The 40,385-nt window shown below is 51.3% G+C and carries 37 protein-coding genes and 1 tRNA gene; 12 read left to right on the top strand and 26 right to left on the bottom strand.

All coding sequences use genetic code 11. From position 1 onward, the window contains the following. Nucleotides 1–527: 527 nt before the first annotated feature. The gene (locus tag BM231_RS13890) at nucleotides 528–893 is read right to left on the bottom strand and encodes a hypothetical protein (protein ID WP_093520284.1); all 366 of its coding nucleotides are present in this window, start codon (nucleotides 891–893) and stop codon (nucleotides 528–530) included. Between the two features lie 198 nt (nucleotides 894–1,091). Beyond that, the gene (locus BM231_RS13885; RefSeq protein WP_093520222.1) at nucleotides 1,092–2,468 is read right to left on the bottom strand and encodes a sodium:solute symporter family protein; all 1,377 of its coding nucleotides are present in this window, start codon (nucleotides 2,466–2,468) and stop codon (nucleotides 1,092–1,094) included. A 201-nt stretch (nucleotides 2,469–2,669) separates the two neighbouring features. Between BM231_RS13885 and BM231_RS13880 the strand changes: the two genes are divergently transcribed. Beyond that, complete coding sequence (locus tag BM231_RS13880; RefSeq protein WP_093520220.1) at nucleotides 2,670–3,311, top strand: lysozyme inhibitor LprI family protein; 642 nt, start codon at nucleotides 2,670–2,672, stop codon at nucleotides 3,309–3,311. 87 nt (nucleotides 3,312–3,398) lie between these two features. On the opposite strand, the gene BM231_RS13875 is transcribed toward BM231_RS13880, so the two are convergent. Beyond that, a complete protein-coding gene (locus BM231_RS13875; protein WP_139226355.1) occupies nucleotides 3,399–4,226 on the bottom strand; it encodes a hypothetical protein in 828 nt (275 codons plus the stop codon). A gap of 186 nt (nucleotides 4,227–4,412) precedes the next feature. On the opposite strand from BM231_RS13875, the gene BM231_RS13870 reads away from it, so the two are divergent. Then, nucleotides 4,413–5,159, top strand: coding sequence for a DUF6630 family protein (locus tag BM231_RS13870; protein WP_093520281.1), 747 nt, complete (start codon nucleotides 4,413–4,415; stop codon nucleotides 5,157–5,159). Nucleotides 5,160–5,174: 15 nt separating this feature from the next. Here the strand turns inward: BM231_RS13870 and BM231_RS13865 are convergent, their stop codons facing one another. Further along, nucleotides 5,175–5,597: a DUF805 domain-containing protein gene (locus BM231_RS13865; RefSeq protein ID WP_093520216.1), complete on the bottom strand. Its 423-nt coding sequence runs from the start codon at nucleotides 5,595–5,597 to the stop codon at nucleotides 5,175–5,177. A 330-nt stretch (nucleotides 5,598–5,927) separates the two neighbouring features. On the opposite strand from BM231_RS13865, the gene BM231_RS13860 reads away from it, so the two are divergent. Beyond that, nucleotides 5,928–6,983: a helix-turn-helix domain-containing protein gene (locus BM231_RS13860; protein WP_093520214.1), complete on the top strand. Its 1,056-nt coding sequence runs from the start codon at nucleotides 5,928–5,930 to the stop codon at nucleotides 6,981–6,983. On the opposite strand, the gene BM231_RS13855 is transcribed toward BM231_RS13860, so the two are convergent. Continuing rightward, complete coding sequence (locus tag BM231_RS13855; protein WP_093520212.1) at nucleotides 6,980–8,815, bottom strand: SLC13 family permease; 1,836 nt, start codon at nucleotides 8,813–8,815, stop codon at nucleotides 6,980–6,982. The genes BM231_RS13860 and BM231_RS13855 overlap by 4 nt on opposite strands. A 391-nt stretch (nucleotides 8,816–9,206) precedes the next feature. On the opposite strand from BM231_RS13855, the gene BM231_RS13850 reads away from it, so the two are divergent. Continuing rightward, complete coding sequence (locus BM231_RS13850; protein WP_167550302.1) at nucleotides 9,207–9,908, top strand: DUF4336 domain-containing protein; 702 nt, start codon at nucleotides 9,207–9,209, stop codon at nucleotides 9,906–9,908. A gap of 90 nt (nucleotides 9,909–9,998) precedes the next feature. Here BM231_RS13850 and BM231_RS13845 read toward each other — a convergent pair whose 3' ends face one another. After that, complete coding sequence (locus tag BM231_RS13845) at nucleotides 9,999–10,370, bottom strand: DUF4345 family protein (RefSeq protein WP_063312725.1); 372 nt, start codon at nucleotides 10,368–10,370, stop codon at nucleotides 9,999–10,001. A 30-nt stretch (nucleotides 10,371–10,400) separates the two neighbouring features. Then, a complete protein-coding gene (locus BM231_RS13840) occupies nucleotides 10,401–11,324 on the bottom strand; it encodes an SDR family NAD(P)-dependent oxidoreductase (protein ID WP_093520207.1) in 924 nt (307 codons plus the stop codon). Nucleotides 11,325–11,446: 122 nt separating this feature from the next. Between BM231_RS13840 and BM231_RS13835 the strand changes: the two genes are divergently transcribed. Further along, entirely contained in the window at nucleotides 11,447–12,361 is a 915-nt protein-coding gene (locus BM231_RS13835; RefSeq protein WP_208860354.1) for a LysR family transcriptional regulator, read from the top strand. A gap of 68 nt (nucleotides 12,362–12,429) precedes the next feature. Here the strand turns inward: BM231_RS13835 and BM231_RS13830 are convergent, their stop codons facing one another. The 9 genes from BM231_RS13830 to fliI form a co-directional block, all read right to left on the bottom strand. Further along, the gene (locus BM231_RS13830; protein ID WP_093520203.1) at nucleotides 12,430–13,470 is read right to left on the bottom strand and encodes a 4-hydroxyproline epimerase; all 1,041 of its coding nucleotides are present in this window, start codon (nucleotides 13,468–13,470) and stop codon (nucleotides 12,430–12,432) included. Nucleotides 13,471–13,556: 86 nt separating this feature from the next. Then, nucleotides 13,557–14,792, bottom strand: coding sequence for an NAD(P)/FAD-dependent oxidoreductase (locus BM231_RS13825; RefSeq protein WP_093520201.1), 1,236 nt, complete (start codon nucleotides 14,790–14,792; stop codon nucleotides 13,557–13,559). After that, nucleotides 14,774–15,691, bottom strand: a complete 918-nt coding sequence (locus tag BM231_RS13820; protein ID WP_093520199.1) for a dihydrodipicolinate synthase family protein — start codon at nucleotides 15,689–15,691, stop codon at nucleotides 14,774–14,776. The genes BM231_RS13825 and BM231_RS13820 overlap by 19 nt, the downstream gene beginning before the upstream one ends. A 193-nt stretch (nucleotides 15,692–15,884) precedes the next feature. After that, nucleotides 15,885–17,384 (bottom strand): glycerol kinase GlpK, encoded by a 1,500-nt coding sequence (glpK, locus tag BM231_RS13815; RefSeq protein ID WP_093520197.1) that lies wholly within the window; start codon nucleotides 17,382–17,384, stop codon nucleotides 15,885–15,887. A 210-nt stretch (nucleotides 17,385–17,594) separates the two neighbouring features. Next, a complete protein-coding gene (glpD, locus tag BM231_RS13810; protein ID WP_093520279.1) occupies nucleotides 17,595–19,118 on the bottom strand; it encodes a glycerol-3-phosphate dehydrogenase in 1,524 nt (507 codons plus the stop codon). Nucleotides 19,119–19,425: 307 nt separating this feature from the next. Next, on the bottom strand, nucleotides 19,426–21,690 hold the full coding sequence (locus BM231_RS13805; protein WP_093520195.1) for a mechanosensitive ion channel domain-containing protein: 2,265 nt from the start codon (nucleotides 21,688–21,690) through the stop codon (nucleotides 19,426–19,428). Between the two features lie 138 nt (nucleotides 21,691–21,828). Next, nucleotides 21,829–22,269 (bottom strand): paraquat-inducible protein A, encoded by a 441-nt coding sequence (locus BM231_RS13800; RefSeq protein ID WP_063312733.1) that lies wholly within the window; start codon nucleotides 22,267–22,269, stop codon nucleotides 21,829–21,831. Between the two features lie 237 nt (nucleotides 22,270–22,506). After that, on the bottom strand, nucleotides 22,507–22,914 hold the full coding sequence (gene fliJ / locus BM231_RS13795) for a flagellar export protein FliJ (protein WP_093520193.1): 408 nt from the start codon (nucleotides 22,912–22,914) through the stop codon (nucleotides 22,507–22,509). A gap of 30 nt (nucleotides 22,915–22,944) precedes the next feature. After that, entirely contained in the window at nucleotides 22,945–24,270 is a 1,326-nt protein-coding gene (fliI, locus tag BM231_RS13790; protein WP_093520277.1) for a flagellar protein export ATPase FliI, read from the bottom strand. Between the two features lie 373 nt (nucleotides 24,271–24,643). Between fliI and ctrA the strand changes: the two genes are divergently transcribed. The 4 genes from ctrA to BM231_RS13770 all read left to right on the top strand — a co-directional run bounded on the left by ctrA (nucleotide 24,644) and on the right by BM231_RS13770 (nucleotide 27,799). Beyond that, a complete protein-coding gene (gene ctrA / locus BM231_RS13785) occupies nucleotides 24,644–25,333 on the top strand; it encodes a response regulator transcription factor CtrA (protein WP_093186406.1) in 690 nt (229 codons plus the stop codon). Between the two features lie 146 nt (nucleotides 25,334–25,479). Beyond that, nucleotides 25,480–26,214 (top strand): class I SAM-dependent methyltransferase, encoded by a 735-nt coding sequence (locus BM231_RS13780; protein ID WP_159437966.1) that lies wholly within the window; start codon nucleotides 25,480–25,482, stop codon nucleotides 26,212–26,214. A gap of 152 nt (nucleotides 26,215–26,366) precedes the next feature. After that, on the top strand, nucleotides 26,367–26,843 hold the full coding sequence (locus BM231_RS13775; RefSeq protein ID WP_093520275.1) for an SAM-dependent methyltransferase: 477 nt from the start codon (nucleotides 26,367–26,369) through the stop codon (nucleotides 26,841–26,843). Nucleotides 26,844–26,953: 110 nt separating this feature from the next. Further along, nucleotides 26,954–27,799 carry a DMT family transporter gene (locus BM231_RS13770; RefSeq protein WP_093520273.1) on the top strand — a complete coding sequence of 282 codons (846 nt, stop codon included), beginning with the start codon at nucleotides 26,954–26,956 and terminating at the stop codon, nucleotides 27,797–27,799. Nucleotides 27,800–27,802: 3 nt separating this feature from the next. On the opposite strand, the gene BM231_RS13765 is transcribed toward BM231_RS13770, so the two are convergent. From BM231_RS13765 to BM231_RS13730, 8 genes are all read right to left on the bottom strand, one after another. Then, nucleotides 27,803–28,807 carry an MBL fold metallo-hydrolase gene (locus BM231_RS13765; RefSeq protein WP_093520189.1) on the bottom strand — a complete coding sequence of 335 codons (1,005 nt, stop codon included), beginning with the start codon at nucleotides 28,805–28,807 and terminating at the stop codon, nucleotides 27,803–27,805. Nucleotides 28,808–29,122: 315 nt separating this feature from the next. After that, complete coding sequence (locus tag BM231_RS13760) at nucleotides 29,123–30,049, bottom strand: CheR family methyltransferase (RefSeq protein WP_093520187.1); 927 nt, start codon at nucleotides 30,047–30,049, stop codon at nucleotides 29,123–29,125. Next, the gene (locus BM231_RS13755) at nucleotides 30,046–31,302 is read right to left on the bottom strand and encodes a protein-glutamate methylesterase/protein-glutamine glutaminase (RefSeq protein ID WP_093520185.1); all 1,257 of its coding nucleotides are present in this window, start codon (nucleotides 31,300–31,302) and stop codon (nucleotides 30,046–30,048) included. The genes BM231_RS13760 and BM231_RS13755 overlap by 4 nt, the downstream gene beginning before the upstream one ends. Nucleotides 31,303–31,305: 3 nt before the next feature. Continuing rightward, on the bottom strand, nucleotides 31,306–31,671 hold the full coding sequence (locus tag BM231_RS13750) for a response regulator (protein ID WP_057461955.1): 366 nt from the start codon (nucleotides 31,669–31,671) through the stop codon (nucleotides 31,306–31,308). 31 nt (nucleotides 31,672–31,702) lie between these two features. Then, complete coding sequence (locus BM231_RS13745) at nucleotides 31,703–32,200, bottom strand: chemotaxis protein CheW (RefSeq protein ID WP_057461956.1); 498 nt, start codon at nucleotides 32,198–32,200, stop codon at nucleotides 31,703–31,705. Next, the gene (locus BM231_RS13740) at nucleotides 32,197–34,950 is read right to left on the bottom strand and encodes a hybrid sensor histidine kinase/response regulator (RefSeq protein WP_093520183.1); all 2,754 of its coding nucleotides are present in this window, start codon (nucleotides 34,948–34,950) and stop codon (nucleotides 32,197–32,199) included. The genes BM231_RS13745 and BM231_RS13740 overlap by 4 nt, the downstream gene beginning before the upstream one ends. Before the next feature lie 149 nt (nucleotides 34,951–35,099). After that, the gene (chpT, locus tag BM231_RS13735; protein WP_057461958.1) at nucleotides 35,100–35,756 is read right to left on the bottom strand and encodes a histidine phosphotransferase ChpT; all 657 of its coding nucleotides are present in this window, start codon (nucleotides 35,754–35,756) and stop codon (nucleotides 35,100–35,102) included. 93 nt (nucleotides 35,757–35,849) lie between these two features. Further along, entirely contained in the window at nucleotides 35,850–36,323 is a 474-nt protein-coding gene (locus BM231_RS13730; protein WP_208860350.1) for a hypothetical protein, read from the bottom strand. A 246-nt stretch (nucleotides 36,324–36,569) separates the two neighbouring features. Here BM231_RS13730 and BM231_RS13725 point away from each other — a divergent pair, with 246 nt between their 5' ends. Next, a complete protein-coding gene (locus BM231_RS13725; protein ID WP_063312784.1) occupies nucleotides 36,570–37,163 on the top strand; it encodes a DUF1134 domain-containing protein in 594 nt (197 codons plus the stop codon). Between the two features lie 106 nt (nucleotides 37,164–37,269). Continuing rightward, a complete protein-coding gene (locus BM231_RS13720; protein WP_093520178.1) occupies nucleotides 37,270–38,589 on the top strand; it encodes a hypothetical protein in 1,320 nt (439 codons plus the stop codon). A gap of 149 nt (nucleotides 38,590–38,738) precedes the next feature. Here the strand turns inward: BM231_RS13720 and BM231_RS13715 are convergent, their stop codons facing one another. Next, complete coding sequence (locus BM231_RS13715) at nucleotides 38,739–39,551, bottom strand: DeoR/GlpR family DNA-binding transcription regulator (protein ID WP_063312741.1); 813 nt, start codon at nucleotides 39,549–39,551, stop codon at nucleotides 38,739–38,741. A 292-nt stretch (nucleotides 39,552–39,843) separates the two neighbouring features. Here BM231_RS13715 and BM231_RS13710 point away from each other — a divergent pair, with 292 nt between their 5' ends. Next, complete coding sequence (locus tag BM231_RS13710; RefSeq protein WP_208860349.1) at nucleotides 39,844–40,113, top strand: hypothetical protein; 270 nt, start codon at nucleotides 39,844–39,846, stop codon at nucleotides 40,111–40,113. A gap of 192 nt (nucleotides 40,114–40,305) precedes the next feature. On the opposite strand, the gene BM231_RS13705 is transcribed toward BM231_RS13710, so the two are convergent. Beyond that, nucleotides 40,306–40,380 (bottom strand) — tRNA-Glu (locus BM231_RS13705). Nucleotides 40,381–40,385: the final 5 nt, after the last annotated feature.

Below are 40,385 nucleotides of genomic sequence, written 5' to 3'. Positions count from 1 at the left end.
CGCAAACTCCAAAAAAACAAAACAATCTCACAAAAACTAAAATTCAAACAATTCAACAACTTCATATATCAACCCAAACATCACAAACACCCACCACAAAACCGCAGAAACAAGCCAATAACACCAAACCAAAACAACAAAAATTAACAAATCCAAAATTTGCACAGACGGGGATATCCAGCTCTATCAAACAGAATGCACACCTTCCACGGCCTCATTCAGCCCCAAACCACCACAAACGTCCCTCTGATACTTCAGCGAGTCGCTCAGCCGCCCGAAACCGCTCTCACCGGGTTTGCGTTCTTTTGCGTTATTCTGCGTTGTTTAGGTGTCAGCTGCGCGATTGTGCGTTCCTATGTCAGCAAACCGAACAAAAGCCCGATCCAGCCGCCCGATCCCACAACTCCAGCTCAGTCCGGCTTATCCCCCTCACCACCAGGCCTGAGGCAGACAGCTAAAACCCGACTTATGCCCGCCTCACCAAAATCTGCCGCAAACCATCACAACCCGGTCCAGCAAAACCAGCCTCAGCGCCCCGGCACCTCCACCGTCACCGTTTCACCGCCATAACCATGAACGCTGTCCTTGGCCCGAACCACCACCCGCGACATTCCCGCTGGAATCTCAACACCACTCAACGAACGTGTAAACGGCTGCTCATTCACATGCGGATGCGCCAGCGTCCGCACGGCCAGCACTTTACCGTCTTCAGAAAGCACCTCCCACGCATCTGCATAGTGGTCCCACCCTTCATCACCATGGCGCACGGTCACATCAAACCGATAAGACCCATCGGAAAGTTCGGTCACATCCGCTTTCACCACATCGGCCTCTCCCGCCAAAACCTGTGTCGCCAGCAAACTGAGGAATAGTCCAGAAAGAACAGCACGCATAAAAGCCTCCTTTAGAGCGCATTCCGGTTGATTGGCTTCCATCAAACCCAATGAACTCGCTCCACCAAATAAATCAATGCAAAACGCGCGACTATAAAGGCACGCATCAAACTCCAAGTTTGCAGCGAGGCTAACGCACCACCACCAACCTGCAAGCCACAAAACCTCAAAATATCTTGAGCAGCCAGCCGCTCTCACTCAGTCATGTATATAGATGGGAGATTTGGGCACGGATAAGAACACAACCAGATTGGCGAACACACCAATCACCAGTCCGGGCATATCAAAAGGCGAGTTGAGCCCGCTCTGCCACAACACCGTAGCAACCACCCCGGTCACAGCACCTGCAAGAAAAGCCGTGGTCCCACGGCGCGTGCCATAGATAGCAGCCACCAGCGGCACCAGCACAATCGGTGCCCAATAATTGTAGGCGTAAATCAGAATATCCAGAATGCTCTCTATAGAGACGGCAAACACAATAGAGAGCAGCCCCACAACCAGCGTCACCAGCTTGGCGATGAACAGCAGATTCTCCTCACTCATCGCCTTGCGCTGCAATGGCCGCCAAACATCATTCACAAACGCAATACTGGCGGAGTTGAGATAAGAGTCGGCGGAAGACATCACAATCGCAATCACACCAGAAAACACCAAGCCCTTCAGCACCGGCGGCATAACGCTCACAATCACGAAAGACATGGCATTGTTAGGGTTCAAATCTGGGTCCAGCGCCAAGGCCACCAAACCAATCGCCCCGGTGATCGCGAAGAACAGAAAAGAGAACAAACCGGAATAGAGCGTCCCTCGCGCCGCGGCCTTGGCCGTCTTCCCCGCCAGCAACCGCTGCATATAAGGAGGCACAAGCGTCTCCCCAAACATGAAGACAAGAATAAGCCCAATCAGCCCCATCCAGCCAAAGTCCGGCCCGGGCAGGCTCAGATGATCCGGCGGCACCGCCGCAAACAGCGCATCAACACCGCCTATCTGATAAATGCCAAAGCCCAGAACCAGCGGCATGCCAATCGCCAGAATAACGAACTGCACCACATCGGTGTAAACCACCGCCCGCATACCGCCCAGCGTCGTATAAAGAATGACGATACCGCAGCCGATCCCGATGCCCCAGAACCGGTCCAGCCCAAAAAACACATTGAAGATAACGCCAATCGCGCCAACCTGCGCGCCCACGATGCCGCAACACAGCATCAAACCGCAAACGCCCGTGGTTATTCTGGCCAGCTTGCCATAGGCCTTGCCCATAACATCACCAACAGAGACCGCATCGGGAAACGCCTTCATCTTGGGCGCAATCAGCGTGGCAACCGCAATCTCTTTACAGCTGAAGCCCCACAACGCCACAATATTGGCAACACCATAAAGAAACACTTTTTCTGCATTGCCGGTAGAAAAGCCCCCGCCAATAAAAGAGGCAGACATGGTGGCGAAGATAACAAGAGACCCAAACTCACGCCCCGCCGTCGCATAATCCTTCAGCCCCCGCTGTATCCGGCCACCCCAAAGCCCCACCACAAGAATGCCGACCAAATAGCCAGCCACGATAATCATATCGATCATCAGCAGGGGTTCCTTTTAGACAACACAGGAGCAATCGCGCCGTATCTCTAACAGGAAGACATTACATGAGAGTGAGACAGACCATTAAAAGGCGGGGTTTGGGGGAAGTCACAAAAATTGCAGCCTATCATTTCCTCCCGGACCACAACCTAATAGACTGAAAACAGACTAACAAACAAACCCGAACTGGATGTTCTCAGCATGCGGATACTGGCAGATTCATTAAAAGAGCTAGGTCTCAGCTCAATCGCTATTCTATTTTTCATATCTCTTTTAGGCGTACTAATATTTTTGTTTTCAGGGTCTATTCGGGAACTTGTACTTTCAAAACTTTTTACGAGTAAAAGTAAGAAGATTAGCGGAGAAATAGACAAGTACGTTTCAATAATTGATGAATGCAATAGCCACTTGGAGATCGCAGAAAAAAGAAATCTAGACCCAGATTATCACCGTCATGTTAAGCAAAAACTTGATGATGCAGTCGAATGTTATCTGAAATTAGAAACTCAAAAAGATCTAATCTCTGGAGATGCCCCTGACTTCACGACACAAAGCGAAATGAACGAATATGCATACGACCTACTGTGGCAAACCCAAAAAGAACTAGCTGGTTTAATTGAGGAGTTGCTCTCTTTACCAGATTTATCTGCTCAAGAGATTGAAGCTTTTAATGCGAGCCAACGCTCTTGGGAGACATTTTCAGATCAACAAGCTGTTTTTTCTAGCTTAGTTGCCGAAGGTGGTACAATGCAGCCGTGTTTATGGGCATCTGACAAGTATGATAAGTCTTTAGAACGGATTGCAGACCTTAAACAAGAACTCAAAACTCGAAAGTCATTTTGAAGAACTCAAAGCAAAAATACTTGTTTATTTCAAAATTTGGCAACGTCTCATCTACAATCGCCCCAGAAATGTCGATTTTTAGAATGTTCAGAAGAACGGACGACCTAACTCAGTTTCTCTTTTTACTATACCTAAATTAAGTTGTTGAGCTGAGCTATCCCAAGGAAGGGTCGTCACTATCAGCTCATCTTCATCTCCCCCAACTCTCAATGCACCAAGACCTTCTTCACTGCACTCTTGCTGTGGCAATCTGGAGAAATGAATAATTAGACCATCAAAGTAAAACCTAAATATCGGTTCTACTCGTAGTTCGCTTCCCATTTTCGGATTCGGGACAATCTTGTTCATTGCAAGCGGCGAATGGTTATGTTTCACACCCAAAGTAGACAGCTGCATTAAACTAAGAGGATAAAAGGACAGAGGATTTGGATTTGCACTAGCAACCATTAATCGCAATTTCTCTAGATCTTCTATAGGTAGAGATACTTCATGAAACTCAGGTCTTTTAGTTGCAGCAGCTCGCCAAAGAATACTCAAAAAGAACAAACGTAACTTCTTCCAGTCACCGCCTTTTAGAACTCGAACAGTCACAGCCTCCCTTTCAGAAGGTGAACCGAGTAAAGAAACTTGCGCACCCCAACCGCTCCATACTAGTTTATGTTTCCGTAGCTCACTAATTGCCCAGTCATCATATGCTGCAAGTATGTCTTCTCCTTCTCTAGTTACCAGCTGAGGATCATACCAACTGCTAGCGCACCGAGCTTTTCTTCCATACTCCATTTGTAACAAGCCAGGTCCAAGACCGTCGGCTTTAGTAAGTGCCTTGGGTATAAGATGTGAGTCTACAAACTTCCCTTGGCGCCGTGTTAACTGACAGACCCCCTCTCGAACCCGGTTTAGCTTTTTCTTTCCCACAACCATCCTCTTCGTATGACTACCTGCCTCAAACCAGCAGCGATTATGGGCTACTTTCTGGCCATCAACTCAAGTTACAGGCAATACTACAGAAGTACCCTCCCATAAATTGCATACACAAGATTAAAACAATCATGAGCTGCAAATTTCAAAGCTCAGGTTTGATTGGACGGGATTTTTGAAGACATGAAAATCTTTTTCATGACACTACTGGTACTGGTCATTGCATTTGCAGCTTGTTACGCGATCCGGCAGGGCGTATTTGATGCAGAAAGAGTGCGTCTGGTTCGTATGCTAACCAACAATGATTCAAGAGCAATTCAGGTCGCAAGAGCGATCGAGGCGGGTGTTACTGAAAAGAACACCAATGCAATTCAACATGCGATTGGAAAAGAGTTTGTCGTCAAACCAGAGAGCAGAAGTGTCACCCTAGCTTGGTATCTCATTGAGTTTTTCGCCTTTACGCACCCAGAGCACGCTTACTTTGATTGGAAAGATAACAGCGAGGAAATCGCCCCGGAGTTTGACGATATGCTGACGAAACACGGCATATCTGAAAGGCCTGATATGGAGCTGCTGAGAGAGCATGAGGATGACTACTACTCAGAACATACCGCCTTTCCAGTCAATCTCGCCCATTATGCGCCCATATTTGACAAAGCCGGCCTCGCACTCGTCACACTGGATGCCAACTGGGATTCTTACTACGTCTTTGTTGTCGAGAAATCGACCGCTTACGCTTGGCGCAATGTAACCATCGAAGATCCTAACAAAGAGGATCGCCTGACCATCCAGATTGTAACCCCGCCTCAGGAAAACCTTTCCAAAGCTCAGGATCTGGATGAAGTGTTTGATATGATGATGTCCTCACCTGGCCGGATACCAGTACCCTACAGCGCATCACTCCCCTTAAAGAAGATCCTCACACTCTGATAAAAGCACCCCATCTCACGCAGCTATCGGAGCCGGCTCAACATCATACTTGTTCGGCCCCTTGGTCCCCGCAGCAAAACCGGCGTTCAGCATGCCAAAGATAGCCAATAAAACAATCAGAATACTGACAATAAGTGGGGCTTCATATTCTGGGTTTTGATTGAAAAAGCGGAGGTAGGTTGTGGGAATGAAGAAGTATGGAACATACCACCAGCCAGACTTGCCAATATCGTGCAAGCGCCTGACCAACAACGAGAGCTGGACGTAGTAGAAGGCTGCAAACAAAAGAGCCACGAGTGAAAACTTAACAGTGTCAGAACCAACTTCGAGCGGATGGACCACATACAAAAGAGTAGACAAAAGCAAACCAGTCCATGACAAACTCAACAACCAGAACTTCGCTCTGCCCAACCTGCCTTTAAACCCAAGATAAAACATCCCACCACCATATTGCTCATGTGCGTTGAAGTCGGTCTCGCAACTTTAAAGCTCCCCAACTCACCGCAGTATTCCCAAATTATTGAGGGTGCAGATAGCAAACCTGTTTTGGGTGCAACACCGATTGCAAGTGGCAAGAGGTGACCCTTCGCAACTGTCAGGAAAGCCCGCACTGAGGAACTCTCATTTGCTCGTGACAGACAAGATCTCATTGATCTCCTGAACACCATAAGCATCTACTAATTTATTTAGCTGCCTGCAGTTGTGTGACTGTCAAATACATCACATAGTATGTATGTCTAAAGCATTCATGCAGCAGGAGATGGCGCGTTGAGTGAGGCAATTCAGGCGGCACCCATCGCCGGTCTTCCAAGAAACTCATTTTCACTGGATTCCATTCGGCGAAAAGACAGATTTGCCTTCTGGCGAGAGAGTTTAGCCTGTCTTTGTGAAGCTGAAATACATCGCGGTGAGGATCAGCTCGATTTCTTCGGCGAGATCAAATCTGTGCTGTTCGATTCCCTCATGCTCTCTCAGGTGACAGCGCAGGCCCATATCGCCAACCGCACCAATGCGGCGATGGCGCGAGATGGCGTCGATCATTATTTGCTGATGGTTCATGATGAGGGGGACGCCGAATTCTATGCAGGGCATAAAAGCGTCAGCCTCAACAAGGGCGACTGCATTTTTCTGGATTTCTCGCAGGAAGGTGGCTCATTCTCCGGCAGTTACAGCAATCGCTCCATTCTGATTGCCCGCGAACAACTTGCCCCTCTGTTGCAAGGCCCGGACGACAGCAATCTGAAAACCCTCCCGGCGGCCCATCCACTCAATGTGATTTTGCGCGAGCATCTCTCGTCAATCAGTGCGCAAACCAGCAAACTCACCATGCAGCAGGCCCAGCAACTCGTGCCCGCCACCATGGGATTGATCGCAGCGTGCCTGAATGGAATGCCCCATGAAAGCGAGGCAGGACAGGAAGGCGTCAATCTGGCCTTGATGACCCGCGCCCGGCGCATTGTTGAGGCAAACCTGACCAACCCAAACCTATCGCCCGACTATCTGGGCGGCGCCATCAATGTATCGCGCAGCAAACTCTACGAGTTGTTCCTGGCCTTCGGTGGCGTCAGCAAGTACATCCGCGACAGACGCATGAAAGCCGTCTTGCGCGCACTGCTCGACCCACGCAACGCTTACCGGGCGACCTATCAGGTGGCGCTGGATTTCGGCTTCCTGAATGAAAGCAGCTTCAGCCGCATGTTCAAACAACACTTCGGCTACTCCCCCCGCGAAGTGCGCACAAAATCCTTTGAGGTCACCGCTGCCGTTCAGGGAGATCTCCAACGAGGCCGAAAATACGAAGACTGGATCCTGAACCTCAGCTAGAACGGCAGAAACACCGGAATGAGCAGCGTCGCAATCGCCAGCGCCATGATCTGCAGTGGCACGCCAATCACCACGTAATCCTTGAACCGGTAGTTCCCCGGCCCCATCACCAGCGTGTTGATGGGCGATGCCACAGGCGTACAAAACGCCGTCGAAGCCGCAATCGCAACGCTCATGAGGAATGGCTCAGGCTGCACCCCCATAATGGACGCCACCTCAAACGCAACAGGCGCAATCAACACCGCCGTCGCCGTGTTCGACGTAAACTGGCTGAAGACAGAGGTGAGCAAAAACAGCGACATCAGCATCACATAAGGCGAGCTATTGCCATAAAGCGCAACAATCTGGTCCACAATCAGCAGCAACCCGCCCGTTTTCTCAAGAGCAGTCGCCATGGGGATCATCCCCGCAATCAAGATCAGACTGGGCCAGTTGATAGAAGTGTAAGCCCGATTAACCGAAACACACCCCACGCACACCATAGCCGTCGCCGCCAAAACAACCGCCGTCACACTGGGCACCACGCGGAAGATGATAAGCGCCAGCATAACCGCCAGAATACCAAGCGCGACTGGCGCCAGTTTGCGCCGGGGCAGATAGTTCTTGATCTCTTCCGGAAACGCCAGCAACAGAAAACTCTCCCGCGCTGCCTGCAGCTTGCTGATGTTCTCCCAGTCGCCCACCACCAGCAACTGGTCCCCAAACTTCAGCTCAATATTCCCAAAGTTGCCATGCAGCGCCTCGCCTTTACGGATAAGGCCAACAACGCTCAGGCTGTGATTGGTCCGAAACCCGGCCCCGCTGATCTTTCTGCCAATCAGCTTAGAATCCGGTGCCACAATCAGATCCGCCATGCCAAGTTCGCGAGCAGAAAGGTGATGCCCCTCCTCACCCATCGGCAACTGTTCCAAACCGATGCAGGCAAACACATCTTCACTGATGGGCTCCTGCATCACCCCAAACACAATATCACCAGCCTTGAAGGCCCGGTTTGTCTGAGTGGAGGTCACCTTCAGCCGCTTTGTCGTGGTGGAGGTATACTCCAACCCAAACAATGTCAGCCCGACCCTGCGTCGCAGTTTGGCGCTCACAACAGTTTGGCCAACCAGCTCGGAATCTTCACTCACCCGCAGACGAACAATCTTATCTTCAATATCGTAGGCTTCCAGAAAACCCTGCAGTGTGCGGCGCCCCTGTTCGGTCGCCCCTTTTGGCCGCTGATGACCGCGCAAAAACAAGCGCCCATACACCAGCATGTAAACCACTGCGACAATCAGAATAACCAGTCCAATCGGCGTGAAGATGAAGAAGTTGAACGGCTCCATGCCCGCGTTTTGCAACTGCGCATTGGCAATCAGGTTGGGCGGTGTCCCGATCAGGGTCAGCATCCCGCCAATCAGCGCGCCATAAGCAAGTGGCATAAGCAAGCGGGATGGAGAAAGGTTGGATCGGCTCGCAAGACGAATGGCAACGGGAATAAAGATCGCCCCTGCCCCCGTGACGCTCATGACAGAAGCCAGCGCCGCAACCGTCAGCATCAACAGCACAATCAGCTTCCACTCCTGATCGCCCGCAATCTGAACAATCTTGTCGCCGACTGCATAAGAAATCCCGGTCTGGGCCAGTGCCTCACCAACAATGAACAGTCCGGCAATCAGAATAACAACCGTAGACCCGAACCCCGCGAGCATTTCAGAAGGCGTCAGAATACCAGAGAGGCCAAGCGCCAACATCACCATAATCGCAACAAGGTCCAACCTCAGCTTGTCAGAGACAAACAGGATAACGGCTGCAAGCAACACGAAGAAGGTGAAGAGCATTTCCCAAGACATCGTCTTAGCGTCCTTCGCAAAGTAGATCAGTGTAGTCTGGTGTCAGTGATCGTGCGGTGTATACGAGGCATACGCGACAAATCCTAATAAGACAGGAAGCCTTACAAATCCTCGCTTAGTTTATCGTGAGTTATAAGTAAACGTTTTGCTGCCAAACCGCGTATTTGTGACTGTGGATATATTATAGGGCATTACACCTATACTTTATTCAATTTCGCAAAAGAGGCCTTAAAGGCAGAATTCAGCCGTTAAATGCTGTTGGCACTCCTCAGCCCCTCTCTCCATTTTGGCAGAATACATGGTTTCACAGTGCTGCGGGATGCCTTAGTGTTATAGCAATACGGCGCATTGCACCTCACGCCTGACTTCCACAATTGGGGATGTCATCTTCATGCTGCAATCATTCGCTCCGGAGTTCTGGCTGGTGGATGGACCAGTCATCACCGCCGCCCTCGGCTTTCATTATTCAACCCGTATGGCAGTCATCCGCCTGCAAGATGGCGGGCTCTTTATCTGGTCCCCCATAGCCTTGTCAGAAGAACTGAAAAACCAACTAGATATTCTCGGCCCCGTTCGCCACACCATCGCACCAAATCATCTGCACGACAGCTTCCTCACGGACTGGGCCACGGCTTATCCTGAGGCCCAACTCCATGCAGCGCCTGGTCTGGCCGAAAAGAGGCCTGATCTGTCTTTCACCTCAACCTTAAGCAACAAAGCCCCGGCAGATTGGCAAGATGAGATTTGCCAGTCCGTAATAGCAGGCAACTCCATCACAACAGAGGTTGTGTTCTTTCACAAAGCCAGCAGAACAACGCTGTTCACTGACCTATTGCAAAAATTTCCAAAGGGGTGGTTCATAGGATGGCGTGCCCTCATTGCGCGGCTCGACTTGATGACAGAACCGACACCAAGTGTTCCACGCAAATTCCGCGTCGCCTTCCGCGATAAGGCAGCAGCTCGCAAGGCACTCAGAAAAGTTCTCGGCTGGCCGACAAAAGCTGTCGTGATCGCACACGGTGATCCGGTAACCAATGACGGTGCAGCTTACCTTGACCACGCCTTCCGGTGGTTGAAGGTCAACTCACGCTAGCATTTCCACACACTGGAAAAAGCAAAGCGGCGGAGAAACCAAGTTCCCCACCGCCAAAAATTCCAAATCTCAAAAGAGCCTTCACCCCTATTAGAAAGGCCGGAAGAAAGCACCGAGCAAGGCTGCGATAAGAACAAGCTCAACAACAAGCGGAGGGATAACGTCTTTGACAAAACCATCTGCCAGCAAGCCAACCACACGGCCCAGCGCAACAACACCCAGCAAAATGGCAACGGCCACATAAGCTTGAGGCTGCACCGTCACAAACCCAATAATCAAAAGCGCAACACTTGATAAAAACAGTCCACCAATCACAGAGCGAATGGTGCTCAGGCCCGCAACGCCAACAGGCTCAAGCGCAAAATTCTTTGTCATACGAGACGGGGCAAACATTGAGACGGTGCCCAGGCCGAGAAGCATAAGCGTAGGGGCGCCAACCATAATTTGATAGATAAGTTCCATTGGTTCTCTCCAGATTAAATGAGTTGGGATTTAGACAAGTTGGTGGACAGCCTGATTGGCGTTGTCCTGAAAACTGTGATTGCTGAAAGCAGAATAAAGAGTGGCCTGATCAGTCAGCTTACCGACAGCACCTTCACCAGCACTGGCGTAAAAAACACCGCTCTTGAACTTCGGGTCTAAAATGCAGTCCACATAGCGCTTTGCACCATCTTCAACGCCATGCATCATGCCCAGCAGAGGCATCAGAACTCCGCCCACATGCTTGAAGAAGATCCTCTTAAGGAAGGGCATATCATCAAACCCGTTGGTGCCAGTGGTGCCGCCCGGGCTCATGGTTACAAAACGAATGTGCGGGTGCTGACGAGCCATGGAAGACATCCAAAGAGCGCCAATAAGCTTCACGCTCGCATAGGCATCCATTGGATCACTCTTTTCGGTAAATGTGCGCCCATCCGCTATGGCTCGAAACTCATCTACCGAAGCTTCTTTCAGCACTGGGCGGGCAACACCCATCTTGGGTATGCCGCGCGCAGCTTCAGAGCCCGCATAAAGCACGGTGGAAGTGATCAGCTGACGCTCCAGCATCTCATCCACCAACACCACATGACCCAACAGGTTCACGGCATAAATGTTGGTGACACCGTGTGCAGTCATGCCATTGGGCGACCGGCCACCCACGCCGCCTGCATTGAGGATGAGAGCATCCACCGGCGTAGTCATCTGACTGATGGCCTGACGAACGGAATCAGGATCCATCACGTCCATCAGGATAATTTCGAAAATTTCGCGCTTGGCTTCAACTTCAAGAGCAGCTTTTGCTGCTCGAGCTTTGGCCTCATTGCGACAAGCGAGGTAAATTTTCTCAATACTGCTGGTCTTTGCAAGTTGACGCGCCGCCTCACGGCCTAGCCCTGCATTCGCACCGGTAATTAAAACAGATCTGATCGGAGACATTGCTGCGTTTCCTGTTGAAGTATGTTCGATGAAGGAAACGTACGCTGGTTGAATTTTGAAGTGTAGACGGGTAAAAATGGACGCTATGTTCCAAATTTGAACCGTCGGATATAGGCCTGACCATGCAAGAAAACTACGCTCTGAACTGGGATGACCTGAAGTACTTTCTGGCAGTGGCCCGCAGCGGAACACTGAGAGGCGGTGCAAACCTGATCCGCGTCAACCACACAACCCTTGCCCGAAGACTGGAAGTTCTGGAAGAACGGGTCGGCAGCCGTCTGTTTGACCGCTCCAAGGCGGGACTTGTTTTGACAGAACTAGGCGAAGCGCTCCTTCCCTACGCAGAGCGAGTGGAAGACGAGATGACAGCGGCCTCGCGCATCATTGTTGGACGAGATGCAGAGCCGCAAGGCACCATATACGTAACCATGCCCCACGGTCTGGCCATGACGTCAATCATGGATGATCTGGTCTTGTTTGCTGATAAGTATCCGGAAATCGAACTGAACCTGAACTTCACAAACAATGTCGCAGATCTGACCAGACGAGAAGCAGACGTTGGCTTTCGCATCACCGATGAAGTGACACAAGACGTTGTGGGCCGAAAGCTTGTGCAGATGTCACAAGCAGCGTATTGCACGCGGGAATACGCTGAAAAGATCAAAGATAACAGCGGCGAAGGCCTGAGTTTCATCGGGTGGCACGAGGCGGAAGGTGAGACAACCGCTCCGTGGATTGAAAGTGGCTGCTACCCAAAAGCGCTCTTAAAGCACAGGGTTTCAGAACTGGTGCCGCTTATTTCTCTGGCCGCCGCAGGTTTGGGCATGGCCTATATTGCCTGCAATTTGGGCGACAGGCATCCCTTGCTCATGCGTGCACCCTTCCAAAAGCCCATGCCATACCGCAGCATCTGGCTCCTCCTCCACCGCGACCTCCGCAACACCGCCCGCGTCCGCCTCTTCGTTGACTTCATAGCCCAACGCATCACCGCCCGCCGCAACGAATTCTGGGTCGCTGGGACGAAATCTGACAGTTAGGATTCGGAAAGGTAGGAGTGGCTCGCCAAAACAAGAAACTCACCCTTACCTTTCAGCCGCAATCACTCTCAATATGTCCCCTTCTCCGGAAAGTGCTTCGCACCGTCGGCAGCCAGTTGGAAGCCAGTCATGTAGGGGTCACGATCGTCAAGGAAGAGGGTATTGTAGCCGGTTTTGCGAGCCCAGCCTTCGATGGTTGGGATGATGCCGTCATGCCCGCCCACTTTCGCTGCTTCCTTCACACCGCCAACAAACACAGAGCCGATGATGGACTCATGGCGCATGATGTCGCCCACCTTCAACTCGCCTTTGGCGTAAAGGTGTGCTAGCCGAGCGGAGGTGCCGGTGCCACATGGGCTGCGGTCCAGTGCCTTATCGCCATAAAACACTGCATTGCGCCGATCAGCAGCATCCGAGGTCGGTTTGCCGGTCCATTGAATGTGACTGATACCGTGGATGCGTTCATCTTCGGCATGAGTCACGGAGTACTTCTCATTCAAAGCAGCCCGCAACCGCGGACTCCAGTCGAGCAACTGTGAGACACCCACATTTTCAAGGCCCGGGAAGTTCTCCTGTTCCTCAACAATGGCGTAGAAGTTGCCACCATACGCCACGTCAACGCTAATCTCACCCACTCCAGGCAAATCAACGCTCAAGCCAGTCTCCGCCAAATAACTTGGCACGTTGGTCAGGCGAACACTCTCAACATATCCATCTTTTTCAAAATACTCAGCCACCACAAGACCAGCTGGTGTATCCAGATACACTTTGCCCGGCTCGCGAGGTTCAATAAGTCCTTCCTCCAACGCCATGGTAATGGTGCCTATGGTGCCATGCCCGCACATGGGCAGACAGCCAGATGTCTCGATAAACAATACCGCCACATCGCAGTCAGGCCGAGTTGGAGGAAAAAGCATGGAACCGGACATCATGTCGTGTCCACGCGGCTCAAACATCAATCCGGTTCTGATCCAGTCATAGCGCTTGAGAAAATCCGCCCGCCGCTCCAGCATATCATTGCCGCGTAAAGCTGGCGTGCCGCCCGCAACCAGTCGCACGGGGTTACCGCAGGTATGCCCGTCAACACAGAAAAAACTCTTGGAGACCAAGCTCCCCTCCCCTTATTCCATGGCATCAATACAAAATGCCGGCGGTCAACCGATGGAGCCCTCTTTCTCCCCCGGCAGCACCGCACTTAAAATCGTTGAGCACTGTAAAGTGTGCAATCTATTTTTGGTGTCTCACCGCAAATCAGGTCACTGACCAGCTCAGCCGTAATGGCTGCTTGTGTGAGCCCATGATGACCATGCCCAAACGCATAAGTCACGCGGTCGCTTTGTTTCGAATGTCCGATCACTGGCAGCGTATCCGGCATAGAAGGCCGATGCCCCATCCAGCGAATGCCATTTTCACGGTTCAAGCCGGGTAACAAACGAGATGCCTTCTCTGCCATCGCGTCAGCCCGCTTCCAGTTGGCTTCCATCTCCAAGCCGCCAAACTCAACCGCACCGCCAATCCGCAATCCGTGAGAAAGCTGCGTCACCGCAAAGCCAAGTCCTGGCACCATAACAGCGTGCTTCAAAGCAACATTCGGCTCAGAAAACGTGGTGTTGTATCCACGCTCCGTCTCCAGCGGCACCTTGTCTCCCAACTGAGCTGCCAACGTCTTGGACCATGCGCCACAGGCAATCACCACATGATCACTCAGGATTTGCTCCTCACCTTCGCGATGCAGAACAATGTGATCGCCCTGCGGCTGAACATGGGAAACCGAGGACTTGAGGATCTTGCCACCGTTGCGCTCAAACTCTTGCGCAAGGCTCAGGCACAAGGCATGCGGATCATCCACCGTCATCCACCCTGGAACAAGCGCCCCCCCAACAACATGCTCAGAAAAATCAGGCTCCAACTCGCGGATCTCATCTCCAGTGAGTTCCTGAACCTCAATGCCGTGATCCCGTTGCTTCTGCCACTCGCTGCGAACACCCTCAATCTGGCTCTGCTCGGTGTAAACCTCTAGGCAGCCTTTCATGAACACATGATGCCGTGTACCAGAAGCCTGCCACAGCCGCTCCCATGCAGGAAGAGAGGCTTTATTGATCGCAGCTTTGCCGAGAACGCTGTTTTTCAGTTTATCGGGAAGCGATGCCCGCGAGAACCGCAGCATCCATGGCAGGATCTTGAGTGCATAAGCAGGGCGCACAGAAAGTGGCCCCAGCGGGTCTAGCAACCAGCCGGGTATTTTCCGCCAAATGCCCTTGGATGCCAAAGGCGCAACATCGGTCCATGCAATGCCAGCCGCGTTGCCACGGCTGGCCATTTCACCCGGACCATTGCGGTCAATCAGAGCAACCTTATGGCCTCCTTGCTGAAGGCGCAGGGCTGTTGCCAATCCAACAACCCCGGCTCCGATTACATGGATGTGTCGCATAGCTCTTTAAGCTCCGGCAGTTCCGGGCGGCATGCAATAGCATCTTCCACCACCTTGATGACGCGTGCACGCTCAGCACCGGACAATGCCAGACGCGGCGCACGGACACGGTCATTAGAACCGATCGCAACCATCTCTGCCAACTTGATATTTTGGACTAGATTGGTGGAGACATCCAAGTCCAGCAACGGGCGGAACCAACGGTAGATCTCAAGCGCTTCCTGATAACGCCCAGCTTTTGCTAGCTTGTAGATCGCAACAGTTTCACGCGGGAAGGCAACAACAAGACCAGCAACCCAACCATCAACACCCATCATCAGGCTCTCAAGCGCAAGGTTATCAACACCTGTCAGCACCTTGAAACGATCGCCAAAGCGGTTGATCACTTCTGTTGCACGGCGAATGTCATCGGTGGACTCTTTCATCGCAACAATAAGCGGCTCGTCTGCCAGCTCAGCGAACATGTCCAACGTCACATCAACACCGTAAGCAACCGGGTTGTTGTAAACCATCACCGGAACGCCACCAGCTTTAGCAACTGCCTTGATGTGAGCCACAGTCTCATGCGGAGCAGAGCGGTAGGGCACGCCCGGCAGAACCATCAGACCATTTGCACCAGCAGCTGCAGCATCCGCTGCCGCTTTCTTCGCGCGGCGCGTAGAGCTCTCGCACACAGTCATGATGACGTGCTTGGACCCACAAACCTTTTTGGCAAGCTTGAGAATTTCGATTTTCTCTTCTGGCTCCAGCGCCATCGCTTCGCCAAGAGAACCACAAACAATAATGCCATCGCAGCCGGCGTCCATCTGCAGCTGGAAGCAACGCTCCATCTCTACAAAATCAAGCTCATCGTTCTCTGTAAACTTTGTTGTGACAGCCGGGTAAACACCAGTCCACATTTTGATTATCCTCACCTGTGATATATTACAGGCAATATGACCCCCAAACCCTCAAAGGTCAATACTGTGATATATCTGAAAACAAATTAATCCAGAGTCACAGTGGAAAAGCAATAAATTCAGCAAGTTAATAACGCTGCGGAAAGTGTGTAACCGGCAATCCGACACCTCCCGCAGCTCAATTTCACGAAGTTCAGGAGGCCTGAGAACGGGTCCGAGAAACAGCATCATGCCAACCAGAGAGTCGCTTCTCACGTTCAGCCGCATCCATGTTCGGCTCAAAACGACGGTCCAGATGCCAGCGCTTGGAGAATTCCTCCATGCTCGGCCAAACACCCGCCTTCATACCCGCAAGCCACGCAACACCAAGCGCGGTGGTTTCCTGAACAACCGGGCGATCCACCGGACGGCCAAGAATGTCCGCAAGAAACTGCATGGTCCAGTCAGAGGCAACCATGCCGCCATCAACGCGCAGCACGGTATCACCATTCAGCGGAGAGCCCATGTCAGAAGACTTGGAGTTGATCAGATCAACAGTCTGGTAGCCAACACTTTCCAGTGCCGCCCGTGCAATCTCGTCCTGACCGGTGGAACGGGTCATGCCGAAAATCGCCGCACGTGCCTCTGGGTCCCAGTATGGCGCACCCAGACCAACAAACGCCGGAACCAGATAGACATGGCTTTCCGGATCAGCATTCTCAGCCATCAACTGCGTCTGCGCAGCGGTCTCGATGATCTTCAGCCCATCACGCAGCCACTGCACAGCAGCCCCAGCAATAAAGATGGAACCTTCCAGCGCATAAGTCGTTTTGCCGTTGATGCGATACGCGATTGTGGAGAGCAACCGGTTCTTGGAATAAACCAGCTCTTCACCGGTGTTCAGCAATGCAAAGCAACCAGTGCCATAGGTGGACTTCACCATGCCCTGCTTAAAGCATGCCTGCCCAACCGTTGCCGCTTGCTGGTCGCCAGCCACGCCATAAATCGGCAACTCGGCACCAAACAGATCAGCTGTGATTGTGCCGAAGTCATCCGCACAATCTTTCACGTCCGGCAGCAGGCTCTTCGGGATGTTCAGCAGAGCCAGCAGCTCGGCATCCCAACGGTTTTCGCCGATGTTATAGAGAAGAGTACGTGAAGCGTTGGTCGCATCAGTCACATGGGACTTGCCACCAGTCAAACGCCAGATCAGCCAGGTATCAACGGTACCAAACGCCAGTTCCCCAGCTTCTGCCCGTGCACGCACGCCCTCAACATTGTCCAGAATCCAGGCAACCTTGGTGCCGGAGAAATAAGGATCAAGCAGCAGACCAGTCTTGCTGGTAAACAGCTCTTCATGACCCGCCGCTTTCAAAGTGCTGCAGAAGGCAGAAGTTCGCCGGTCCTGCCAGACAATCGCGTTATAAACCGGCTCACCAGTTACGCGATCCCAGATCAGCGTTGTCTCACGCTGGTTGGTAATGCCCACGCCGATAATCTGCCCAGCAGCAAGGTCAGCACCGGACAAAGCCTCACGGCATGTTTCAACAGTCGTAGTCCAGAGGTCCTCAGGATCGTGCTCTACCCAGCCTTCATGCGGAAAATGCTGCGGAAACTCGCGTTGCCCGACACCCACACTTTCAAAACTGTCATTGAAAACGATCGCACGTGTTGACGTCGTCCCCTGATCAATGGAGAGCACCCACCCTGTCATTTATTCCTCCCGGAAGAGGGGTCCCCTCTTCGAAAATCCAATTTGGCGCCAGTTTGTTTTCTAAGGCGCTGAAACAATCCGATGATGAACGTAGAATGTCACGTGCCAAAATACAAAGGTATTGGCCAGCCTTTGTGTATACCATCCCATACAAGGCGCCATGACATAAAACAGGCTCTGCCTTTCACTAGGAAAAACAGAGCCTGAAACTTAACCAGCCATGCGGTTGGCTTCAAAGTAGCTGGCAAGGTAATGCTCCAACACACCTGCAGCTTCCTTCGGCAGATGCAATCCCAGCTTGGAACGCCGCCACAAAATGTCTTCCGCAGTCACAGCCCACTCCTGCTCAATCAGCCAATTGACCTCACAGCCATAAAGGTCACCACCGATATGTGCGCCCAGCTCAGCAGTGGTTTTCGCATACCCGAGGATCTTCATGGCATCAGAGCCATAGGACCGCACTAGGCGATAGGCATGATCATGTTCAAGGAACGGATAAGCTGATTTCAAAGAGGCAACCTTCGCACCAAAGTCACCCGGCTCAAAGTCACCACCCGGCAAAACACTGTCTTTGGTCCAGCTGTTCTTCTTGGCAGCTTGAGGCAGATAATCCGCCAGCTTCTCCAACGCATGCTCTGCCAGACGACGATATGTGGTGATCTTGCCACCAAACACGCTCAGCAGCGGCGCCTTGCTCTCACCTTCGTCCATCTCAAGAACGTAGTCACGTGTCGCAGCACGGGCTTCGCTCGCACCATCATCATAAAGAGGACGCACACCGGAATAGGTTCGCACAACCATGTCCGGGGTCACTTCTTTAGAGAAGTACTCACTCACCGCGCTGCACAGATACGCAACTTCATCGTCAGAGCACGCAACACCAGATGGATCACCCTGATAGTCGACGTCAGTAGTCCCAATCAGCGTGAAGTCATCTTCATACGGGATTGCAAAGACGATACGGCCATCTGCATTCTGGAAAATGAAGCTGCGATCATGACCAAACATCTTCGGCACGATAATGTGGCTGCCCTTCACAAGACGCACATTCGCCTGACTGTTCAGGCCAATTGCACCTTTCAGAACGTTGGATACCCAAGGCCCAGCCGCATTCACCAGTGCTTTCGCATGAATGAGCTCAGTCTTGCCACTTTCACTATCGCGAATTTCAACGTCCCAGCCAGTCCCATTGCGAGAGGCCCGCACAACCTCAGTGTTACGGCGGATCTCGGCACCGCGCGCAGCAGCATCACGCGCATTCAAAACAACCAGACGCGCATCATTCACCCAGCAATCGGAATATTCGAAACCGCGCGTGAAAAGAGACTTCAGGCCATCATTGAACGGAGCGCTGTCGAGCGGCACAGTCTTTGTTGCCGGCAACAGTTTACGACCACCCAGATGGTCATACATGAACAGGCCAAGGCGTAGGAACCAGGCCGGACGCAGGCCCTTGTGGTGCGGAAGAATAAAGCGAAGTGGCCAGATGATATGCGGTGCCATGTTCAAAAGAACTTCGCGTTCCTTCAAAGCTTCACGAACAAGACGGAACTCATAATATTCCAGATACCGCAATCCGCCATGGATCAGTTTTGTAGAGGCCGAAGAGGTCGCGCTTGCAAAATCAGTCTTTTCCGCCAGAAAAACTGAAAGTCCTCGTCCGGCAGCATCACGAGCAATGCCGCAGCCGTTGATCCCGCCCCCTATGACAAATAGATCATAGCTCTTACTCATGGTCTTGCTCATGACTGGCCCCTCAATGTCACGGTTCTCGCCAGTGAATCCGTGAAAGCACGCATATTCATTACGCCGAACCTATTCGAATATTTTCGAAAGTCAACGAAACCTATTATCATATATATGTATTAAAACGAAACTCCCACAAGCAAGAGAAAAAAACGCTTGTTTGGCTTATTTCTCTCGTCAATTTGTTTAACATTGGGCAACAGCAAAAAGGCGCGTTCGTAATCAAAACGAACGCGCCTTTTTCATATGAAACCGAAACTGCCTTGTTTCGGTATCTGATTCAGTTCAGGTCACATCAGCTCTGGCCATCCTCTTCCGAGGTATTGTCCCCTTCGTTGCCTGCAGCCTTGGAGCCACGACCTTTGGCCGGCGCAGCTTTCTGCTCAACCTGAGGCACATCCTCCGGCTTGCTGTCCCCTGCCACATGGTAGGTCACTTGCGGGAATGGAATATCAATACCACGCTCATCAAACACGACCTTCAGATACTCATTGTACGCTCGCCCGATTGCCCACTGGCTGCCCGGCAAGGTCTTGATACGCGCCCGAATATTGATGGCAGAGTCACCAAACGCAGTCACGCCATGCATTTCCAGCTCACCAAGGATCGCAACATTGTGCGGCGTTTCTTCCAACCGGCGGAAAGCTTCCTGCATGGCTTCTTTGGCCACTTCAATATCAGTGTCATACCCAACGCCCATAACCGAAACCGCATAGGCAAAGTCGCGGGTAGAGTTAGACACACTCGTCACAGAAGAAAACGGAATGATGTGTGACGTGCCATTGAGATCACGCAGCCTGACACTGCGAATGCTCAAACGTTCAACGGTCCCGGAAATCCCGCCAACTTCAACGAAGTCCCCCTCGTTCATGGCATTCTCTAGCTGAATGAAGGCACCTGTAATCACGTCCTGCACCAGTTTTTGCGAACCGAATGAAACCGCCAGACCGACAACCCCAGCACCAGCAATTAACGGAGCAATCTGAATACCAAGTTCAGACAGTGCCAGAAGTGTAAACATCACGATCATCAGGATAGAAAGCGCATTGCTGAACAGCTGAAATAGCGTCTTGGTACGACTGGAGACAGTCTTCCCTTCCCTCTCCAGAATGCGCAAGTCAATCCAGGACATAATCGTCAGCCAAAGAGCAAAGCCGATAAGGATAACAATCACCGCAGACATCATAGAGTTTGCAAAGGTGATCCCATCTCCCGTCCAGATCCATTGCCAGAAGTTGCCAACGCCCCAGACTTCCAGAACACCAACAACCACGCACAAACCAACAATAACCCGCAGTACCATGCAAACAGTCGGCAAGAAGGAATTCAGCCTGTCCTCAAACGTCGGTAGCACATGGTCCAGCGCATCATGAAGGTCGATCCCTTTGCGGATCACCCGCGTCAGCAACATCATGATGCCGAGCCCGATGAAGATGACAAGCAGGGACATCGCGCTGGTTCGGGCAATATAATTGATTGCATCAAGCGGCGTCCGCAGCCACGCAACCATGATCGCGAAGACATAAAGCAGCGCCAGCAAATGCCAAACGAAGCCCAGTCCCTTAAAGAGCTGAACGGAGAAATTGGCTCCGGTGAAGCTCTCGGCATACCTGCTGATTGCATCCCTGACCCGCAAGCGGGAGCGAAGAATGATCGTCACTAGATAGACAAGGCAGATCAACACAACAGTGACACGCACACTGCCCGCTAGCTGTGCAGAGAAGTTCACCCCAACCATAGGCACAGCCAAACGAACACCAAACCCAAGGATGCCGACAATCAGGATCAGATGTCGGGCCCAAAAAACAGCCTCCGGATCTGAGAATGGCAACAGACGGAAGGAAGGCCTGTGCGGTGCAAACACAAACCGGATCACAACACGCGACATTTCAATCAGGAAGAACGCATTGATGGCAAACAGCTCAACATTGTTGATGCTCTGCACCGCTGGATCCGTCGAAAAGATGTAGGCCGATAAATAGCCGACACCAGACGCAATACCCACAAAGGCAGCATCAAACACAGACGTGACCGCCAACAATCCAACACGGAAGAACAGGGAATGATGATTAGGCCCCTTCTCATGCCGGCGCATGTAAGCCGTTGATGCCTTATGCAAAATAATCAGGACGAGATACGCAGGCAACAGCACGCGGATGATACTGAAAATCCCATCCCACAATCGCGAATGGTCCACGTTGGACTGGCCATCCAGCAAGTCCTCATAACCAGACAATCCTGAAATGATGAGCGTGCCAAAATCGTAAAAGCTTGAAACTCCATCCTGCACATAAGTCCCGATCTGCGCGGCAATCGTTGCCTTCGCAGCCGGGTTGGAAGATGCACCCGAACCAGAGGCCCCGTTCGCCTGCTGCTCCTGCAGAATTTTGATAAGAGCCTCACGCCCTTTCGGGTCTTCAAGCACCTTTATCAGGGCTTGTTTGGCCTGCTGCACATCAGCCCCACCCTCAGCAGCGGAAGAAGAGGTTTGAGCCTGCGCAGTACTGGCAAAACTGAGAAAGGCCGCAGCGAATGCCGCAATAAGAAACCGGAAAAACATGGATCACCCAGAATGAAAACGAGCAAAATTCAAGCGAACATTACTGCTTTACACCATAAACGAGAAGATCCAGTGAAGACAAACCGACAAAATAACCCTGCGCAATCAGAGTTTTTGACAGATGAAAGCATGCAGAGGCTATCTGGCAACCCGCCCAACCATAAATGCAGCAACTGCCGTTGAAAGCGTCGCGGCTGCATAAAACCACAGCCCCGGCAAAACCTGAGCGCTGGCAAGGCCGCTTGTCTTGGCTGCAAAAATCACCAAGGCCACCAGCATCACATCCATCATGGACCACTTCCCAAGATAGCTGAGCGCCCGCAGCCACTTGCTGGTTGACCGATGCAATGCGGAAATACCAAGGACGAGAATTTTCAGAGCAGGTAGAAAGACAGAAAACAAAAACACAAGCCCGGCGATTGAAACCTCACCTTCGTCATAGAGCCCGCCAATCACCTGCAACAGGCTCGGCGTATCCTCCAGAAAATAGAGACGCTCCATACTCAACAACGGCAATGTCAGACCCAGACCAAACGAAAACGCGGCAATTGGGATTAAAAATCCAAGTAAAACAGGCATTAAGGCTCCTGAAGCGTCTTTCCGAAAATTGGACACTGCTCTGATCCCAGCACGAGACCCTGACGCGACAGCCTATAAATAAACATTGGTGAAATGAAAGCAACCACGAGGTATCGCACCGCGAACAGGCGCAGTGCGATCAATAAAGGATAATGAAGAGGTTAAGACCAGTTCGGGTTATCAGAGCATCAGGCCATTCTAGCAAAGAACAAGAGACACTCCTAACCTCAAGGAGAATTAGCGACGTGCCATCCGCCCCGCAATGTCGTCCATTCCGTCTTGCTCAATCGCATCCATGGCAGCACGCTGACGTATCTGGTCGCGCTCATCCATCAACTCGATCTTTTTCAATTCGGAAACAGCATCAGTCAGCTCATCCTGTGCTTTCTCAAGCTGAGACTTCAACTCTTCAGTCGAGTGCTTCAGGTTATCTCGGCGCTGTGCTGCCGCGCGAGCGAAAGTCGGATACGCAAAATGGCTGACATCATCAATGCCAACACGCTTCTGCTCCTGAACAATCTGGTTCTCCAGATCTTCAGCCATTCGATCAAAATCACTCAACATCGTTTCAATCTGAGTCACCTGACGGCGCTTCTCATCAACATTGAACTTCTTAAGCTTCAAAAGGCCTTCACGATTCTTCATACGCAATACTCCCTTTACCGGAGAGTGAGCTTACGCCTGAGTCATTTCCAAAAGATGAGCAAGCTGGAAATATCCCTCTTCAATTGTAGTTTTTTCCCCCTTCATTTGCCCCAAATACGCTTCCAGAGCGTCATTTTTGGCAATTGCCTCATCAACAAGGGGGTCTGCACCTTCTTTATAGGCACCCAGACGGATCAGTTCTTCCATATCCGCATAAGCAGACATCAGCTGCTTGGCACGCCGGAGAATCGGTAAGGCTTCTTCAGGCACACAACGCGGCATGGTTCGACTGACAGATTTTAGCACGTTAATAGCCGGGTAGCGACCACGCTCTGCAATCCCGCGCTCCATAACAATGTGCCCATCCAGAATACCGCGCACAGCATCGGCCACAGGCTCATTGTGATTGTCGCCCTCTACCAGCACAGTAAAGAGTGCTGTCACAGAGCCTTTACCAACAGCACCTGGCCCGGCCCGCTCCAGCAATTTCGGCAGTTCAGTAAAGACGGTTGGCGTATACCCTTTAGATGTCGGCGGCTCACCAACAGAAAGACCAATCTCACGCTGCGCCATGGCAAAACGGGTAACCGAGTCCATCATACAAAGAACGTTCTTACCCTCATCACGGAAATATTCAGAGAGAGTAAGAGTGAGATAAGCCGCTTCCCGGCGCATCAAAACGCTTTCATCCGAGGTCGCGACAACAACAACAGATTTCGCCAGCCCCTCCTCGCCCAGATCATCCTCGATGAATTCCTGAACCTCACGTCCACGTTCACCAATAAGACCAATGACAGACACTTCTGTTTCCGCATTCCGCGCCAGCATGGACATAAGGACCGATTTACCCACACCAGACCCGGCAAAAATACCGAGGCGTTGCCCCTGACAACACGTTACAAAACTATTAAGGGATCTGACACCCAGGTCGATCGGGCTCCCAACACGGGCTCGTTCTGCAGCCGGAGGTGGTGAATCACGCAATTTTCTCGGGATCGAACCGAATGGAAGAGGTCCTTTTCCATCAATCGGCTCGCCTAAAGCGTTAACAACACGCCCCAGCCAGGCACTCGATGGATGAACAATACTCTCGCGTGAAATCAGCTTCGCCTTGCTACCATGACGCACACCATCGAGCTCGCCAAATGGCATACAAAGCGCTCTTCCGTCTCGAAATCCGACGACTTCAGCTTGAATTGACGCTGCGTTCTCCCCTATTTCTATTAGTAGACGCGCACCGACGCTCATGGCGTAAACAGGCCCTGCAACTTCAATCAGAAGTCCCTTAACTGCTTCTACTCTCCCATAAATTTCGGTTGGGAGGCATGATTCGATTTCTGCAAAAAGCGAGTCCAAAACAGATTCCCTATTAATCATTTTCGTCGTTGGTAACCGATCGTTTACGCTTCTGCTTAATGTTATTGGGGAGACTTTGAATGGCGTATAGCCCTTTCAAGGAAACGAAGCGTCTAAACATGGCTTTCAGTAGCACTTGATTCGATTGAAAGCCAACCGGTCTCAAATTGATGAACAGGAAAGGTTACACCCTTGAATTCTAGGTTGTACCCAGAGAACTGTTCTACGTGAGAGTAAAACGCTTGCGGTAGCGATTCGAGTTCTGTTAACCATAAACTCATTCAATTGAGTCGGGTTTATAGTATTCCTTCGCAACGGTTTGTGTTTTTGGGCCGGCGCGACTGCCCAGGAAAGGCAACACGAGGGGATTAACATGCGTGTATTGTTGATCGAGGACGATAGTGCTACTGCACAAAGCATTGAACTGATGCTCAAATCCGAGAACTTTAATGTCTACACGACAGATCTCGGCGAAGAAGGCATCGACCTCGGCAAACTGTATGATTATGATATTATCATGCTGGATCTGAACCTGCCGGACATGTCCGGTTATGAGGTACTGCGCACACTGCGAGTATCCAAGGTAAAGACACCTATTCTTATTCTGTCCGGTTTGGCTGGCATTGAAGACAAGGTCCGTGGCCTTGGGTTCGGTGCTGACGATTATATGACGAAGCCATTCCACAAGGACGAGCTGATTGCACGTATTCATGCAATTGTGCGTCGTTCTAAAGGTCATGCCCAGTCTGTTATTGTTACCGGCGACCTCACTGTTAACCTCGACACCAAAACTGTCGAAGTTGGTGGTCAGCGCGTACATCTGACTGGTAAAGAATATCAGATGCTAGAGCTTCTTTCCCTCCGTAAGGGCACAACCCTCACCAAGGAAATGTTCCTCAACCACCTCTACGGTGGCATGGACGAACCAGAGCTCAAAATTATCGATGTGTTTATTTGTAAGCTGCGCAAGAAGCTCGCTTCAGCAACAGCTGGCAAAAACTACATCGAAACAGTATGGGGCCGCGGATACGTTCTGCGCGAACCAGAAGAGAAAGCAGCTTAATAAGCACCACCACGCTTTATCAGCTGACTTTCAAAGAGTTTCAGTAGAACCCCCCTTACAACCCTGATTGTAAGGGGGTTTTTTATATGTGCTCCCCTTCGCATTATGCATCGGCAACACCTCCAATGTTTCAAGGAACAAGCCAGATGCAGCCATATGACGAAGGATTCTATGACAACCAGCAGGATGGCTCGCTCGCATCAGCCAAAGAAGTCCTTCCCATCATTTTTCAACATCTGTCACCTGAGAGCGTGATAGATTTTGGATGCGGTACTGGCAGCTGGCTTCTGACAGCAACACAACTTGGCGCAAAAGAAATCCTCGGGCTCGACGGTGCATGGGTGCCTCAACCGTCCCTTCGCATTCCGGCAGAGGATTTTGAGCAGGTTGATCTGGAAAAGCCGGAAAGCATTCAAACCGGGAGGCACTTCGACTTGGCCATGAGTCTTGAAGTGCTCGAACATCTATCAAGTTCTGCAGCCCATACAATCTTGGAAAAAATGACTGAAAGCGCCGATAATATCTTGCTCTCAGTTGCAGTCCCAGAACAAGGCGGTACCCACCATATCAACGAGCAACGGCAAAGTTATTGGGCAAAACTTATGGAAGAGAAAGGGTTCTTCCCGATAGATATTGTCAGACCTGCGATATGGAACAATCCTAATGTTAGCGTCTGGTATAAGCAGAACATCCTGCTGTATTCCAAAACAAATCAAACAGCCGCACAGCCAATTTCCCCGTTCCCGCTAGATATCATCCACCCCGATCTTTACGAGAATACCGTCGCAGACCTAAGAGGCCGCGTAACAAAACTCAGATCAAAGCAAATCAAAAACAGGATCCGCAAGGTACTCGGCATAAAACCGAAACTCCCGCATTAACCCGAAAGAAGACATACTTCTGATTCTGATATAACCATCTGAATTCAAAAGAACTTCATCCTCAAAGTCGCCAAAGCTTGCACTTTCATGAAAGTAAGCGGAAGGTCGGTTCATCAAGCTTGATGACTTCCGAAACACACGAGGATACGAAGATGCAATCTCTTGCAGACCTGAGATCTATCGGGACCATCACAGCAGCCAACGGACGGTTCCAACTCAATATCCACCCAGAGTACACGCCAGCCCTCCTGCACCTGTCAGATTTCAGCCACGCACTCATCCTGTGGTGGGCAGATCAGGCAGTAACAGAGCAAGACCGGAGCACTCTGCAGTTCCCAGCTCCATATGCCAAAGCAAATAATGAGATCGGCACGTTTGCCTCAAGGTCCCCTGCCCGTCCGAACCCAATCGGCCTCTCATTGGTTTCACTTCTGAACGTGGATGAGCAAAGTGGTCTCATCACCATCCCTTACATTGACGCAGAACCCGGGACACCGCTGTTGGACATAAAGCCCTACTTCCCTGCTTCAGACAAAGTCGAACAAAGCAACGGACCAGACTGGTGCAAACACTGGCCTCAATCCTATGAAGCTTCAGCCGACTTCAACTGGACAGCTGAGTTCACATAGCAAAGCCAACCGTTAGCCTCTGCACTCAGTACAGAGGCTAACAGGTAAAACACCTTCAATAACGCCTAAGTGTATTGCCCATCATGGGTCTTTGTTGCCATGGTGCGGCCATGAGGCTTTTTATTCTTACATCTATTGTCATGGTCGCATTTGCCGCCAACTCAGTTCTGAACCGTCTTGCTCTGGCAGACGGAGAGATTGGGCCATCTGCATTTGCCAGCATTCGCGTTACTGCTGGCGCACTCATGCTTCTGGCACTCATCTTCTTTCGGGGCGGCAATAAACCCTCACTCTCAAAGCCCAACGTCACAGCAGTCCTTGCGCTGTGTGCCTACATTCTTGGCTTCTCGCACGCTTACATCTCCCTTGATGCTGGCTTCGGTGCGCTTTTGCTCTTCGGAGCCGTGCAAATCACCATGTTCATCGGTGCATTCATTCAGCGCGAAAACCTCACACTCCAAAAATGGATCGGCGCAGCGCTCGCCTTTTCCGGCCTCATTTACCTTCTCTCTCCTTCAAACACAGGCATAGACCCGCTTAGAGCAGGATTGATGACAATTGCCGCCATCGGCTGGGGGATTTATTCCATCATCGGTAGAGGCGCAGCAAACCCGCTCAAAGACACAGGAATGAACTTTCTCTACGGTGTGCCAATCATCTCATTGGCGCTACTTCTGTTTCCGGACACAACCACAATCACAGCTTCAGGCGTTCTCCTCGCCATCATCTCCGGTGCCATAACCTCCGGACTTGGCTATGCTCTCTGGTACGCAATCATTCCGCAGTTACAAACAAGCACCGCAGCAGTTGCTCAGCTCACCGTACCAATCATCGCAACAGCCGGTGGAATTGTATTCCTGGCAGAGGTCATTGATAGCCGCTTCATCATCGCGACCACATTGGTGCTCTGCGGTGTTGGGATTTCCGCCTATCGGAGAAAACCCAACACACCCTGACAGTTACTCAGGCCTGTTCTGCTCATCCTCATGGCCAAGCTGCAGCTGATAAGTTGCGGGTACAAATCGGAAGCCCTCTCCCACAGCTTCAACAAAGCCCATGGCAGGGAACGGCATGTGGTAGCCAATAAACGGAATGCGTTCTTCCGCAATCATCCCGAAGATACGCCGACGCGTTTCCGCTGCACGCGCTTTGTCGATGTCAAACACCACACGCCAATCAGGATAGGCCAGTGACCATACAAAGTGGTTGGCTGTATCAGCTGTGAGCATCAGCTTGCGTCCGTTAGCTTCAACCATATACGCCATATGCCCGGGTGTGTGGCCATAAGCCTCAACGGCGGAGATACCTGGAACGACTTCTCTGCCCGGATCGATAAAGTCGAACTTGTCTTTGAGCGGCAGAACATTTTCAGCAAAAACGCGAGCGCTTCCATTTGCGGCTGGACCAAGCTTTTCCCAGTAGTTGAACTCAATCGGGCTCGTTACATATCTCGCATTCGCAAAAGTCGGAATGCCGTTTTGCATCAGTCCGCCCGTATGGTCCGCATGCATGTGCGTGAGCACCACCACATCAATGTCACCGGGCCGTATGCCTGCCGTTGCCAGCGCCTTCAGCAAATTCCCACTTTGCGGCTGAGCAAGAACACCCCGTCCAGTATCAAACAAAACGAGTGCATCACCTGTATTCACCAGAACCGGTGTGAAGAAACCTCGGAACTTGTTGGAGGAGATAAAGTGATCATGGCTCGCTTTTTCAAACACCTCACTCGTCTGCTCCATACCAAACGTGTCTTGCGGGTGCTCAGCAACAAAGGTGCCATCGAGTAAAGCGTAGACCTTGAACTCACCAAGCTGAAATTCAGTTGCAGGCGCACGCTGATCGGAACTTTCAATCGGAGTTTCTGCGGCAGCTTCCAAACTCCGCATCCCTGTTGCAAGCAATCCACCTGCACCCAGAGCAAGGGCACCTCGCCGGCTCAATTTCAAGAAATCACGAGAACTCATCACTCACACTCCATTAGCCTGACACACCACAAACAAAGGTGGTCAACAGTCACAAACTATCGGGAAACTCTAAGTATCGTTTGGAGAAATTTACTCGCATTGAACTTGAATTGCGACTGACGACAACCAGTCAAATAGTAAATTTTCGTTCAAAAAAATGAGAGAGTCAGCTCGTATTTCCGAAGAGCAGCTGCGGTTTGCGAATAAGAATACGCATAAAATAAAGAGTGAGAGCTTAGTGCGTGAAGACATATGAACACACCAAGTTCAATAAAAAAGGCCAGCAAAGCTGCTGGCCTGTTTCATTCTATATCCCTAAAACCGGGAACCAGTTGCTAAGGCCTGAATGGTAGGCCGCGTTTTGGAAGGTGTGGTCGAGGGCTTTGCTGTAGAGCGTGAGAAGCTGGAGGAACCAGCCGGACGGCTTGCAGCCTGCTTCTTGCGGTATACACCACGCAGATTTGGATAGGGCTCAAAGCCATCCGTCAAACCAACCACAGTTTCCGCAGCACCAAGCACGAGGAAACCGTCATCCGGTAACTGCCGATAGATGCGGTTAAGCACATCAATCTTCGTCTGTTGATCAAAGTAGATCAGCACATTACGGCAGAAGACCACGTCAAACTCGCCGAGATGGCTGAAGTTTTCCAGCAGGTTCAGCTTACGCCACTGCACCATAGCCCGGATTTCCGGAGCCATCTGCCACAGCTCACCCTGCTGCGAGAAGTACTTCAACAGCATCTGAATAGGCAGACCACGCTGAACCTCGAACTGGCTGTAGATACCAGTACGCGCCTTTTCCAGCACTTCGGTAGAAATGTCAGTTCCCAGAATTTCGAAACGGAATGTACCGATCTTGGCCTTGTCTTCTTTCAGATACATGCTGAGAGAATAAGGTTCCTGACCAGTAGACGCCGCCGCACACCAGATGCGCGCACTCCGGCGTGTTTTACGAGCCTCAAGCAAATGAGGAAGCATCACATTCCGGAAGTTCTCGAAAGGGCTCTTGTCACGGAAGAAGAATGACTCATTGGTCGTCATAGCTTCGACCACATCATTCTGCATAGACATGGAGCCCGGCTTGCTGATCGCAAGAATAAGCTCACTCAATCCATTCAGGCTGTGACGTCGAGCAACTGGCATCAGTCGGCTTTCGACCAGATACTGCTTTTCATCGGAAAGAACGAGGCCGCTACGGGATTTCAGAAATTTCTTCAAGAAATCATATTCAGAAGTCATCATCGCGCGGCTCCTTTTAAGATACGCTTGACATGTGCACCAATCTGATCGAGAGGCACGATACCGCTGCAGTTCCCAGTACGGGCAGCAGCACCTGGCATCCCCCAGACAACACTGGAGGCCTCATCCTGCGCGATGACGCTACCGCCTTTACCTGCAATGACATTGACGCCACTTGCGCCATCACTGCCCATACCGGTCAAAACGAGTGCCAAACACGCGGTACCGAAAACTTCGGCTGCACTTTCAAAAAGTGGATCCACAGATGGCTTACAGAAATTGACGGGAGCTCCGTCTTCGAGCAACGAAACCGCCTGCCCGTTCTGCTTGCCGATTTTCAAATGAATTCCGCCTGGAGCGACATAAACGTGCCCAGGTTTCAATACATCCATGTGCTCAGCTTCTTTTGAAGGAAGCTGAAGTTGTTTATGTAAATGCTCTGCCAGAATTGTCGTGAACGTACGCGGCATATGCTGCGTAATCACAACAGGCACCCTCAGCAAACCATCGCGTGCATCAGTCAGCACACGCTGGAGCGCTTGTGGCCCTCCGGTAGAGCTGCCAATCACAAGAGCACGCGGCACGACCGAAGAATACGATCTGAGCGTAATCTCCTGCTTTCCAGCAGCATTTAGCCCCATCCCGCGAGGACGTCGCAACGCCGCACGCGCTTCAGTTCTCTCAGCAAGGGCATCATTCTGTTTTTTGTGCGGATCATTGACGATCTCGGCACGCATTCTACGAGCAGGTTCTGCTGTCGTTCTGGTCCGCTTAACGCGCTTCCCACCGCGCCCAAGCAACCGCAGTTTTTCCAGCAATTCCCTCTGAAACTCAACCGCACCAGCTGTTTGGCCAGTCGTTTCAGGCTTGGCGACATAATCGGTGGCACCAAGAGAAAGAGCCTTCAAACTCACTTCAGCATTCCGTCGCGTCAGCGTAGAAGCCATCACAATGATAAGATCGCGTTTCTTCTCAAGAAGTTTCGGGAGAGCTGTCAGGCCATCCATCACGGGCATTTCAACATCGAGCACAACCACATCAGGGTTGCTGCGCTCAATATCTTTTACAGCCAATTCACCATTACGATGGGTTGCAGCAACTTCAAGATCTGGATCTGCTTCAATCCACCTGCTGAAAAGCCCACGAATAACAACGGAATCGTCTACGACCATGACCCGGATAGGTGCCATCTGACCAGATCTCTCTGACTTCGGCTCCTCAACTTTTGCATACATGCCCAGCCGGCCCATATCCATTACTTAGACCAATCCAACTTCCTGAAATTTCGCTGAAAGAATCTCCCGATCAAACGGTTTCATAATGTATTCGTTCGCACCGGCCCGGATAGCCTTGGTGATATGAGCAACGTCGTTCTCTGTCGTACAGAAAACAACAATTGGGTCTTCCCCGCCGTCTTCCTCACGAAGCTTGGCCAAAAACTCCAGCCCGTCCATGACAGGCATATTCCAGTCCAACAGAACCGCATCCGGCATTGACGCTTTACAAGCATCAAGTGCCTTCTGTCCGTCCTCGGCCTCGGTGATTTCAAATCCAATGTCCTCCAGAATGCGGCGGGCCACTTTGCGGATTACGCTGGAATCGTCAACAACCAGACACTTTTTCATTAAATCGGCTCTCTCGCTTCGAAGGTATGCTTTACGCAGCTTTAGGTTCAATCAGGGAGCTGAGCAGACGGTCCACGTCAAGAACCACCATCAATCGCCCGTCCAGACGATGAACCCCGCCGGAAATTTCGGCCCAACGGAAATCAAGGTTGGATGGGTTTGCTTCCATCTCGTTTCTTGGCAAGTTGAGTACCTCTCCTACAGCATCAATAACAAGGCCATAGGACTCCCCTTTGTACTCAATACCAACAGCCATCATGCCTTGGTCAGCATCATTTGGCTTGAGATGAAGCTTACGACGCATATTGATAGCAGTCACAATGCGCCCACGCAGGTTCAGCACCCCTTCCACTTCAGGCGGAGCCAAAGGAACCTGCGTTACTTTTTCAGGAACAAAAACATCATGCACCTGCGAAATCGGCAGACCGAACAACTGGCTGCCAATCACAACAGTCACATACTGGATGTGATCGGCACTGCCCTGACGGTTGTCATCACCGTCGACTGTGGTGAGCTTATGAGCGGTCATGCTGCAACCCCGAATTCATTGGTCAAAACATCTTTGAGCGCTGCCAACAGACCTGGACGGTCAAACTTGGCCACATAATCATCGAACCCGGCCTGACGGCCTTTTTCGATAGAAGCCGGTGTCACAACTGCGGAGAGCGCGATGATTGGCATATGACGGAAGCGGGTATCACGGCGCAGGCTCTCACAGAACTCATAGCCACTGATGTCCGGCATCTCGATATCGGTCACAATCGCAGCAAAGTCAGTGCCTTTTTCCATCAACTCGTAGCCACTTTGGGCACTGGAGCAAACGGTGACATCATAACCAGCAGCTTTCAGAACCGGCGTCAGCATGTTGCGGAAGAATGCACTGTCATCGAGGAAGAGAAGTTTTCTCACCTTCGTTGTCGTATCAACTTCTTTACGCATGAACCAGTCGTCAAAGGCCAATGGCAAGTAGTAACCGAGGTCGATAACTTCGGTAGCACGCTCACGAATGATCGCAGAACCAAGCACACCCTGACGCTCAGAAAGCACCTCAATCGTCATCCGGTCTTCAACAATGTCCACGATCTGATCAACAACCAGACCCATTGAACGACCATTGTCAGAGAACACCAACATAGGCTGAGTACCCTCAGACTTATGACGATCCCCTTCATTGACGTAGACCAGAGGCATCAGCGAACCGCGGTACTGTACCAGATCACGACCATTGGAATGTTCGATCTTGTTGACATCAAACTCTTCAAGGCGTGTCACCAGCGACAGCGGAACGGCTTTCGGCTCATCAGAACCAGCACGGAACAGCAGCAGCGAGATTGGCGCGTCAGCATCAATCACATGATCCTCAGCGTTTTCGTACTCATCTTCAGCTGTATCGGTCAGAGTACCGGAAGCATGGCTCGCCATCGCACTTGCAACGCCGTTCGGATCAATGATCATGATCACAGAACCGTCACCAAGAATGGTGTTACCGGAGAACATGTTGATGTTGCGGAGCATGGAAGACATAGGCTTCACAACAATCTCTTCGGTGTGGAACACACCATCAACAACAACGCCGAAGGACTGACTGCCAACCTGCATCACAACGATAAAGCCGTTGTCTTCATCAAGGTCAGCCTCTTCAGTCTGACCAAGCAGTTCCGACATATGCACCAATGGCAGCAGCTTACTGCGCAGGCGCAGAACAGGACGATCTTTAAGACGTTCGATGCGATGTTCAGAGTTAGACTGAACGCGAACCAGCTCAACAACAGACAGCTGAGGGATCGCATAACGGTCACCACCAGCTTCCACGATCAACGTGGATACAATAGCGAGTGTCAGCGGGATCTTGATGATGAAGCTGGAACCACGACCTGGTGTCGAGCGCAGATCGATCGAACCACCAATGAGCTCAACATTGTTCCGCACAACATCCATGCCAACGCCACGACCAGATACGCTGGTCACGTTGGTAGCGGTAGAGAAGCCAGCAGCAAAGATGAACTTGTAGATCTGATGATCTGCCATCTTTTCAAGTTCAGCTTCAGTGGTCACACCGTTCTTAAGCGCTTTTTCCTTGATCTTCTCAAGGTTCAGACCACGACCATCATCCTTCACTTCGATGATGATATGTCCGCCTTCGTGATAAGCAGAAAGGGTGATGTTACCCTTCTCAGGCTTACCAGCAGCCACACGATCTGCAGGCTCTTCCAGACCATGGTCGGCAGAGTTACGGATCATATGTGTCAGCGGATCCTTGATGAGCTCCAGAACCTGACGATCAAGTTCTGTTTCCGCACCAATCATCTCAAGACCGATAGGCTTATCGAGTTCCTGAGAAAGATCGCGAACAATACGTGGAAGCTTCTGCCATGCATTCCCGATTGGCTGCATGCGGGTCTTCATGACCCCTTCCTGCAACTCACCGGTAACGTTAGACAAACGCTGAAGTGGAACTTTAAATTCGCTGTCTTCATGACGACGCACGATTTCCAGAAGCTGGTTGCGTGTCAGCACCAGTTCAGAAACCATCGTCATCAAATGTTCCAAAGTCTCAACATTCACACGAATGGACTGGTTGGAAACACCTTGACCAGATGCCTTACCTTTTGCGCTTGGGTTCTTCGGCTTGGCAACTTCTTTCTGAGAAGTCTTCGCTTCCGCCACATCAGCACCAGCTGCTGCAACAGCATCGCTGTCTTCCTCAGTTTCTTCTTCAACTGCAGGCAGTTCAATCTCAACTTCAGCTTCCTGGAAAGCGCGTTCAAGATCATCAAGAGAAACTTCACCAGGACGCAGAGGCCGCTCCAGCACCTGATAGATGTCGGTGCCGACTTCTTCCTCAGCAGCTTTTTCTTCCGCCATCGCTGCCGCCATTTCGTCAGCCATGTCGTCATTGTCAGCGCTTAAGGAAAGGCGTTCCAGCTCATCAATCAGATCACGGTCCGTGCCATCAGGCTCAGCACCGTTAGCAGCCTCAAGATCCGCAAGAATATCTTTAATGCGATCAATAGAAGCGAGGACAAGCGTTACCGCTTCGTGTGTTACAGGAACACCGTCGCGGAACTTGCCCATCAGGGTTTCAGCAGCATGAGCAATCGCTTCCAGACGCGGCAGGCCCAAGAACCCACAGGTGCCTTTGATTGTATGCACTAACCTGAAAATGTTATTTAGAATGGTGGCGTTATTCGGCTCTTGCTCGAACTTCACCAACTCAACGTCTACAACATCCAGGCTTTCATTGGTCTCAGTGAGAAACTCTCTGAGAAGATCGTCCATGGCCCGCACCCACTCAATGCTTAGGGGAGCCTCAAAAACCGAGACTCCTAAATTTCACTAAGGTTGAGTGTTAAGCGAAACGGTTAACATAGGTTGAAAGATTGTAAGATTCATCCAACCTACAATAACTGGTTGTTTTTGACAGAGGATCAGACAGACTCTGAAACTTGAGTATTTGCCTTGCATATGACGGCATCACCGTCTTTCAGAAGCTCGATATTTAGACCCGCTTCACCTGCCAACAAAACCGCATAGATCGGTTGAACAGTGTGGGCATCAATGCGTTCTGGCTCCTGACCAGACAGAATCTCACTTACAACCTGAGGGATTCGCGCATTCGTCCCTTCAGCTTTAAGGAGAAAGTTCGGGGCGCCCTCATCCCCTTCCATACTGATGGTAATGGTACCACCCCGTGGAACACACTGATTCATGAGCAGCAGCAAGTTCAAAATCAGTTTGACCTGATTCTTAGGCAGAAGCAGGCGTGGCATGGTCCACTCCAGATTCGCCTTTTCATTGCTCATGTATCCAGTAGCAACTTCTTGCGCATCGCCCAGGTCGATTGAAGCACCAGCAGATCCGGCAGCACCAAAGGCAAGACGCGCAAACTGAAGTTTAGCAGAAGCCTGACGCGCTGACTTGCGGATGAGGTCCATCGCAAAGTCTGCCATGTCCTCATTGCCTTCTTCATCCAGCACTTCCAGACCGTTCGTGATCGCCCCGACTGGCGAAATGATGTCGTGGCACACACGGCTTGCGACGAGTGCGGCAAGATCAAGAGATGACAAATCTTTAAATACTGACATAACCGCTCCAGAACTTTGGCCAACGGGCCCTATGATTGATTCGAGATGTGGCGAAAAAGGTACATTCCTGCTGGTTTAATTCCAAGCTGGACATCATTGATATGGACCGCATTTTACATCGCGTGCACGACTTTGTGCCTTCGCGAGCAAACTCTCCGGTGCTGTCAGAAACAAAGCCCGGTGCTCACGGCTCTGAAACAGCAATAATCGCTGGTTATAAACAAGGTAGATTTTCGCCAATCCCTCAGCTCGGTAGCCTTGCGCAAGTGAGAGGGCATCGCATCCCTGAAATAATGGGGCATAGACCTCTGGAGCATGCCGAAATGCATCTCGGTTGCCCTCGTTGCTAAACGCCCAAACGCGTCCTCCCCAAGACAGCGTCAGGTCCTCACGCCCCTTTTCAGGAGTTTCCGAGACCTGATAGGTCACTGGATCACACATGGAGAGCGTGTAGGTGAACCGCTCCTGCGCAGCCGCAATAACTGAGGTGGCGCACAAAAAAACGATAGAACTCCATAGAATCTTGCCAGTTTGCGCAAATTTTCTGTAGAAAACCTCAGAAATCATGGGAATGTCCATCCAGAGTCCGAATCACCTGCATTAACTAAAGCAACAAGTTCGACAAGAGATACAAAATTCATGACTGCAGGCCAACGGGATGCACATCATTTACCCAGCTATACCGTGATTAACCACTAGGTAGATGTAAGGCACTATAACTTGTTGTACCTAAAAGTTGCACTATGCCCTTAACATTTGAATTGCTCTGAACAATCCAAATCCTCGGGTTTCTTAGAAGGAGACGTTGGCATGATGACGAGCCTGTTCGCCAATCTGCGCAACAAAGCTGCAATCGTCCTTTGCGCCAGTTTCGCACTGCTGGCGCTCAACACACATTCATATGCGCAAGCATCCGTTGATCAGTCGCGCTACCACGAGAAAGATATCGTCACTGCAGGAGGTGAGTTTTTCGGCTCCATCTCCACGGGCCTTGCAAAGGTTGTTGAACGTGCAGTTCAGCAGTACGGCGAGCCAAACGGATATATTCTGGGGCAAGAAGGCTCCGCTGCATTCTTCGCAGGCGCAGCTTATGGTGAAGGTACGCTGTACACTCGCAACGCTGGCAACCACCAAATCTTCTGGCAGGGTCCGTCCCTGGGCTTTGATGTTGGCGGCGACGGCGCCCGCGTTATGATGCTGGTCTACGATCTGCCAAGTGTAGATGCTATCTATCGCCGTTATGTTGGCGCAAAGGGGTCTGCATACCTCGTTGGCGGCTTCGGCATGCAGGTTTTGTCCAACAACGATATCTTCGTTGTGCCTGTTCGCGCAGGCGTTGGCGCCCGTCTTGGCCTCAACATGGGCTATTTGAAATTTACTAGGAAGCCAACATGGAATCCTTTCTGATATAACTAACCCTGCGTTAGTTATATTTTGGCAAGTTAGTGTGTGAGAGAATGCGTTTACGTCTGCAGCAGTCCCTCACACCCGTTCAACAGATCAGGCATAGTTTGTGATAGAAATTGCACTATACATTGCACTGGGTTTCTTCCTCGCGAGCATTCTAGCGCTCGCCGCCCTCCCCTTTATCTGGGGCCGTGCTGTACGCCTCACGCGGAAAGCGATTGAGACGTCTAACCCCATAAGCTATGCCCGTGCCACAATGGCAAAAGACGCGTTACGCGCTCAACATGCCATTGCGATCCGCCAAATGGAGGTTCGCCTCGAAGGGATGACGGGAAAGCTCGCAGAGAATGCATCTGCGCGCTCTGCCGCTGAAGCCGAACTCGCGGAACTCAAAGAAGAGCTCAGCGTTGTTCAGCTCAAGTCAGCCCGCGAACGGAAGAACATGGCCCAGAAAGCAACACGCTTCCTCCGCCGTCGAAATCCATCCGAACCAATCCCGTTCTCCGCTGATGATCGCATCACGACAGAACCGGAAGCAGAAGTTCAGGACGAAGCTCCAGCACAAACTGCAGATGCGGTCACCTCCGCCGAGATCATCGAACTCAGCAAACAGGCTGCAGCGGAAAAAACACGTGAGTTGGATGCTGAACTGAAAGAAGACACAGTTGCGACCAAACCGATAGGTCCGATCGATACTTCTGACCTTCAGGACATGGACAACCCTCTGGCAGAGCTGGCAACGCAGATTTCCCAGCAAGTTTCAGAAATGACCGCTGAATCTGAAACCAAGCATCAGCCAACGTCCCCGGCAGAAGCCGCCGAACTGGCTTCACGGTCTTTCACCAAACTGAAGAGCCGCTATGGTTCGCTGGAACGAGAGCGCGATAACTTGAAGCACGCGCTTCAACTCGAAAAAGCGGCGAACGAAAAAACTGCCAAGCGCAGCACCAGAAATCCGAACATTAAAACGCCCGAGCCTATGAAAAGCCTAGAAAACGATCTGGACGAAGCAAAGAAAACCATTGAGCAGCTGACAAAGCAGCTTGAGGAGAGAGCAAACAGTTCTTCAAAGATCGAAGAAGCAATCGATCTGCGCAATGAACTGAAAGATCTGGCTGCTCAGATTACAGCGAAGGCAATCTCTGAGAACCCTCCACTCTCCGAGAAGTATGACGAAGTCCTGAACGATCTCAGCACAATCGCAGCAGGCGCCCCAAAGGCGGAAGCACCAAAGCCGAAACCAACACGCGCCAAACGCGCTCCGGCAAAGCCACGCACCCGCAAGCCGGCTGCCACAAGTAAACCAGCCGCGTCTAAAAGCGCTCCGGCAGCAAAGGCCGACAATGCCGCCCCTACACCGCAACCCGATAAAAATCTGGCGGAGCGTATCGCAGACGCGAGAAAAACCGGCAGTTCAAGCGGTTAAGCCCAAACAACCAGTTCCAATGACAAAGGCGCCAGAAGGCGCCTTTTTTTGTTTCGATTTGCGTATACGAACACGCGCAAAATAAAAAGTGGAGCTTGATACGCGAATAAACATGAACGCGACACGCTCTAAAGGGCTCCGAACAGAAGTTAGGCCTCTGTCGTATTTCGAGAGCCATTGCCCGGCTCCTGCTGAGCCTTACCAGCCACTTCTACCAGCCGCACCTCATTGTCAGCCAGCAACTGCCGATAGTCCTGCGAAACCAGAGTATCTGTCACAAACGTATCCACTTGAGCAATATGGCCAATGCGAACTGGAGCCGATCGCTCAAACTTAGTCTGATCAGCCACCAGAATAACGTGCCGCGCATTCTCTATGATCGCCTGCGCCACGCGCACCTCACGATAATCATAGTCCAGCAACGCTCCGTCACGATCCAGAGCAGATACACCAATCACAGCATAATCAACCTTGAACTGACGAATAAAGTCCGCGGCAGCCTCACCCACAATGCCACCGTCAGTCGCGCGCACCAGCCCACCAGAAATGATGACTTCATTTTCTGAGAACGGGCGCAGCGTGCTCGCGACATTAAGATTATTGGTAATGATCATCAGACCACTGCGCTGGATCAGCGCCCGCGCAACCGCCTCTGTGGTCGTCCCGATGTTCACAAACAAAGAAGCACGATCCGGGATCAAATCCGCCGCCGCCTGCCCAATAATCTCTTTTTCTTTGCCTGCCAGATCTTTACGAGCAGAGTAGCCAAGATTTTCAACGCCAAATGCCAGAAGTGCGCCGCCATGCACACGGGTCAGCAATCCTTGGTCGCTCAACTCTTTCAGATCTTTACGTATTGTCTGAGGAGACACAGAAAACCGTGTGGCAAGTTCATCAACTTCCACCTTCCCGGTCTCTCGGGCAATATCAAGAATAGAGTTGTGGCGCGAAACCAGCATCATGAATCAAGTCCGATAATTTTTTTGTACATTGCCATCAGTCTATAATCTGCGATGTTTCACAGTACTATAGCCAAAAGCACAGAAGCATCCAGACGACTATTAGATGAGTTCAAAACAAAAGTCCTCTTGCCTCTGCTCCCCTACTCTTAGTACTAATACGTCACAAAAAGGGGACAAGCTGCAACTTTTTCCATCTTTGTCATGATACCGCCCAAAGAAGCCCGTTAAAGCTCACGCGGATCAATACACTGTCTTATCAAAGTTCAGCTAAAAAAGCGAAGAGGGACAAACCGTGACTCGCGTAATGGAACGGCCACACAGTGCCAATAGGTTTGCTGGCAAGAAACCAGCTGCACTGAAAAGCAAACTCCAGACTGCTGAGGCTCGCATCGAAGTTCTTGATGACATCGATGCCCTGAAAGAAATGAATGCTCAACTCAGCGAAAGCCTGGCAAAAACCGTCAGCAATGAACCTCAGACAGACGAAAAACTCTGGGCTGATGTTGACGGAGATAAAGAAGACCACCATCTGGGCGCAGGACTAAACGGCCGCTGGTTCTAAATCAGCCCCAGATCTGTCTGCTGCAAAACACCAACTCACCATCTCGAAGTGCTGCATCCCCCCATCTAGGGGAACACACACCATATCTTCTTCATTGCAAAATAGCGGTTTACATAGCTCAGACACAACGTATATGGCGTGAGGAAAACTCTGCTTGCAGATTTCTAGCTGATGTACTGGGAAGAAAAGGAGTGGTACGCCCAAGGGGAATCGAACCCCTGTTTCCGCCGTGAAAGGGCGGCGTCCTAACCGCTAGACGATGGGCGCTCACA

This window comes from Pseudovibrio ascidiaceicola (assembly GCF_900114245.1).
Taxonomy (GTDB): Bacteria; Pseudomonadota; Alphaproteobacteria; order Rhizobiales; family Stappiaceae; genus Pseudovibrio; species Pseudovibrio ascidiaceicola.
This window is presented reverse-complemented; position numbering and strand designations above follow the sequence as displayed.

Coding starts and splice junctions, on each gene's coding strand:
- BM231_RS13890 (WP_093520284.1), bottom strand. CDS start 893: ATGCGTGCTGTTCTTTCTGGACTATTCCTCAGTTTGCTGGCGACACAG.
- BM231_RS13885 (WP_093520222.1), bottom strand. CDS start 2,468: ATGATCGATATGATTATCGTGGCTGGCTATTTGGTCGGCATTCTTGTG.
- BM231_RS13880 (WP_093520220.1), top strand. CDS start 2,670: ATGCGGATACTGGCAGATTCATTAAAAGAGCTAGGTCTCAGCTCAATC.
- BM231_RS13870 (WP_093520281.1), top strand. CDS start 4,413: ATGAAAATCTTTTTCATGACACTACTGGTACTGGTCATTGCATTTGCA.
- BM231_RS13865 (WP_093520216.1), bottom strand. CDS start 5,597: ATGTTTTATCTTGGGTTTAAAGGCAGGTTGGGCAGAGCGAAGTTCTGG.
- BM231_RS13855 (WP_093520212.1), bottom strand. CDS start 8,815: ATGTCTTGGGAAATGCTCTTCACCTTCTTCGTGTTGCTTGCAGCCGTT.
- BM231_RS13850 (WP_167550302.1), top strand. CDS start 9,207: ATGCTGCAATCATTCGCTCCGGAGTTCTGGCTGGTGGATGGACCAGTC.
- BM231_RS13845 (WP_063312725.1), bottom strand. CDS start 10,370: ATGGAACTTATCTATCAAATTATGGTTGGCGCCCCTACGCTTATGCTT.
- BM231_RS13840 (WP_093520207.1), bottom strand. CDS start 11,324: ATGTCTCCGATCAGATCTGTTTTAATTACCGGTGCGAATGCAGGGCTA.
- BM231_RS13835 (WP_208860354.1), top strand. CDS start 11,447: ATGCAAGAAAACTACGCTCTGAACTGGGATGACCTGAAGTACTTTCTG.
- BM231_RS13825 (WP_093520201.1), bottom strand. CDS start 14,792: ATGCGACACATCCATGTAATCGGAGCCGGGGTTGTTGGATTGGCAACA.
- BM231_RS13820 (WP_093520199.1), bottom strand. CDS start 15,691: ATGTGGACTGGTGTTTACCCGGCTGTCACAACAAAGTTTACAGAGAAC.
- glpK (WP_093520197.1), bottom strand. CDS start 17,384: ATGACAGGGTGGGTGCTCTCCATTGATCAGGGGACGACGTCAACACGT.
- glpD (WP_093520279.1), bottom strand. CDS start 19,118: ATGAGTAAGAGCTATGATCTATTTGTCATAGGGGGCGGGATCAACGGC.
- BM231_RS13805 (WP_093520195.1), bottom strand. CDS start 21,690: ATGTTTTTCCGGTTTCTTATTGCGGCATTCGCTGCGGCCTTTCTCAGT.
- BM231_RS13800 (WP_063312733.1), bottom strand. CDS start 22,269: ATGCCTGTTTTACTTGGATTTTTAATCCCAATTGCCGCGTTTTCGTTT.
- fliJ (WP_093520193.1), bottom strand. CDS start 22,914: ATGAAGAATCGTGAAGGCCTTTTGAAGCTTAAGAAGTTCAATGTTGAT.
- ctrA (WP_093186406.1), top strand. CDS start 24,644: ATGCGTGTATTGTTGATCGAGGACGATAGTGCTACTGCACAAAGCATT.
- BM231_RS13780 (WP_159437966.1), top strand. CDS start 25,480: ATGCAGCCATATGACGAAGGATTCTATGACAACCAGCAGGATGGCTCG.
- BM231_RS13775 (WP_093520275.1), top strand. CDS start 26,367: ATGCAATCTCTTGCAGACCTGAGATCTATCGGGACCATCACAGCAGCC.
- BM231_RS13770 (WP_093520273.1), top strand. CDS start 26,954: ATGAGGCTTTTTATTCTTACATCTATTGTCATGGTCGCATTTGCCGCC.
- BM231_RS13765 (WP_093520189.1), bottom strand. CDS start 28,807: ATGAGTTCTCGTGATTTCTTGAAATTGAGCCGGCGAGGTGCCCTTGCT.
- BM231_RS13760 (WP_093520187.1), bottom strand. CDS start 30,049: ATGATGACTTCTGAATATGATTTCTTGAAGAAATTTCTGAAATCCCGT.
- BM231_RS13755 (WP_093520185.1), bottom strand. CDS start 31,302: ATGGATATGGGCCGGCTGGGCATGTATGCAAAAGTTGAGGAGCCGAAG.
- BM231_RS13750 (WP_057461955.1), bottom strand. CDS start 31,671: ATGAAAAAGTGTCTGGTTGTTGACGATTCCAGCGTAATCCGCAAAGTG.
- BM231_RS13745 (WP_057461956.1), bottom strand. CDS start 32,200: ATGACCGCTCATAAGCTCACCACAGTCGACGGTGATGACAACCGTCAG.
- BM231_RS13740 (WP_093520183.1), bottom strand. CDS start 34,950: ATGGACGATCTTCTCAGAGAGTTTCTCACTGAGACCAATGAAAGCCTG.
- chpT (WP_057461958.1), bottom strand. CDS start 35,756: ATGTCAGTATTTAAAGATTTGTCATCTCTTGATCTTGCCGCACTCGTC.
- BM231_RS13730 (WP_208860350.1), bottom strand. CDS start 36,323: ATGATTTCTGAGGTTTTCTACAGAAAATTTGCGCAAACTGGCAAGATT.
- BM231_RS13725 (WP_063312784.1), top strand. CDS start 36,570: ATGACGAGCCTGTTCGCCAATCTGCGCAACAAAGCTGCAATCGTCCTT.
- BM231_RS13715 (WP_063312741.1), bottom strand. CDS start 39,551: ATGATGCTGGTTTCGCGCCACAACTCTATTCTTGATATTGCCCGAGAG.